51 protein-coding genes and 1 pseudogene (2 of these 52 only partly in view) are annotated in these 55,697 nt (G+C 72.1%); 23 read left to right on the top strand and 29 right to left on the bottom strand.

From position 1 onward, the window contains the following. Positions 1–641, bottom strand: the 5' portion of a protein-coding gene (locus tag ACIO9J_RS15855) for a M14 family zinc carboxypeptidase (RefSeq protein WP_401998686.1). 613 nt of this gene lie to the left of the window's left edge; 641 of the gene's 1,254 nt are visible here — the first part of the coding sequence; the start codon lies at positions 639–641; the stop codon falls past the left edge of the window. A gap of 201 nt (positions 642–842) precedes the next feature. Here ACIO9J_RS15855 and ACIO9J_RS15850 point away from each other — a divergent pair, with 201 nt between their 5' ends. Beyond that, positions 843–2,186 carry a cytochrome P450 gene (locus ACIO9J_RS15850; protein WP_401998471.1) on the top strand — a complete coding sequence of 448 codons (1,344 nt, stop codon included), beginning with the start codon at positions 843–845 and terminating at the stop codon, positions 2,184–2,186. Between the two features lie 33 nt (positions 2,187–2,219). Here ACIO9J_RS15850 and treY read toward each other — a convergent pair whose 3' ends face one another. Next, positions 2,220–4,652, bottom strand: coding sequence for a malto-oligosyltrehalose synthase (gene treY, locus ACIO9J_RS15845; RefSeq protein ID WP_401998468.1), 2,433 nt, complete (start codon positions 4,650–4,652; stop codon positions 2,220–2,222). An 81-nt stretch (positions 4,653–4,733) separates the two neighbouring features. Here treY and ACIO9J_RS15840 point away from each other — a divergent pair, with 81 nt between their 5' ends. Continuing rightward, complete coding sequence (locus tag ACIO9J_RS15840; protein WP_401998465.1) at positions 4,734–6,038, top strand: MFS transporter; 1,305 nt, start codon at positions 4,734–4,736, stop codon at positions 6,036–6,038. Here the strand turns inward: ACIO9J_RS15840 and glgX are convergent. After that, complete coding sequence (gene glgX, locus ACIO9J_RS15835; RefSeq protein WP_401998462.1) at positions 5,992–8,100, bottom strand: glycogen debranching protein GlgX; 2,109 nt, start codon at positions 8,098–8,100, stop codon at positions 5,992–5,994. The two genes, ACIO9J_RS15840 and glgX, sit on opposite strands and share 47 nt — an antisense overlap. A 194-nt stretch (positions 8,101–8,294) precedes the next feature. Here glgX and ACIO9J_RS15830 point away from each other — a divergent pair, with 194 nt between their 5' ends. From ACIO9J_RS15830 to ACIO9J_RS15815, 4 genes are all read left to right on the top strand, one after another. Next, a complete protein-coding gene (locus ACIO9J_RS15830) occupies positions 8,295–9,044 on the top strand; it encodes a Tat pathway signal sequence domain protein (RefSeq protein ID WP_401998459.1) in 750 nt (249 codons plus the stop codon). Positions 9,045–9,107: 63 nt separating this feature from the next. Further along, complete coding sequence (locus tag ACIO9J_RS15825) at positions 9,108–10,424, top strand: copper amine oxidase (RefSeq protein ID WP_401998456.1); 1,317 nt, start codon at positions 9,108–9,110, stop codon at positions 10,422–10,424. Positions 10,425–10,527: 103 nt separating this feature from the next. After that, positions 10,528–11,769 carry an SAV2148 family HEPN domain-containing protein gene (locus ACIO9J_RS15820; protein WP_401998453.1) on the top strand — a complete coding sequence of 414 codons (1,242 nt, stop codon included), beginning with the start codon at positions 10,528–10,530 and terminating at the stop codon, positions 11,767–11,769. 112 nt (positions 11,770–11,881) lie between these two features. Continuing rightward, a complete protein-coding gene (locus ACIO9J_RS15815; RefSeq protein ID WP_401998451.1) occupies positions 11,882–12,592 on the top strand; it encodes a 3'-5' exonuclease in 711 nt (236 codons plus the stop codon). Positions 12,593–12,706: 114 nt separating this feature from the next. On the opposite strand, the gene ACIO9J_RS15810 is transcribed toward ACIO9J_RS15815, so the two are convergent. Beyond that, a complete protein-coding gene (locus ACIO9J_RS15810) occupies positions 12,707–13,570 on the bottom strand; it encodes a phosphotransferase enzyme family protein (protein WP_401998448.1) in 864 nt (287 codons plus the stop codon). Positions 13,571–13,741: 171 nt separating this feature from the next. Between ACIO9J_RS15810 and ACIO9J_RS15805 the strand changes: the two genes are divergently transcribed. From ACIO9J_RS15805 to ACIO9J_RS15795, 3 genes are read left to right on the top strand one after another with little or no spacing between them, the layout of a single operon-like run. Then, entirely contained in the window at positions 13,742–14,665 is a 924-nt protein-coding gene (locus ACIO9J_RS15805) for a carbohydrate ABC transporter permease (RefSeq protein WP_401998446.1), read from the top strand. Further along, positions 14,665–15,498: a carbohydrate ABC transporter permease gene (locus tag ACIO9J_RS15800; protein WP_401998443.1), complete on the top strand. Its 834-nt coding sequence runs from the start codon at positions 14,665–14,667 to the stop codon at positions 15,496–15,498. Before ACIO9J_RS15805 ends, ACIO9J_RS15800 begins: the two co-directional genes overlap by 1 nt. Further along, positions 15,498–16,793, top strand: coding sequence for an ABC transporter substrate-binding protein (locus ACIO9J_RS15795; protein WP_401998440.1), 1,296 nt, complete (start codon positions 15,498–15,500; stop codon positions 16,791–16,793). Before ACIO9J_RS15800 ends, ACIO9J_RS15795 begins: the two co-directional genes overlap by 1 nt. 121 nt (positions 16,794–16,914) lie before the next feature. On the opposite strand, the gene ACIO9J_RS15790 is transcribed toward ACIO9J_RS15795, so the two are convergent. Together ACIO9J_RS15790 and ACIO9J_RS15785 are read right to left on the bottom strand one after the other, a co-directional pair. Next, complete coding sequence (locus tag ACIO9J_RS15790; protein WP_401998437.1) at positions 16,915–17,616, bottom strand: response regulator; 702 nt, start codon at positions 17,614–17,616, stop codon at positions 16,915–16,917. After that, a complete protein-coding gene (locus tag ACIO9J_RS15785) occupies positions 17,613–18,953 on the bottom strand; it encodes a sensor histidine kinase (RefSeq protein WP_401998434.1) in 1,341 nt (446 codons plus the stop codon). Before ACIO9J_RS15785 ends, ACIO9J_RS15790 begins: the two co-directional genes overlap by 4 nt. Positions 18,954–19,271: 318 nt before the next feature. On the opposite strand from ACIO9J_RS15785, the gene ACIO9J_RS15780 reads away from it, so the two are divergent. Next, positions 19,272–21,488: an MMPL family transporter gene (locus ACIO9J_RS15780; RefSeq protein ID WP_401998431.1), complete on the top strand. Its 2,217-nt coding sequence runs from the start codon at positions 19,272–19,274 to the stop codon at positions 21,486–21,488. Here ACIO9J_RS15780 and ACIO9J_RS15775 read toward each other — a convergent pair. Beyond that, positions 21,485–22,300, bottom strand: a complete 816-nt coding sequence (locus tag ACIO9J_RS15775; RefSeq protein WP_401998428.1) for a helix-turn-helix domain-containing protein — start codon at positions 22,298–22,300, stop codon at positions 21,485–21,487. The genes ACIO9J_RS15780 and ACIO9J_RS15775 overlap by 4 nt on opposite strands. Before the next feature lie 129 nt (positions 22,301–22,429). Here ACIO9J_RS15775 and ACIO9J_RS15770 point away from each other — a divergent pair, with 129 nt between their 5' ends. Beyond that, positions 22,430–23,809, top strand: coding sequence for an MFS transporter (locus ACIO9J_RS15770; RefSeq protein WP_401998425.1), 1,380 nt, complete (start codon positions 22,430–22,432; stop codon positions 23,807–23,809). A gap of 147 nt (positions 23,810–23,956) precedes the next feature. Here ACIO9J_RS15770 and ACIO9J_RS15765 read toward each other — a convergent pair whose 3' ends face one another. Then, positions 23,957–25,027 carry a hypothetical protein gene (locus tag ACIO9J_RS15765; protein ID WP_401998422.1) on the bottom strand — a complete coding sequence of 357 codons (1,071 nt, stop codon included), beginning with the start codon at positions 25,025–25,027 and terminating at the stop codon, positions 23,957–23,959. A 153-nt stretch (positions 25,028–25,180) separates the two neighbouring features. On the opposite strand from ACIO9J_RS15765, the gene ACIO9J_RS15760 reads away from it, so the two are divergent. The 3 genes from ACIO9J_RS15760 (at position 25,181) to ACIO9J_RS15750 (ending at position 28,067) form a co-directional block, all read left to right on the top strand. Beyond that, positions 25,181–25,585: a MarR family winged helix-turn-helix transcriptional regulator gene (locus tag ACIO9J_RS15760; protein WP_401998683.1), complete on the top strand. Its 405-nt coding sequence runs from the start codon at positions 25,181–25,183 to the stop codon at positions 25,583–25,585. Between the two features lie 57 nt (positions 25,586–25,642). Next, complete coding sequence (mgt, locus tag ACIO9J_RS15755; protein WP_401998419.1) at positions 25,643–26,851, top strand: macrolide-inactivating glycosyltransferase; 1,209 nt, start codon at positions 25,643–25,645, stop codon at positions 26,849–26,851. Between the two features lie 217 nt (positions 26,852–27,068). Further along, positions 27,069–28,067: a CDP-alcohol phosphatidyltransferase family protein gene (locus ACIO9J_RS15750; RefSeq protein ID WP_401998416.1), complete on the top strand. Its 999-nt coding sequence runs from the start codon at positions 27,069–27,071 to the stop codon at positions 28,065–28,067. A gap of 86 nt (positions 28,068–28,153) precedes the next feature. Here ACIO9J_RS15750 and ACIO9J_RS15745 read toward each other — a convergent pair whose 3' ends face one another. Further along, positions 28,154–30,412: an MMPL family transporter gene (locus ACIO9J_RS15745; protein ID WP_401998413.1), complete on the bottom strand. Its 2,259-nt coding sequence runs from the start codon at positions 30,410–30,412 to the stop codon at positions 28,154–28,156. A 407-nt stretch (positions 30,413–30,819) separates the two neighbouring features. Here ACIO9J_RS15745 and ACIO9J_RS15740 point away from each other — a divergent pair, with 407 nt between their 5' ends. From ACIO9J_RS15740 to ACIO9J_RS15725, 4 genes are all read left to right on the top strand, one after another. Further along, complete coding sequence (locus tag ACIO9J_RS15740) at positions 30,820–32,028, top strand: S8 family serine peptidase (protein WP_401998410.1); 1,209 nt, start codon at positions 30,820–30,822, stop codon at positions 32,026–32,028. A 76-nt stretch (positions 32,029–32,104) separates the two neighbouring features. Beyond that, positions 32,105–32,653, top strand: a complete 549-nt coding sequence (locus ACIO9J_RS15735; RefSeq protein ID WP_401998680.1) for a DUF1697 domain-containing protein — start codon at positions 32,105–32,107, stop codon at positions 32,651–32,653. Then, positions 32,646–33,014 carry a DUF4440 domain-containing protein gene (locus ACIO9J_RS15730; RefSeq protein WP_401998407.1) on the top strand — a complete coding sequence of 123 codons (369 nt, stop codon included), beginning with the start codon at positions 32,646–32,648 and terminating at the stop codon, positions 33,012–33,014. Before ACIO9J_RS15735 ends, ACIO9J_RS15730 begins: the two co-directional genes overlap by 8 nt. Before the next feature lie 79 nt (positions 33,015–33,093). Beyond that, positions 33,094–33,732 (top strand): DsbA family protein, encoded by a 639-nt coding sequence (locus tag ACIO9J_RS15725; protein ID WP_401998404.1) that lies wholly within the window; start codon positions 33,094–33,096, stop codon positions 33,730–33,732. 38 nt (positions 33,733–33,770) lie between these two features. Here the strand turns inward: ACIO9J_RS15725 and ACIO9J_RS15720 are convergent, their stop codons facing one another. The 16 genes from ACIO9J_RS15720 to ACIO9J_RS15645 form a co-directional block, all read right to left on the bottom strand. Further along, on the bottom strand, positions 33,771–34,298 hold the full coding sequence (locus ACIO9J_RS15720) for a GNAT family N-acetyltransferase (RefSeq protein WP_401998401.1): 528 nt from the start codon (positions 34,296–34,298) through the stop codon (positions 33,771–33,773). A gap of 92 nt (positions 34,299–34,390) precedes the next feature. Then, complete coding sequence (locus tag ACIO9J_RS15715) at positions 34,391–35,248, bottom strand: hypothetical protein (RefSeq protein ID WP_401998399.1); 858 nt, start codon at positions 35,246–35,248, stop codon at positions 34,391–34,393. Positions 35,249–35,259: 11 nt separating this feature from the next. Then, on the bottom strand, positions 35,260–36,048 hold the full coding sequence (locus tag ACIO9J_RS15710; protein ID WP_401998396.1) for a sirohydrochlorin chelatase: 789 nt from the start codon (positions 36,046–36,048) through the stop codon (positions 35,260–35,262). A gap of 6 nt (positions 36,049–36,054) precedes the next feature. Further along, a complete protein-coding gene (locus tag ACIO9J_RS15705) occupies positions 36,055–36,972 on the bottom strand; it encodes an ABC transporter permease (RefSeq protein WP_401998393.1) in 918 nt (305 codons plus the stop codon). Beyond that, positions 36,959–37,750, bottom strand: a complete 792-nt coding sequence (locus ACIO9J_RS15700) for an ABC transporter ATP-binding protein (RefSeq protein ID WP_401998391.1) — start codon at positions 37,748–37,750, stop codon at positions 36,959–36,961. The genes ACIO9J_RS15705 and ACIO9J_RS15700 overlap by 14 nt, the downstream gene beginning before the upstream one ends. Positions 37,751–37,786: 36 nt before the next feature. Continuing rightward, positions 37,787–38,890: an aliphatic sulfonate ABC transporter substrate-binding protein gene (locus ACIO9J_RS15695; RefSeq protein WP_401998388.1), complete on the bottom strand. Its 1,104-nt coding sequence runs from the start codon at positions 38,888–38,890 to the stop codon at positions 37,787–37,789. Positions 38,891–39,111: 221 nt separating this feature from the next. Beyond that, positions 39,112–40,482: a sulfate adenylyltransferase subunit 1 gene (locus ACIO9J_RS15690; protein ID WP_401998385.1), complete on the bottom strand. Its 1,371-nt coding sequence runs from the start codon at positions 40,480–40,482 to the stop codon at positions 39,112–39,114. A gap of 2 nt (positions 40,483–40,484) precedes the next feature. Beyond that, positions 40,485–41,420, bottom strand: a complete 936-nt coding sequence (cysD, locus tag ACIO9J_RS15685; protein ID WP_401998383.1) for a sulfate adenylyltransferase subunit CysD — start codon at positions 41,418–41,420, stop codon at positions 40,485–40,487. After that, a complete protein-coding gene (cysC, locus tag ACIO9J_RS15680; protein ID WP_401998380.1) occupies positions 41,417–41,998 on the bottom strand; it encodes an adenylyl-sulfate kinase in 582 nt (193 codons plus the stop codon). Before cysC ends, cysD begins: the two co-directional genes overlap by 4 nt. Beyond that, the gene (locus tag ACIO9J_RS15675) at positions 41,998–42,711 is read right to left on the bottom strand and encodes a phosphoadenylyl-sulfate reductase (protein WP_401998377.1); all 714 of its coding nucleotides are present in this window, start codon (positions 42,709–42,711) and stop codon (positions 41,998–42,000) included. Before ACIO9J_RS15675 ends, cysC begins: the two co-directional genes overlap by 1 nt. Then, positions 42,708–42,887, bottom strand: coding sequence for a hypothetical protein (locus ACIO9J_RS15670; RefSeq protein WP_401998374.1), 180 nt, complete (start codon positions 42,885–42,887; stop codon positions 42,708–42,710). The genes ACIO9J_RS15675 and ACIO9J_RS15670 overlap by 4 nt, the downstream gene beginning before the upstream one ends. Further along, positions 42,884–44,581, bottom strand: a complete 1,698-nt coding sequence (locus tag ACIO9J_RS15665; RefSeq protein ID WP_401998371.1) for a nitrite/sulfite reductase — start codon at positions 44,579–44,581, stop codon at positions 42,884–42,886. Before ACIO9J_RS15665 ends, ACIO9J_RS15670 begins: the two co-directional genes overlap by 4 nt. Positions 44,582–44,720: 139 nt before the next feature. Further along, a complete protein-coding gene (locus tag ACIO9J_RS15660; protein WP_324611535.1) occupies positions 44,721–44,804 on the bottom strand; it encodes a putative leader peptide in 84 nt (27 codons plus the stop codon). A 157-nt stretch (positions 44,805–44,961) separates the two neighbouring features. Beyond that, positions 44,962–45,549 carry a GNAT family N-acetyltransferase gene (locus ACIO9J_RS15655; protein ID WP_401998368.1) on the bottom strand — a complete coding sequence of 196 codons (588 nt, stop codon included), beginning with the start codon at positions 45,547–45,549 and terminating at the stop codon, positions 44,962–44,964. 54 nt (positions 45,550–45,603) lie between these two features. Further along, positions 45,604–46,860: a GAF domain-containing protein gene (locus ACIO9J_RS15650; protein WP_401998677.1), complete on the bottom strand. Its 1,257-nt coding sequence runs from the start codon at positions 46,858–46,860 to the stop codon at positions 45,604–45,606. A 353-nt stretch (positions 46,861–47,213) separates the two neighbouring features. Beyond that, positions 47,214–48,848, bottom strand: a complete 1,635-nt coding sequence (locus tag ACIO9J_RS15645) for an acyl-CoA dehydrogenase family protein (RefSeq protein WP_401998365.1) — start codon at positions 48,846–48,848, stop codon at positions 47,214–47,216. A 17-nt stretch (positions 48,849–48,865) separates the two neighbouring features. Here ACIO9J_RS15645 and ACIO9J_RS15640 point away from each other — a divergent pair, with 17 nt between their 5' ends. Next, positions 48,866–50,017, top strand: a complete 1,152-nt coding sequence (locus tag ACIO9J_RS15640; RefSeq protein WP_401998362.1) for a YihY/virulence factor BrkB family protein — start codon at positions 48,866–48,868, stop codon at positions 50,015–50,017. Positions 50,018–50,071: 54 nt separating this feature from the next. Here ACIO9J_RS15640 and ACIO9J_RS15635 read toward each other — a convergent pair whose 3' ends face one another. Then, positions 50,072–50,911 (bottom strand): NAD-dependent epimerase/dehydratase family protein, encoded by an 840-nt coding sequence (locus tag ACIO9J_RS15635; protein WP_401998359.1) that lies wholly within the window; start codon positions 50,909–50,911, stop codon positions 50,072–50,074. 80 nt (positions 50,912–50,991) lie between these two features. On the opposite strand from ACIO9J_RS15635, the gene ACIO9J_RS15630 reads away from it, so the two are divergent. Together ACIO9J_RS15630 and ACIO9J_RS15625 are read left to right on the top strand one after the other, a co-directional pair. Continuing rightward, the gene (locus ACIO9J_RS15630) at positions 50,992–51,930 is read left to right on the top strand and encodes an AraC family transcriptional regulator (protein WP_401998357.1); all 939 of its coding nucleotides are present in this window, start codon (positions 50,992–50,994) and stop codon (positions 51,928–51,930) included. 10 nt (positions 51,931–51,940) lie between these two features. Next, positions 51,941–52,687: a helix-turn-helix domain-containing protein gene (locus ACIO9J_RS15625; RefSeq protein WP_401998354.1), complete on the top strand. Its 747-nt coding sequence runs from the start codon at positions 51,941–51,943 to the stop codon at positions 52,685–52,687. Positions 52,688–52,691: 4 nt separating this feature from the next. On the opposite strand, the gene ACIO9J_RS15620 is transcribed toward ACIO9J_RS15625, so the two are convergent. Then, positions 52,692–53,099: a VOC family protein gene (locus tag ACIO9J_RS15620; protein WP_401998352.1), complete on the bottom strand. Its 408-nt coding sequence runs from the start codon at positions 53,097–53,099 to the stop codon at positions 52,692–52,694. Between the two features lie 63 nt (positions 53,100–53,162). Between ACIO9J_RS15620 and ACIO9J_RS15615 the strand changes: the two are divergent. Next, a pseudogene (locus ACIO9J_RS15615) lies at positions 53,163–53,267 on the top strand (DUF4389 domain-containing protein); the annotation flags it as partial. Positions 53,268–53,304: 37 nt separating this feature from the next. Beyond that, a complete protein-coding gene (locus ACIO9J_RS15610) occupies positions 53,305–53,715 on the top strand; it encodes an NUDIX hydrolase (protein ID WP_401998349.1) in 411 nt (136 codons plus the stop codon). 43 nt (positions 53,716–53,758) lie between these two features. On the opposite strand, the gene ACIO9J_RS15605 is transcribed toward ACIO9J_RS15610, so the two are convergent. Continuing rightward, positions 53,759–54,514 carry a hypothetical protein gene (locus tag ACIO9J_RS15605; RefSeq protein ID WP_401998347.1) on the bottom strand — a complete coding sequence of 252 codons (756 nt, stop codon included), beginning with the start codon at positions 54,512–54,514 and terminating at the stop codon, positions 53,759–53,761. A gap of 44 nt (positions 54,515–54,558) precedes the next feature. Continuing rightward, positions 54,559–55,697 carry the 3' portion of a hypothetical protein gene (locus tag ACIO9J_RS15600; protein WP_401998344.1) on the bottom strand. It continues 301 nt past the right edge of the window, so the window shows 1,139 of its 1,440 coding nt (coding positions 302–1,440); the start codon falls outside the window, past its right edge — the gene reads right to left on this strand; it ends in the stop codon at positions 54,559–54,561.

The raw sequence follows: 55,697 nt of genomic DNA, 5'->3' as shown, positions 1-55,697 counted from the left end.
CCGGGGCCCGAGACCGGCCAGCCCGCCGCGTCGGACGCCCCCGCCTCGACGGGGATGTGCAGCTCGGCCGCCGACTTGGCGAACGGCTCGGCGAGCCCGGGGATGTCCTTCGTCAGCTGCACCCAGCTGCCGCCCAGGTCGGTGCAGTGCAGGGACACCTGCAAGTAGGGCCGCAGTTCGTCGATGACGGCGGTCAGGGCGCGGGTCTCCGGCGGCAGCCGGTCGGGCGGCAGCACGGAGGGCGACCACTCGGGCTGCTCGGGCCCCGCGGGGCGGAAGAAGTGCCGGTGGTAGTCCAGAAGCGTGCGGGGGGCGGGCGTGCGGTGCAGATGCGCCCCGTCCGGGTCCGCGCAGAGCAGGAAGTGCCAGGAGGTGTCGGCGCGCAGCCGCCGCTCGCACAGCGTCCGCTCGGCGAGGTGCAGCAGGGTGGAGCCGCCGGTCGGTTCGTTGGAGTGCGCCCCCGCGACGACGAGGACCGCGCGGGCGGAGCGCCCCACGGAGAGCAGATGCAGCGGCCGGCCCGCGCGCGAGACGCCGATCTGCCGCAGAGTGCCCAGGTCGGGACGGTGGGCCACCAACTGTCGTGCGGAGGCGGTGAGTTCCGGAACACTGGGATAGCGCTGCACCGCCAGTTGACTCACCCCCGTCTGGTCCGTCACTGACGCAATCCGCAGTACGCCACGCGCCGGGTGCGGTGTCAAGGACGCCTACGGGGCCGCCGCGCTCCCATAGGCCGTCACTCGTACGGGTGTACGGAACCTGCGCCGCGCGTCCCCCGGTGGTCGTCTTGAACACACCCGCGCGGTCCCACGCCGCGCCGACGCACAGGTGGGAGCCCTGCGGTGCGTTGCTTCCCCGGCCTGACGGCCACCTCGCCGCACGTTCCGCCGACGGCCAACCGGAACCCGCTCACGCACTCCGCCCCGCCCACGGCCGGCCGCCCGTCGGCCACGGCGCCGCCCGCCGCCGCGAGCGGGCCCTCGGCGCCCCTCTCCGCCCCCGCGAGCACCCGTGGCGCCCCCGGCCCGCTTCCTGCGCGCGACGCGCCCTGGCGGGCCTCCGGGGCCCCGCACGGGGGACGTCACGCGGGACTCAGCCTGGCGGCGCCCGGCGTCCCGCGCGATCCGTATCCGCTGTACCGGGTGCTCCGTGAGGGATTTCCGCTCGTGTGGGACGAGGCGACGGGGGCGTGGCTGGTCAGCAGGTACCGGGACGTGCGCGCCGCGCTGGCCAGGCCGCGGCTCGTCGCGCTGCCGCCGGGACGGACCCTCGCGCACATGGAGGGCGCCACGCACCTCGCGCACCGCGCGCTCGTCTCGCCCGCGCTGCGCGGCCGCGCCCTGGAGGCGCTCGCCGCGGGCACCGCACGCACCGCGCACGTCCTGGCCCGCCGCATCGCCGGGCGCCAGGAGGCCGACCTCGTCGCCGAGTTCTGTCACTGGCTGCCGGCCGCCGCGGCCGTCGCCGCGCTCGGCCTGCCCTACGAAGACGCCGCCCGCGTCCAGGAGTTGTGCCGCGGCGGCCTCACCCACCTCGGCGGCGGCCCCCACCACGCCCTCGACGCCTGTCTGCGGCCCCACCTGGCACGCCGCAGGGCCCACCCGGGCGACGACCTGCTCTCCGTCCTGTGCACGGCCGAGGTCGACGGACGCCCGCTGTCCGACGAGACCGTGACGGGCGTCGCGGGGACCCTGCTCGGCGGCGGGGGCGAGGCAGCGGCCCTCGGGCTCGCCTCGTTCCTCGCCAACCTCCTCGACCACCCTGGGCAGTTGGCCCTCCTCAGGGAGCGGCCCGAGCTGATACCCGGCGCGTGGGCGGAGTCGCTGCGCCGCGATCCGCCCGCGCCCGTCGTGCTGCGCCGCGCGGCCCGCCCGGTGACCGTGGCGGGCTTCCCGCTGCCCGCGGGGGCGGTCGTGGCGTGCCTGGTGGGCTCGGCGGGCCGCGACCCGGCGCGGTTCGCCGACCCCGACCGGTACGACATCTTCCGCGCGGACCCGGGCGGCCTCGCGTTCGGTGCGGGCCGGCACTCCTGTCCGGGCGCCGCGCTCGCCGGGCTCACCGCCGGGCACGGACTGCGGGCCCTGCTCGACGCGCTGCCGGGCCTGCGCTGGGCGCCGGGGGCCAGACCGGCGCCGGAAGGGCTCCTGACGCGCGGGCCGCGCTCGCTCCTCGTACGGCTCAAGTGATCCCCGCTGCTCCTTGCCGGCCCCGGCTTCTAGTCACTCCTCCTCGATCCGGGTGAGCAGCACGACGGGCGACTCCGTGAAGAGCTCGGCCACGGGCGTGTGCCCGTCGAACTCCCGCTCAGGAGCGAGCACATCGGTCCACCGTCCGGCCGGCAGCGCGAGCTCCGTCTCCCGCCACCCACCGGCCTCTTCCAGGCGCAGCGAGAGCCGGGTCACGGCCACCACGACCTCTCCGGAGCGGGCGTACGCCACACAGTGCGCGGCGCCGGGACCTTCGGCGGTCAGCGGCTCGTACGTCGCCGCGCCCCCGAACAGCTCGGGCCGCCGCGCGCGCAGCCGCAGCGCCGCCGCGGTGAGCGCGAGCTTCTCCTCAGAGAGGTCCCAGCGCTCCCGCTGGGTGTCCAGCCGTTCGAGCACGTGCGGCTGGAACCGCGCGGGCGCGCGGTTGTCCGGATCGACGAGGGCGCGGTACTCGCCCTCGGTGCCCTGGTAGAGGTCGGGCACCCCGGGCATCGTCAGATGTACCAGCGCGGCGCCCAGCACGATCGCCCGTACGTGGGGCGCCAGTTCGCGCGCGAAGGACGCCACGGCGTACAGCGGGGGCCCGCACGGACCCGCCTCCGCGAACGCGGTCACCGCCTTCTCGTACGCCTCGTCGGGCTCCGTCCAGCTGGTGTGCAGGCCCGCCTCGCGGACGTGCTTCAACAGGGCGTTCTGCAACCGCATGTCGTACGGGAAGCCGAAGCCGACCGCGGTCTGCCAGGCCGCCCAGGCCAGTTGGGGATCGGGCGCGCAGACCCCGCCCACGCGCGCGGTCTGCTCGGTCAGCTCCACCAGGAGGTCGGCCCACCGCCGCGGGCACTGCGTGAGGACGGCGATGCCCGCGCGCACATCGGCACTGCGCTTGGTGTCGTGGGTCGAGAGGACCGTGCCCGAGTAGGGCCAGTCGCGCTGCACGCGCGCGCAGTACGCGTGGAAGGCCTCCACGGAGACCGCGGGCCGCTCCGGCGCGCCGCCCACCTCCGCGGCCGAGAGCAGCGGCGCGTGCCGGTAGAACGCGGTGTCCTCGACCGCCTTGGCGCGCAGCGCGGACGCGGTCTGCGCGAACCGCGCGCGGAAGCCGTCCACCGCGGCCGCCGAACGCCCCTGTGCCGTCCCCACGCGCCCCAGCGCCAGGTCCCGCACGACGTCGACCGCCGCGGCCTCCTCGGGCACGCCGAAGGCCGCCCTGGCCTCTTCGGCGGCCCGGGAGGTGAGGACCGTCTCGGGAGCCGCGCCTCCGGAGACGTAGGGCCGGTAGACGGGGAGCCGCACGAGCAGCTCCCTGAGGGCGGTGCGCAGCGCCCACGGCGCGTGGTCGCGCAGGGCGGGGTCGGCGGCGCAGATCGCGGCGGCCTCGTGCGTGAGGCGCTCCACCTCGGCGGCCAGTTCGCGCGTGACGACCTTGTAGGCGGCGCGGCGCACCGTGGGCAGCCAGTCGCCGCCCCGGTCGGCGGGCGGCGCGGCGAAGCGCCGGTACTGGCCCAGGAGTTCACCCGCGCCCGCCGGGTCGGTGAAGACGCCGTCGACGTGGCGCAGCGCGTCGTACCCGGTGGTGCCCGCCACCGGCCAGGCCGCGGGCAGCTGTTCGCCGTCGGCGAGGATCTTCTCGACGACCGTCCAGCGTCCTTCGGTGGCCTCGTGCAGCCTCTGGAGGTACGCGCCGGGGTCGGCGAGCCCGTCGGGGTGGTCGATCCGCAGCCCGTCGACGACCCCTTCGCGCAGCAGCCGCAGCACCGTGCCGTGGGTCGCGTCGAACACCTCGGGGTCCTCGACGCGCACTCCTATGAGGTCCGAAATGGTGAAGAAGCGCCGGTAGTTGAGCTCCGTACGGGCCAGTCGCCACCAGGCCAGGCGGTACCACTGCGCCTCCAGGAGGTCCGGCAGCGGCAGCTCCTCGGTGCCCTCGCGGATCGGGAAGGCGTGCTCGTGGTAGCGCAGGATCCGCCCGTCGACCCGCAGCCGCGGCAGCTCGTCGCCGATCCTGCCGCCGAGGAAGGGCAGCAGGACGCGGCCCTGGTGCGCGGACCAGTCGATGTCGAACCAGCGCGCGTAGGGCGATCCGGGTCCCTCGCGCAGCACCTCCCACAGGGCGTGGTTGTGGCGCGGCACGGCCGCCATGTGGTTGGGCACGATGTCCACGACCAGACCTAGCCCGGCGCTCCGCGCGGTGCGCGAGAGGGCCCGCAGCCCCGCCTCGCCGCCGAGTTCGGCCCGTACGCACGCGTGGTCGGTCACGTCGTAGCCGTGGGTGGACCCGGGCACCGCGTCGAGCACCGGCGACAAGTGCAGGTGCGAGACCCCGAGCGAGGCCAGGTAGGGGACGGCCGCCTCGGCGGCGGCGAAGGTGAAGTCGGGCTGGAGCTGGAGCCGGTAGGTGGCGGTGGGTGCGGGCGGCACCGCGGGCCGTGGGCGCTCAGGCGTCATGCGAACGTACGTACCCGCCTGGGCGGCTTTCGTGCCATCGACCCATGCGTGTCTGTTCTACGGCGTCGTTAGCGTCGGACGATGGCTCAGAGCACGCTGGACGCGTATCGCAAGGTGATCGGGATGACCGGGGCGCTGCTGCCGGTGGTGTCGTTCTTCGGCAGGCTCCCCGTGGCCATGATCCAGTTCGGCAGCGTGCTCCTGGTGACCGAGACCAGCGGCTCGCTCGCCACCGGCGGCATCGTCGCCTGCGCGCTCGCCCTCGGCCAGGTGGGCATGGGCCCGTTCGTCGGGCGCCTCGCGGACCGGCACGGGCAGCGCGCCGTCGTCCTCGCCTTCTCGCTCGGCAACGCGGTGGCCATCGCCGCGTACACCCTGGGCGCCCTGGCGAAGCTGCCGACGCCGGGACTCGTGGCGCTCGGGATCGTCGCGGGCGCCACCATCCCCGGGATCGGCCCGCTCGCCAGGGCCCGCGTCGTCCCGCTGGTGCGGGCCAAGGGCGGCGACGACAGGATCGCGGGCACGGTCCTCTCCCTGGAGAGCACCATGGATGAGCTGTCCTTCGTGCTCGGCCCCGCCCTGGTGGGGCTCGCGGCGGTGGCCGGTCACCCGGCGTACGCCTTCGGAGCGGCCGCGCTCCTCGTCGCCTGCTGCGGGACGGGATTCGCGCTGCATCCCACGGGCCGCACCGCCAGGGCGCAGGCGCCCACAACGGCACGCGCGCGGGGGACAGCCCGCCCCCGGCTGCCGCGTTCGGTGTACGTCGTGCGGGTCGGTCTCGTCTTCCTCGGTGTGCTGCTCGGGGCCTGCGGAGCGGGGATCACCGCGCTCACCCAGGAGTTGGGGGAGCCGGGGCAGGCCGGGCTCGTCTATGCCGCGATGGGGGTCATGAGCGCGATCGTGGGGCTTTCCATGGCCGCGCTGCCCGAGCGTTTCGGGCTGCTCGCGCGCTGGCGGGTCGCCACGGCCGCCGCGGCGCTCCTGTCGCTGCCCCTGGTGTGGACGGACAGCCTGATGGGCCTCTACGTAGTGGTCACCCTCTTCGGCGCGATCTACGCCCCGAACCTCATCACCGGTTTCGCGCTCACCGAGCGCGCCGTGCCGCCGCAGCGGCTCGCCGAGGGCATGACGTTCGCGGCGAGCGCCTTCGTCGGCGGTCAGGCGGTCACCCTCGCGGTGGCGGGCCGGATCGCGGAGGCCCACGGCGCGGGGGCGGCGTTCGCACTGGGCAGCGCGGCCGCCGCCGTCGCCTTCGTCATCGCCCTGATCGCCCGCCACGGGACGCCTCCTGGGCGAGTGCTCCAGGAGGCGGCCGCGGAGCCGCTCGGGGCCGCGGCGCTCACGCGGGACGCTGGAGCACCGTCAGGCTCCGGTCGGCCAGCGTGATCCGGTCGCCCGCCCGCACCTTCTGGCCCTGGTCGGACGGCACCCCGTCCTCCCGCGCCGTGTCGACCACGACCTGCCACTGGCGGCCGTGGTTGACCGGCACCACGAACTCCAGGGGCTCCGGCGACGCGTTGAACATCAGCAGGAACGAATCGTCGGTGATGCGCTCGTCGCGCGGACCCGGCTCCGAGATCGCGTTGCCGTTCAGGAACACGCTCAGCGCCCGCGCCTGCGAGGCACCCCAGTCGCCCTGCGTCATCTCGTCGCCCTCCGGCGTGAACCAGGCGATGTCGGAGAGCTCGTCGTGGGTGCCCTCCACGGGCCTGCCGTGGAAGAACCGGCGCCTGCGGAAGACCGGATGGTCGCGCCGGAGCATGGCCATCGCGCGCGTGAAGGCGAGGATCGAGCTCTCGCCCTCCGGCCAGCGCACCCACGCCACCTCGTTGTCCTGGCAGTAGGCGTTGTTGTTGCCGCCCTGGGTGCGCGCGAACTCGTCGCCGTGGCTGAGCATCGGCACGCCCTGGGAGAGCATCAGCGTGGCGATGAAGTTGCGCATCTGCCGCGCCCGCAGCGCGAGGACGTCCGCGTCGTCCGTCTCGCCCTCGGCCCCGCAGTTCCAGGACCGGTTGTGGCTCTCGCCGTCCCGGTTGTCCTCGCCGTTGGCCTCGTTGTGCTTGTCGTTGTACGCGACGAGGTCGTGCAGCGTGAACCCGTCGTGGCAGGTGGTGAAGTTGATCGAGGCCAGCGGGCGCCGCCCGTCGTCCTGGTAGAGGTCGGACGAGCCGGTGATCCGGGATGCGAACTCCGCGAGGGTGCGCTGCTCGCCCCGCCACAGATCGCGGACCGTGTCGCGGTACATGCCGTTCCACTCGGTCCACAGCGCGGGGAAGTTGCCCACCTGGTAGCCGCCCTCGCCGACGTCCCAGGGCTCGGCGATCAGCTTCACCTGGCTCACCACCGGGTCCTGCTGCACCAGGTCGAAGAAGGACGAGAGCCGGTCCACCTCGTGGAACTGCCGCGCCAGGGTGGCCGCGAGGTCGAAGCGGAACCCGTCGACGTGCATGTCCGTGACCCAGTGCCGCAGCGAGTCCATGATCATCTGGAGGACGTGCGGCGAGCGCATCAGGAGCGAATTGCCCGTCCCCGTGGTGTCCATGTAGTAGCGCGGGTCGTCCGTCAGGCGGTAGTACGAGGCGTTGTCCAGGCCCTTGTAGGACAGTGTGGGGCCCAGGTGGTTGCCCTCGGCCGTGTGGTTGTAGACGACGTCGAGGATCACCTCGATGTTCGCCTCGTGCAGCGCCTTGACGGCCTGCTTGAACTCCAGGACCTGCTCGCCGCGGTCGCCCCAGGAGGCGTACGCGTTGTGCGGGGCGAAGAAGCCGATGGTGTTGTAGCCCCAGTAGTTGTTGAGGCCCATGTCCACCAGGCGGTGGTCGTTCACGAACTGGTGGACCGGCATCAACTCAAGTGCGGTGACGCCCAGTTCGGTGAGGTGCTCGATGATCGCCGGATGCCCGAGCGCGGCGTACGAACCGCGCAGCTCGTCCGGCAGGTCGGGATGGAGCATCGTCAGGCCCTTCACATGGGCCTCGTAGATCACGGTTTGGTGGTAGGGGGTGCGCGGCGGCCGGTCGTCGCCCCAGTCGAAGTACGGGTTGACCACGACCGACGTCATCATGTGCGGCGCCGAGTCCAGGTCGTTGCGCTCCTCGGGCTCGTCGAAGTGATAGCCGTACACCTCCTCGCCCCACTCGACGCGCCCGCTGACCGCGCGCGCGTAAGGATCGAGGAGCAGCTTCGCCGAGTTGCAGCGGTGCCCCTGCTCGGGTGCGTAGGGGCCGTGCACGCGGAAGCCGTACCGCTGTCCCGGCATGATGCCGGGCAGGTACGCGTGCCGTACGAAGGCATCGGACTCGCGCAGCTCGATCGCCGTCTCCGAGCCGTCGTCGTGCAGAAGGCACAGCTCCACGCGCTCTGCGGCCTCGGAGAAGACCGCGAAATTTGTACCGGCTCCGTCGTATGTGGCACCTAATGGGTACGCCTGCCCAGGCCAGACCTGCATGTATACGACTCTTCCACTCACGCCCCCTCGGGCTGGGGCCACTTTGGCCAGAGTCTCCCCGAAAGTGGGGCAACCACGCAGGAGTTGAGTCCGTCTAACCGTCTGACCACATACTCGGTATGCCCCTTGTTGGGGCTCGTGGGGGAAAAGGGGAGTAAGTGCGAGAGCTAGTCAGACGCCACCTGGGGAAGGTGGTGGCAGGCTCCGCGGTCGCGGTTGCCGCCACCGCCGTGCTGGTCGGCGTCACACTGCCGGGGTCGGACGGGTCGGGGGACCGCCAGACCAACGCAGCAGCCTCGAAACAGGACGCGATCGCCAAGGACGGCGTCGTCGAGGCCGCACCCGAGGAGGGTGAGAAGGGCATCGGCAGCGATCCGCTGACCGACGCCGAGATCCAGCGCGCCGAGAAGGCGTCGGTTTCGGGTCAGATGCGCTCCAGCGCCAGGGACGTGGAGGGCGACCGCGGTCCGCAGCTCCTGTCGACGAACCTGAGCGAGCCGGAGCCCACCGACTCGGGCGCCGCCGTGCCGCGCAGGGCAGAGGTCGTCTACTACGACTACAAGAAGGACGCGGTCATCACCAAGACGGTCAACGTGGAGACCGGCAAGGTGGAGAACGAGAACACCACGCGGAACGTCCAGCCGCCACCCAGCCAGGAAGAGCTCGCCGAGGGCGCCAGGCTGCTGATCGCCGATCCGCTCGGCAAGGGCCTGAAGCAGGACTTCAAGCACGCCACCGGCAAGGCGCTGACCGGCCCGGGACAGCTCCAGCTGAGCGGCATGGTCTTCCGCAAGGAGACCGTCGAGCGCGTGCCGTCGAGCCTCACCCAGTGCGGCGCGCACCGGTGCCTCCAGGTCGTCACCAAGGTCAAGAACGGCCCGTGGATCGACACCCGGTCCCTCGTCGTCGACCTGAGCAGCCGCTCCGTGGGACGCCTCGGCTGATCGCGGCCACCGCGCACGACTCCACACTTCTGCTTCTCCTCGTACGAGGGAGTTCACACCGCAATGCACGTCAACAGACTCTCGCGCGCCCGCAAACGGGCCACCATGGCCCTCGCGGTCTCCGCGCTGATCGGCGGCGTCGTCACCGTCGCCTCACCCGCTTCGGCCACCCCGCAGGCGCCCAGCGCCCCCGCGGCCGCCGCCGACTGCAGTGACGCCTACAAGATCGAGCAGACCGTCGACGGCGGCACGACCTGGCGCATGTGCTGGCACTACAACACGCTCTCCGGGCTGATCCTCGACAAGATCAGCTACCAGCCCAAGGGCGAGGCCAAGCCGATACCCGTCCTGACCAGCGCCCGTCTCGCGCAGGTCCACGTGCCCTACGACGACGGCCAGGCCGAGTACGACGACGTCACCGGCACCGACTTCGGCCAGGCCCTGCAGAACCTCAACCCCGGTGAGTGCCCCGGCGGCACCATCAAGACCGTGAAGGTCCCCCAGCGTGGCAACGTGAAGGGCCTGTGCACCACCACGCGCGCGCGTGGGCACGCGTACCGCCTGAACGACGACGCGAGCACCGGCGGCAGCGGCAAGGTCTACACCGGCCAGGGCAAGGACCTGCTGGTCTACACCGTCAACAAGGCCTCCTGGTACGAGTACATCACCGAGTGGCGCTTCTCCTCGGACGGCACCATCACGTCCCAGGTCGGCGCGACAGGCAGCCTCTCGCCGTACGACTACGACGGCGGCGACGACCGCGGCTGGCCCATCGGCAAGGGCGACCAGGCCAAGGCCGAGAGCCACGCGCACAACGTCTTCTGGCGGCTCAACTTCGGCCTGGACGGCTCCCCGAAGGCCAAGGTCGAGCAGTACGACTCCAAGGTCACCCCGCCCACCGGACAGGGCAGCCCGACCACGAAGACCACCCGCACGAAGATCACCAAGGAGCTCGCGGGCGACCGCGCGGACATGCGCTGGTGGCGCGTGGTCAGCGGGGCCGGCAAGAACAAGGACGGCCACCCGCGCTCGTACGAGATCGTGCCGGGCCCCAGCAACAAGCACGCCGGACGCCCGTACACCAAGCACGACGTGTACTTCACCGAGTACAAGAAGTGCGAGCAGTACGCGAGCCAGAACCCCGGCTGCGCCAACGGCGTGCCGACGAGCGTCGACAAGTGGGTGAACGGCCAGACCCTCACCCACCCCGTCACCTGGGTCCACATCGGTTTCCACCACATCGCGCGTGACGAGGACCAGCAGCCGATGCCGGTCCACTGGCAGGGCTTCTCGCTGGCCGCACGCGATGTCACCGCTATGAGCCCGCTCACTCCGCAGGATCTGGCGAACCAGAACGGCCAGCCCCCGCTGGGTGGTTGAGAAACCACCCTGCCCATCGGGCTGCACCGCCCGCCGCTCCCGGAGTACCCTTCCTTGATCGTTGACTGGGGGAGTGCTCGGGGGAGCGGAAGGCGGTGCACGGGTGAGCTCGGGTGGGCGGGAGCTGCCCCCTGGTGACGAGGGTCACGAGGGGGGCTCCGCGGACGTACCCGCCGGAGCGGTGTCGTTGGCGCGGCCGATGGAGATGGGATCCCAGATCGGACCGGAACTGGACTGGGGCGCGGACGCCTGGCGCGAGGTCCGCACCCGCGCCCAACGGGCAGGCCGCGCCTACATCTGGCTGAACCTGGTGGAGCAGCGGCTGCGCGCGGTCGTGGCCGCTGTTCTGCGCCCCGTCTACGAACCCGTCCACGCGGACGACTGGGTGGTGGCCGCCGCGGGCCCGGCGGGCCAGGAGTGGGTGCAGCGGGCCGTCGCCGTGCGCGAGGTGAGCCGCCGCAAGGGCTATCTCCTCGACCCCGCCGACGACAACGTGCTCAGCTTCCTCACCCTGCCGCAGCTGCGCGAGTTGATGGTGCAGCACTGGCCCTGCTTCGAGCCGTACTTCGACGACCGGCGCGACGTCGAACTGGCCCTGGACGAACTGGAAGTCACCAGGAACGTCGTCTCCCGCAACCGTGCCCTGTCCGAGGCGGTCCTCGCCCAGGCCGAGCGGGCGTCGGCCAAGCTCCTGGACATACTCGGCGCCGGCACCGACACGCCCTCCGCGCGGCGGCTGCCCGTCGACGCCGTGGAGGACCTGGTCGGCGACCGGTACGCGGACGTGGTCGGGGTGCACCCGGACCGGGTGCGGCTGCTGCGGCAGTTCCCCGCCGAGGACATCTTCGGCGGCGCCCGCCGCCTCGACGCGATCGGCATAGGCCTCAACCTCCTGGTGCAGAACTTCTCCGGCCGCCGCCTGGTCAGGCTCGCGGAGTCCGGCTGCCGGGTGCGGCTGCTCTTCCTGAACCCGGCGAGCAGCTCGGTCAAGCGCCGGGAGCGTGAACTGGGCTTGAAGAAGGGCGAGTTGAGCCGTTCCGTCGAGATGAACATTCTGCATTCGCGCCGGGTGCGGGCCCGCCTGCGCGATCCGGGCGCCTTCGAGATCCAGGTCTTCGACGAGACGCCGCGGTTCACCGCGTATCTGGTCGACGGCGACGGCTCGGACGGCATCGCCGTCGTCCAGTCGTATCTGCGCAGGACCCGCGGGATGGAGGCGCCGGTTCTCGTGCTGCGCGGCGGCGGCCGGGTGGTGAAGCCGGGCGACCCCGGCGAGGGCGGGCTCTTCACGACCTACCGCGAGGAGTTCGAGCTGGCCTGGGCGGACTCACGGCCGGTGTCGTGAGCGCGGCGCGGGCCGCCGTGACGGGCGAAGCGGAACGCGGCCCTCGGATTGTCAGTGGCGCATGGGATCGTGGTGGTCACTGGGGGAAAGCACCACGAAGAAGGGGGCGGCCATGAGCTGGCACCGGGAGCTGCTGATCGGTTTCGACCTGGAGACGACAGGGACCGATCCGGCCGAGGCGCGCATCGTCACGGGCGCGGTGATCGAGGTCAAGGCGGGCGAGACGCTGGGCCGCCGCGAATGGCTTGCGGACCCCGGCGTCCCGATCCCCGCGGACGCCGTCGCGGTGCACGGCATCACGGACGAGCGCGCGGCCGCCGAGGGTCGCCCGGCCGCCGAGGTCGCGGAGGCGCTCGCCGACGTCCTCACCACGTACTGGCAGTCGGGCGTCCCGGTCGTGGCGTACAACGCGGTCTTCGACCTGAGCCTGCTCTCCGCCGAGCTGCGCCGGTACGGACTGCCGTCCCTGCGCGACAGGCTCGGCGGCATCGACCCCGGCCCCGTCATAGACCCGTACACGATCGACCGCTCCGTGGACCGCTACCGCAAGGGCAAGCGGAACCTGGAGGCGGTCTGCACGGAGTACGGGGTGGTGCTCGAATCCGCGCACAACGCATCGGCGGACGCGCAGGCCGCGGCGCGGCTCGCCTGCGCGATAGCCGACCGCCACGCCAAGGTCGCGGGCATCGGGCCCGCGGAGCTCCATCGCCGCCAGGTCGCTTGGTACGCGGAGTGGGCGGCGGACTTCCAGAGCTTCCTCAGGAAGAAGGGGAACGCGGACGCGGTCGTGGACGGGGTGTGGCCGCTCCGTGCGGAGAGCTAGGGCGCTCGGCGGGGCGGTTCTCCCGTGCGGGTGAGTTGAGGGCTTCCGCAGGCGGACTTCCCCTGCGGGTGCGTCGTGGCTGGCCGCGCAGTTCCCCGCGCCCCCACGGGGCGCTCAGAACGGGTACCAGCGCACCTCGGCGTCCCCGTCACGGAGTGACGCCACCCGTCTGCGGAACTCGGCGAGAGCCTTCGGGTTGGAGGGCGCGTGCTGGGCTACCCACGCGCAGCTGGCCGTCTCGCGGGCGCCGCGCAGGACCGCGCAGCCCTCCCACTCCCGCACGTCCCACCCGTAGACGGACACGAACCCGTCGTACGCCTCCGGCGAGAGCCCGTACCGGTCGCGGGAGAGCGCCATGACGACCAAGTCGTGCTCCCGCAGGTCCGAGGAGAACGTCTCCAGGTCGACGAGGACCGGTCCGTCGGGGCCGATCAGGACATTGCGCGGCAGCGCGTCCCCGTGGATGGGTCCCGGCGCCAGCCGGGGCGTCAACGCGGCGGCCGCCGCGGCGAATCCGTCCCTGCGCTCACGCAGATAGTCCGCGTCACCCGGATCGATCGCGTCACCCGCGAGCCGCAGCCAGCGCTCGACACCGCCGAGCAGCTCGCGACGCGGCAGTGCGAAGGAGGGGGATTCCAGTGCGTGCACCTGGCGCAGGAGCAGGGCGAGATCGCGCGGTTCGGCGGTCCTTACGGCTTCGGGGAGCCGGTGCCAGAGCGTCACCGGATGCCCGTCCACCAGGCGGGGCGCGGGCTCGGCGGCCCGTACCGCGGGGACGTCCGCCTCCTCGAGCCACCCGGCGACGGCCAGCTCGCGCCGGGCCCGGTCGAGCAGTTCCGGTGCCGCGCGGCCGACCTTGACGACCAGCTCGTCGAGGGCGAACACGGCGTTCTCGCCGAGGGCGAGGAGTTTCGCCCCCGGCACGTCGCCGGGGAGCCCCGCCGCGTCCAGTACGTCCCGCGCCCGTGCCTCGTCCATCGCCCGCCTCTCGTACCAGTTGCCCCGTTCGCCCGACAGTCTCGCATTCGCACTGGCCAACCGGTGTGCGCGGGCCGCGCAGCTGCTTGACGTATCAAGAGCGCATCAGCACGATGACGGGGGCCGCCGGGGCGGCCAGACCCGTACGAGCCGCCCGAAGGAGCCGATTCCGTGACATTGGCGACCGCGACGAAGCGGTCAGCGAGAGGCGCACCCGGCCGGGGACGCGTGGACCACGGCGCGTGGTTCCTCGTGCTGCCCGCGCTGATCCCGATCCTGGTCCTGAGCGTGGGACCGCTGCTCTACGGCATCGCGCTGGCCTTCACCGACTCCCAGTCGGGCCGCACCCAGCCCACCCAGTGGGTCGGCGCGCTCAACTTCCAGGACCTGCTGCACGACGCGCTGTTCTGGGACTCGTTCCGGATCGGTCTGCTCTGGGCGTTCGGCGTCACCGTGCCGCAGTTCTTCCTGGCGCTCGGCCTCGCCCTGCTGCTCAACCAGCCGCTGCGGATGCGCTGGCTGGCCAGGGCGCTCGCGATCATCCCCTGGGCGATGCCCGAGGTGGTCGTCGGCATCATGTGGCGGCTCGTCTACCACCCGGACGCGGGCGTGCTCAACGAGACGCTCTCCCACCTCGGCCTCGGGGAGGGGAAGGACTGGCTGACCGGCACCGCCACCGCGCTCTTCGCCGTGATCGTCGTCGGCGTCTGGGCCGGCATGCCGCAGACCACCGTGGCGCTGCTCGCCGGACTCCAGAACACCCCGCGCGAGCTGCACGAGGCCGCCGCGATGGACGGCGCGGGCGCCTGGCGCCGCTTCACCACCGTCACCTGGCCCGCGATCAAGCCGATCGCCCTCGCCATCACGGCGCTCAACTTCATCTGGAACTTCAACTCCTTCGCCCTGGTCTACGTCCTGACCCAGGGCGGCCCCGGCGGCCGCACCCGACTGCCGATGCTCTTCGCCTACGAAGAAGCCTTCCGTTACGGCCAGTTCGGCTATGCGGCGGCGATGGGCTGTGTGATGGTCGCGGTGATCTCCGTGATCCTCGCCTTCTACCTCGTCGGCCGGCTGAAGGGAGGCGACGAGTCGTGATGCCTACGAAGAAGGCGACGCGCGCCGCGCAGTACCTGGCCCTCGCCGCCTATCTCGTCTTCCTCGCCTTCCCGTTCCTCTGGCTGATCTCCACGGCGTTCAAGCCCGCGCGGGAGCTGGGCAGCCTGCACCCCACCTGGATCCCCAAGGACCCGACGCTCGACAACTTCCGGCAGGCCTTCGACGAGCAGCCGCTCCTCCAGGCCGCGGGCAACTCGCTGATCGCGGCGCTCAGCGCGGCCCTGATCGCGGTCGTCATCGCGACCCCCATGGCGTACGTCATGGCCAGGCACCGCAACCGCGTCTCGAAGGCGGCGACGGGCTGGGTGGTGATCAGCCAGGCGTTCCCGTTCGTCCTGATCATCATCCCGCTCTTCCTGATCCTGAAGAACCTGCACCTGATCAACTCGCTGCTCGGGCTGATCATGGTCTACGTGGTGTGGTCGCTGCCCTTCGCGCTGTGGATGCTCGTCGGGTACGTGCGCGCGGTGCCCACGGAGCTGGAGGAGGCGGCGGCCGTCGACGGCGCGAGCAAGGTGCGCACCTTCGTCTCGGTCGTCGCGCCGCTGCTCGCCCCCGGCATCGTCGCCACCGCGATGTTCGCCTTCATCACCGCATGGAACGAGTTCTTCTTCGCGCTCGTCCTGCTCAAGACCCCGGAGAAGCAGACCTTGCCGGTCATCCTCAACCGCTTCATCGGCACGGAGGGCGTCGCGGACCTCGGGCCGCTGGCCGCCGCCGCGTTCCTCGCGACCATCCCCTCCCTCGTCATCTTCGCGATCATCCAGAAGCGGATCACGGGCGGCATGCTGGCGGGGGCGGTGAAGGCCTGATGCGCGGAGCACCACGGCTTCTCACCGGCGCGGCCACCGCCCTCGCGCTGCTGCTCACCGGATGCAGCGGCGACTCGGGTGACGACGACGGGAAGATCACCCTCCAGTTCCAGTCCCTGGCCTGGCAGAAGGAGTCCGTCGACGCCAACAAGGCGCTCGTGAAGGAGTGGAACGCCACCCATCCCGACGTCAAGGTCAACTATGTGCAGGGCAGTTGGGACAGCGTCCACGACCAGCTGCTCACCTCCTTCGAGGGCGGCGAGGCGCCGGACATCATCCATGACGCGTCGGACGACCTCGCCGACTTCGCGTACGGCGGCTACCTCGCGGACATCGGCGGCCTGCTGCCCGAGCGGCTCAAGTCCGACATCCCGGAGCGCAGTTGGGAGACGGCGACCTTCGGGGGCAAGGTCTACGGGGTGCCGTTCCTCCAGGAGCCGCGCGTCCTGATCGCCAACACGAAGTGGCTCAAGGAGTCCGGCGTACGGATTCCCACGCCCGACAAGCCGTGGAGCTGGGCGGAGTTCCGTTCGGTCGCCAAGGAACTCGGCGACGGCAAGGACGGGAAGTACGGCGTCGCCTGGCCGCTCAAGGAGCCGGTCTCCGCGACGCTCAACCTCTCGCTCTCGACCGGCGGCAAGATGTTCCACCGCGGCGCGGACGGCAAGGTCGACGTCCGCTTCGACGCCGCCGACGAGATCATGCCGCGCACCGTCCACGACCAGGTCAACGACGACAAGAGCGCCTCAAGTACGACGCTGGGCATGGGCGGGTCCGACACGCTGCCCGGCTTCTTCGGCGGGAAGTACGCGATGGTCCCGCTCGGCTTCTCCTACCGCCAGCAGATCGTCCAGCAGGCGCCCAAGGGCTTCGAGTGGCAGGTGCTGCCCGCCCCTGCCGGGTCCGAGGGGCTCGCGCAGGGCGTCAGCCCGCAGACCCTGTCCGTCTCCGAGGACAGTCCGCACAAGAAGGAGGCGGCCGAGTTCATCGACTTCTTCCTCCAGCCGGACAACATGGTCAAGCTCGCGCGCGGCGACTGGATGCTCCCTACGGGCACGGAGGCCCTGCGGGATCCCGCCCTGCGCACGGAGAAGGACGACTGGGCCGTGGGGACGGCCCTCGCCGAGCACCTGCGTCCGGCGCCCGCGCAGTCCGTGCGGGGGTATCCGGAGTGGAAGGACAAGGTCGCGACGCCCGCGTTCCAGGAGTACTACAGCGGGGCGATCGGCCTCGACGAGCTGAGGAAACGGCTGGTGAAGGACGGGAATCTGGTGCTTGCCCGGTATCAGCGGTGAGCACTTCGCCGGGGTGCGGGATTCACCTGCGGGCCGGTGGGGGCTGCTCGCGCCCACGTGGCGGAGCCGCATGTGTCGCAGCCCCGCGCCTCTGACGGGGCGCCCCGTACCGCTCCGGACTTCAGTGCCCTGCCCCGTTTCCCTGGCCCGCTCTGACGAGCCCCGACTCGTACGCCGCGATGACCGCCTGCGCGCGGTCCCGGACGCCGAGCTTGCCGAAGATGCCGGTGGCGTGGTTCTTGACGGTCTGGACGCCGATCTCCATCCGCTGCGCGATCTCGGCGTTGTCGAGCCCCGCGGCGATCAGGCGGAGCACCTCGACCTCGCGCGGGGTGAGCCCGGAGAGGTCGGAGTTCGTCGGGTGCGAGGCGGGCGGCGGCGTCACGAACGTGGCGAGCAGCCGGGTGAGCAGACGCGGCGCGACGACGGCCTCGCCGCGGTGGACGGTGCGCAGCGCGGCCACCAGTTCCTCGGGCGAGACGTCCTTGGGCAGGAATCCCGCGGCGCCCGCCCGCAGCGCGCCGACCACGTGCTCGTCCATGTCGAAGGTGCTGAGCGCGAGGACCCGGCACCGGGGCAGCTCGGCGCTGAGCCGCTCGGTGGCCCTGACGCCGTCGAGCACCGGCATGCGGATGTCCATCAGGACGACGTCGGGGCGCAGTTCGTGCGCCGCGGCGACGGCCTGCTCGCCGTCGCCCACCTCGCCGACGACCTCGACGGCGGGATCGGAGAGCAGCACGAGCGACAGGCCCCTGCGCACCAGCGGCTGGTCGTCCGCGATGAGCACGGTGATGCGCTCGGGCGCGGCGTCGGAGGAGGTCATCGGGTCCCGTTCATCTCGTGCGGACTGCTCTTGGGCAGACGGGGTTCATGAGCGACTGGTTCATCCGCTCGGGGCACTTCCGGGCCGAGTTCATGGGAAGCAGACCCCTCCCCGCCGGACCTCCCCGTCGGCACCGGCGCCGGAACCGGCACGCTCGCGGACACCTCGAAGCCGCCCTCCGCACGGCTGCCCGCGCGCAGGGTGCCGTCGTGCAGGGCGACGCGTTCGCGCATGCCGAGGAGGCCGTATCCGCCGCCCTTGGCGAGCACGCCCGGCACCCGCGAGTCGCCCGCGCCGTCGTCGGTCACCGTCACGGTGACGCGGTCCTCCTGGTAGGCGAGCCGGACCGTCGCACGGGCCGGCCCCGCGTGCTTGCGGGCGTTGGTCAACGCCTCCTGGGTGATGCGGTAGAGCGTGAGGCCGACCGTCATCGGGAGCGGCCGGGGCTCCCCGGTGACGTGCAGTTCGGCGGGCAGGCCCGCCGCGGTCGCGTCGGCCACGAGGCGTTCGATGCCGTCCACCCCTGGCTGGGGCTCCGAGGGCGTCTCCTCCAGGGTGTCGGAGCTGCGCAGCACGCCGAGCAGCTGGCGCATCTCGCGCAGCGCGGTGCGGCCCGATTCCTCCAGGGTCATCAGCGCGTCGCGGGCCGTCTCGGGGTCCCGGTCGAGCGTGGACCGGGCGCCGCCCGACATCAGGTACATGGTGGTGATGTGGTGCGCCACGATGTCGTGGAGCTCGCGCGCGATCCGGCGCCGCTCTTCGGCGACCGCGTGGTCGGCGAGGAGCTCCCGGTTGATGTCCAGCTGCAGTTTCCACTGCCGTACGCCCAGGCCGACCGCGACGACGATCACGGTGAAGACCGTGTCGAGGGTGGCCGTCATCGCGAACGGCTCGGCACCCCCCGTGTCCCGCACCCACTGCACGACGAGACACACGACGGCGCCGACGCCGACGGCGCGCGGGCCCGCGTACCTGGCCGCGGTGTACAGGGCGATGCAGGTGGCGGCGCCGTAGCTGTGCGTCATGGGGGTGCCGGGGTCGGCGGCGACTCCCACGTTGGCGGCCAGCTGCACGGCCAGGACCGCGCCGAGCGCCGGCACGGGGTGCAGGCGCCGCAGGGCCAGCGGGATCACGAACGAGACGATGAGGAGGACCCCGAGCACGGTCACCCGCGATCCACCGCCGGCCGGTCCGGTGGAGACGGTCGGACCCGCCGGGCCCGGCAGGACGTAGGCCAGCACCTCGAGCCCCGTGGCGACGACGGCGAGCACCACGTCCCCCCGCGAGGGACGTGTCCTGCCCACCGGAGGTACCGGCGGGAAATAGTCGCGGCCCATCCGGGCGCCTCCTAGCGGGGCCGTGCCTTCGGGCCCTTGGTGTCCTGTGCGGTGTCCGGTGCGCCGAGCGCTCCTCGGACCCTCGCTTTCCGCTGCTTTCCCCACCTATTACATCCCGGCCGTCCGCCCGGCGGATCCGCGCCCGGTCGGGGCTTTCCCCCAGTACTCGGGTACTGCCCGCGCCCCGGCACCGGACCGGAGTCCCGGTCGCTTCCCCTTCCGGCGGCCGACGTTTTCAACGGGGGCCGCGTGATGACCTGTTGTAAGCGTCGAAGAACTCCGCGAAGCATCGAAGAACTCCGCAGGGAAAAGGGAACCATGATCCACAAGCTGACCTCATTCTCCACCCGACATCGATGGATGATGGTCGTCATATGGACCGTGCTCGGCGCGGGCCTGAGTTTCGTGGGCAAGGCGATGATGTACGACGTCACCGATTCCCAGTCCGGCGACTTCCTGCCCAAGCAGTACGACTCGGCGGTCGCGCTGCGCGTCGCCGAGGACAAGTTCGGTGCCAAGCCCGACCCCAACGCGCTGACGGTGCTCGTGGCCAGGGAAGACGGCGGCAAGCTCACGGCGTCCGACCAGCGGCGGATCACCGGCACCGCGACCGGTCTGGGCCACGAGCGCATCACCGGGCCGAAGCCCGAACCGCTGATGAAGGACCATTCCCAGACCCCCCGGGTATCGCCGGGCGCGGTGGCGCCCGACAAGAGTTTCCGGCTTCTGACGGTCTCGCTTGACGGAAATCCGCAGGACCCCGGACTTCAGGACGTCTACAAGGAATTCCGTGCCGAGGCGGAGCGTGCATTCGCCCGCGAGGACCTGCGCGTCGGATTCACCGGCGGCATCGCCTCCACGGTCGACAGCCTGGACGCCGAGGAGACCACGGGCAAAGTCGTCGGCATTCTGACGATGGGCCTCATCATCGTGCTGAACGTGCTCGTCTTCCGCAGCGTGCTCGCCGCTCTCGTGCCGCTGATCGCGGTGTCGCTGATCGGCGGAGTGGCATCGGGCGCGGTGGTCGGCACGGCGAAGCTCTTCGGCATCGACCTCGACCCGTCCACTCCCTCGCTGATCGGTGTCGTACTCCTCGGCATCGGCATCGACTACTTCCTCTTCCTGATGTTCCGGTTCAGGGAGCAGCTGCGGAACCACCCCGGGCAGGACGCGCGGACCGCCGCGAGCGAGACGACCCGGCGGGTCGGCAGCGCGATCACCTCGGCCGCGCTGACGATCGTGGCGGCCTTCGCGACCCTCGGCCTGGCGAGCTTCGGACAGTTCAAGGTCCTCGGCCCCGCGATCGCCGTCTCCGTCCTGGTGATGCTCCTCGCCAGCCTCACGCTGATGCCCGCGCTGCTCGCCCTGCTCGGCCGTGCCATGTTCTGGCCCGCGCGCGCCTGGAAGAAGGAGCGCACCGACGGGATCAGCGCACGCCTCGGGCACGCGGTGAGCGCACGGCCCGTGCGGTACGCGCTCGGCAGCCTGGTGCTCCTCGGCGCGCTCGGCGCGGGCGCGGTCGGCATGAAGATGAGCTACGACCAGCAGGGCCTGCCCGAGACCGCCGCGACCAGAACGGCGGAACAGATCTCCCGCAGCCTGCCCGCCGGCGTCTCCGACCCGCACACCGTGTACGTGACCAGCGCCGACGGCGCGGACCTCAAGGCGGGTTCGCTCACCGGCATGACCCGTGCGCTCGCGAAGGAGGAGGGCGTCGGCGAGGTCGGCAAGCCGGTGCTCAGCAAGGACCGCACGGCCGCCCGCGTCGATCTGTTCCTGAGCGTCGCCTCCGACTCGCAGCACGCGCGTGACCTCGTCTCGGGCCCGATCAGGGACACCGCGGCGCGGACCGCGCCGGAGGGCAGCAAGGCGTACGTCACGGGCACGGCCGCCGTGTTCGCCGACATCTCCACGGCGGTGGAGAAGGACCTGCGCCTGGTGTTCCCCGTCGCGGCCCTGCTGATCGCCGTGATCCTCTTCCTGCTGCTGCGCTCGGTGCTGGCCCCGGTCGTGCTGATGCTCGCGGTCGGCCTCGGCTTCGTCGCCACGCTCGGGGCGAGCACGCTGCTCTTCCAGCACACCCTGGACCGGCCCGGCATCTCGTTCACCCTGCCCCTGGTGCTGTTCCTCTTCGTCGTCGCCCTCGGCACCGACTACAACATCCTGATCACCGACCGGATCAGGGAGGAGATGGCCAAGCCGGTGTCCGCGCGGCACGCGGTGGCCGAGGCGGTGCGGCACACCGCACCCGCCGTCGCCACGGCGGGCGTCGTCCTCGCGGGTTCCTTCGCCAGCCTGGCCGCGAGCCCCGCCACCCAGGAGCTCGGCTTCGCCACCGGCCTCGGCATCATCCTCTCCGCCCTGGTGCTCTCCCTCGTCCTGGTGCCCGCGCTGGCCGCGCTGCTGGGACGGGGCCTGTGGTGGCCGCGCAGGTCGGGCCGGACGGCGCACGACCATGGAGCCGGGCAGGGCGGCGGCGGTCCCGTCGCCCCCGACCGTTACCAGCCGTACGCGACGGCAGGGGACCGGCGCTAGGAGCCGAAGAGCCCGTGCAGCAGGGCGTGTTCGGGGCTGCCCTCCGGGGCGGTCATCACCACCAGCTCGATCCGCTCGGGGCCCGGCAGCAGATAGCCGGTGTACGCGAGGGCCAGCGGTCCCGCCTCCGGATGGTTCAGCCGCTTGTGTCCGGTGTTGGGGCCGCGCACCTCGTGCTCGTTCCAGGCGTCGGTGAACAGGTCGCCGCCGTGCTCGGCCAGTTCGGCCAGGAGCGGTTCCTCGCCGGTGTGTCCGGCGAGGGCGTTGCGCAGGCGGTGGACGTTGCCGCGTGCCACCGCCTCCCAGTCCTCGTACAGCGCGCGGGCCCGCGGGTCGCACAGCGCGAACCAGGCGAGGTTGCGGCGGTGCGGCTCCAGCGCGCCGAAGTCCGTCACGAGCCAGGCCGCCGCGTCGTTCCAGGCGAGCACGGCCCGCATCGGACTGACCAGATAGGCGGGCCACACCGTCAGGGCCCGCAGCAGGTCGAGCGCCGCGCCCGGAGCCTCGGGCGCGGCCGCCCGCTCCGTGCGGGCGGGCCGTGCCGTGAGCCGGTGCAGATGGCCGCGGCCGTCCGCGTCCAGGCGCAGAGCGCCGGCCAGCGCGTCGAGGACCTCCGGTGAAGGACGCCGCTGTCTGCCCTGTTCGAGCCGCGTGTAGTACTCCGGGCTGATCCCGGCGAGGGCCGCCACCTCGGAGCGGCGCAGCCCGGCCAGGCGCCGGCCGGGGGTCCTCGACAGGCCGACGCTCTCCGGGGTGAGCCGCTCCCGCCGGGTCCTCAGGAACCGGGCGAGCTCGGTGGTCTGTGCCGTCATGGGACCAGTGTCCCGGCGGATGATCGGCCGGGGCCAGCCCCGGAGGTGGCCCCGGCAGGGCCACCCCCGAGGGGGAGCGCCCCGGCCGGTGTCTGGTGGCGCGGCGCAGGCGCGCGGAGGCTGCCGGGCATGAGCACTTCCGCATCCCGTACGTCAGAAGCCGGCACCGTTCCACGGCCGCGCCCGCCGCTGCTCGCGCTGCTCGTCCTGAGCGCGGCCGCCGGTCTCGACGCGGGCAGCGTCGCCGTCCTGAACAGCGCGCTCCCCGCCCTGGGCGCGGAGTTCGAGGCCGCACCGGGGACGCTGTCCTGGGCGGTCGGCGGCTACGCGCTCGCCTTCGCCGGGCTGCTGCTCGCGGGCGGCGCCCTCGCCGACCGCTTCCCGCGCCGCCGCGTCCTGACCGCCGGGCTGCTCGCGCTGGCCGCGGGCGCCGTCCCCGCGCTGGCCGCGAGCGACTTCTGGATGGTCGCGGCGGGCCGGATCGTGCAGGGCGCGGGCGCCGCGATCACCATCCCGGCCGCGACCGCGCTGGTCGCCGATCTGTACCCGGCGGGGTCCGGACGCTCGCGCGCCCTCGGCGTCTTCGCCTCGGCGCAGGCGGGCAGTTACGGCCTGGGGCTCGTCCTCGGCGGGGTGCTCACCGGGGCGGCGGGCTGGCGGCTCGTCTTCGCGGTGCAGGGCGCGGCGGCCCTGCTCACCGCACTCGCCGCGGTGCGCGCGCTCCCGGCGGGGACGGCGGACAGGGGCCGCCGCGTCGATCCCGTGGGCGGCGCGGCCCTGGTGGCCACGGTCGTCCTGCTCGTACTCGGGGTCGATCTGCTGTCGCACCGGGGCGCGGGGCGCCTCTTCGCCGTCGCCACGCTGGCCGGTGCGGTCGGCGCGGCGACGCTGTGGTGGCGGCGCGGCGGCGACGCGCTCATCGACCGGGCGCTGCTGCGGATCGCGACGGTGCGGACATCGGCGGGCGCGGCGGTGGCGTTCTACTTCTGCGTGAACGGCTCGCTGTTCTTCGTGCCGCTGTATCTCCAGGACGTACGCGGGATGTCGCCCGCGCAGTCGGGTCTCGCGGTGCTCCCGGTCAGCGTGGCGGTGTCCGGCACCGCGCTGCTCACCGGCCGTCTCCTGGAGCGGCTCGGGGCGCGCACGGTTCTCACGGCGGGGCTGCTGCTGACCGGCGGCGGGGTGCTGCTCTGGTGTCTGACGAGCAGTCAGAGTCCGTACGTCTGGCCCGTGTTCGCCGGTCTGGTGGTGACCGGTGTCGGGCAGGGCCTGGCGTTCCCCGCGCTCACCGTGCTCGGGCTGCGGGGCGTGCCGCGGGCGAGCCAGGGCGCGGCGTCCGCGGTGACCGCGACGGCGCTGCAGATCGGCAGCGGCCTCGGCCCCGCGGTGCTGGCCGGTGCGGCCTCGACGTCGGACGCGGCCCTGACCGGCCAGCACGTCGCCTTCATGGTGGCGGCGGCGGTGGTGGGTGCGGCGGGGGTGGTGGTGGCGGTGCGACGGGCGGGGTGACGCCGCGGAGACGGCGCCCCGTTTCCGGCCGCGGCCCCTCCCGCGTACGGCTCAACTCCCGCCCTGCGGGCCTCAATCACCCCCCCCGCAGGACGCATGCGGACTGACGTCCTTGCCGTACGCACACGTACGGCAAGGGCGCCCGCGTCACACCCCCACCGACTCCTCCAGCTCTTCCTGCTCCTCCTGGCTCTCCTCCTGCGCCGTACGCCCTGCCGGGACCGCCGCCGGCCCCCGCTGACGCCGCTCCCACAGCGCCGCGACGGCGACGAGCAGCAGGCCCGCCGCCAGCCAGGCGGTCAACGTCCAGACATGGCCCGCGAGTTCATGCCCGCCGAAGTAGAGGTGGCTGCGGATGCCCTCGACGAAGCCCGCGCCGTTCCAGAAGGCGTGCAGGGAGCCGAAGAAGCCGTTCTGGAGCTCGGGGCGGAAGAGGCCGCCGGACGAGGTGAAGTTGAGCATCACGAAGAGGACCATCATCGCCAGCGTCGTCCAGCGCTTGAGGAACGTGTGCAGCCCGAGGCCGATGAAGAGGATGCCCGCCGCGTACAGCCAGGCCATGGCCCACACGCCCCACAGCCCCTGGTGCACCAGGTGGAAGACGGGGCCCGCGAGCGCCGCGCCGATCAGGCTGACGGCGAACGACACCCCGACCACGAGCCCCGCGCGCACCCGCATCCGCAGGCCCGCGCCCGCCGCGCCGAGCACCGCGACCGACGCGTACGAGCCGATGCTCACGGCGACGAGCAGGAAGAACAGGCCCTGGCCCGTGGGGTCGTCGGAGACCGGCGGCGCCACGTCGGTGACCTTCAGCGGCGCGCCCTGCCCGGCCGCGACCGGCGTGAAGACCTTCTCGGCCGCCATGGCGCTCATGTCGGAGCCCGCGGAGGCCACGATCAGCTCGGGGGACCGGGCGCCGGGAACGTAAGCCCCCGCTATGTCCAGGGACTTGAGCGCGTCGACGGCCTCCTCGCGCGAGGCGAGGGTGCGGACGTCGAGGGCGTCGCCCGCCTTGTCCTTGACGCTCTGCGCGAGCACCTGGGCCTCCGCCCCCGAGCCGACGACGGCGACGGGCATCTCGTGCGGCTCGGGCGTGACGAACGCGCCGAGGTAGGCGAGGCCCATGCCCAGGCACATCAGCAGGGGCGTGACCAGGTGGAGGAGGACGTGGCGCAGTGCGTCGCGCAATCGGGGGGCGGGTTCCGCGGTGGCGGGCATGGGGTCTCTCCGGGGGTGACTCGGCCAGGTAGTTGGCATATACAACTCTTTGCGATGTTGTACTCTACAACCATCTGCGGAGAGGGAGAAACCGTGACCGAACGGGACGGGTCCGAGGGCCGGGACGACGCCATCGAGACCATTCAGCGCGAGATGACCGCGTTCGCCCGCCGCGCCCGCGCCACCGCCGCCCGCATGCACCCCGAGCTCTCACTCGTGTCCTTCACGCTGCTCAGTCACCTGGAGTTCGAGGGCGGCTGCCGGGCCACGGACCTGGCCGCGCACTACACCCTCGACAAGTCGACGATCAGCAGACAGGTCGGGGCCCTGGAGAAGGCCGGGCTCGTCGAGCGGCGGCTCGACCCCGCCGACCACCGGGTGCACGTCCTGCATCTCACGGAGCGCGGCGTCGAGGTGCTCGCGCAGGTCGGCAACGCCCGCCGGGTCGCCTTCCGGGAGCGGCTCGCGGAGTGGAGCGAACCCGATCTGGCGCGGTTCGCCGAGTATCTGCTGCGTTACAACGAGTCCGCCGGGGGCGTGGTCGCCGGCATCGAGTGAGGAGCGAGGGGCGGTAAGGGATTGCACGAGACGTCTCGTCTCGCCTATGGTCGGCGCATGACCGCAACCCGGCCCGCCCACATCGCCATGTTCTCGATCGCCGCGCACGGACACGTCAACCCGAGCCTCGAAGTCATCCGTGAACTCGTCGCCCGCGGCCACCGCGTCACGTACGCGATCCCGCACGCCTTCGCGGAGAAGGTCGCGGAGACCGGCGCCGAGCCCCGGCCCTACACCTCGACGCTGCCCTCCCCGGACGACGACCCGGAGGCCTGGGGCACCGAACTGATCGACAACATCGAGCCGTTCCTCGACGACGCGATCACGGTCCTGCCCGAGCTGGCCCGCGCGTACGAGGGTGACGAGCCGGAGCTCGTCCTGCACGACATCACCTCCTACCCGGCCCGCGTCCTCGCCCGCCGCTGGGGCGTCCCGGAGATCTCGCTCTCGCCGAACCTGGTCGCCTGGGACGGGTACGAGGAGGAGGTCGCCGAGCCGATGTACGCGGAGCTGAAGGAGACCGCGCGCGGTACGGCGTACTACGCGCGCTTCCGCGCCTGGCTCGCGGAGAACGGCATCACCCAGGAGCCCGACCCGTTCGTCGGGCGTCCGCCGCGCTCCCTCGTACTGATCCCGAAGGCGCTCCAGCCGCACGCCGACCGCGTCGACGAGTCCGTACACACCTTCGTCGGCGCGTGCCAGGGCGACCGCGCGGACCAGGGCGACTGGGAGCGGCCCGCGGGCGCGGAGAAGGTGCTGCTCGTCTCGCTCGGCTCGGCCTTCACCAAGCAGCCCGCCTTCTACCGCGCCTGCGTCGAGGCGTTCGGGGAACTGCCCGGCTGGCACGTGGTGCTCCAGGTCGGCAAGCACGTCACCGCCGCCGACCTCGGCGAGGTGCCCGCCTCCGTGGCGGTCCACCCGTGGGTGCCGCAGCTCGCGGTGCTCAGGAAGGCCGACGCCTTCGTCACGCACGCCGGTGCGGGCGGCAGCCAGGAGGGTCTTGCCACCGCGACGCCGATGGTGGCCGTGCCGCAGGCCGCCGACCAGTTCGGCAACGCCGACGTGCTCCAGTCGCTCGGTGTCGCCCGGCACCTGCCGATGGCGGAGGTCACCGCGCGGGCGCTGCGCGACGCGGTGCTCGCGCTCGTGGCGGACCCCGAAGTGGCCCGCAGGCTCAAGGAGATCAGCGGTGCGATGGCGGCCGAGGGCGGTACGCGGCGGGCGGCCGATCTGGTCGAGGAGGAGCTGGCGAAGGCGCGGTCCTGACGGGCCTGACGTAACGCTCCGTGATGCTTTTCGGTAACGCCCAGGTCATTCGGTAACGCTCAGGTAACGCGGCACCGTCCTGGGATGCCTATTGACTCGTCCCTGAGGGTTGACCGTTACCCCCGGTCAAAGGTTGCACGCGGCAGATCTTGTTCCTCGGGCCAATACCTTCCTAGCGTGAGGTGAACTTTCGCCGAACGCCAGGAAGTTGACCCCCATGCGCCGAGACATACCGCCCCTCGCAGAGGTGCGCCGCATCACCGAGAAGAAGCGCGACGCGTGGTGGACCGTGTTGCTCGTCGACCCGGTCGCCACGCCGCTCGTGCGGTTCACCGCGATGCGGACGAACATCACGCCCAACCAGATCACCTGGGGCGCGTTCCTTCTCGGTCTCGGCTCCGCGGCGTGCTTCGCGTTCGGGGACTGGAAGTGGCTCGTCCTCGGCGCGGTCATCTACCACTTCAGCTTCATCCTCGACTGCATGGACGGAAAGGTCGCCCGGCTCACCGGGCAGGGCTCGGTCTTCGGCGCCTGGCTCGACTTCGTCTTCGACCGCATCCGCGTCATGGTGTGCGGCGTCGCCCTGATGGGCGGCCAGTACGAGCGCACCGGCGACACCCTCTACATCTGGCTCGCGCTCGCCGTCGTCGCGCTCGACACCTTGCGCTACATCAACTCGCTGGAGATCTTCAAGATCCGCCACTCCATGCGCAAGCAGATCAAGTCGCGCATGCGGGCCGCGCGGCGCGCGCAGAACGAGGCGGAGCTCGCGTTCATGGAGGACCTGCTGCGGGAGAACCCCTCGGCGGACATCGAGCAGGACCTGCAGCGGGCCGCCGGCGAGGCCGCGTACGTCCCCGACACCGCCGAAGGCGCCGAGGGGAGCGGCGCCGACGGGGAGGCGGCGCCGAAGCCCAAGGCCCAGGTGATCGACCTGCACCAGGAGTTCCGGCGCAAGTTCCCCGCGTATCTGCGGGCCCGCTCCTTCCTGCTGCGCCACCGCATCCGTGCGCACCTGGTGAGCGGCATCGAGTTCCAGATGGGCGTCTTCATGATCGGCCCGATCTTCGACGCGGTGATCCCCGCGACGATCGTCTCGGGCGCGCTGCTGCTCGTCTTCGAACTCGCCATCATCTACAAGCTGCTGCTCTCGACCCGGGACTTCACGCGGACGATCGACTCGTTCGAGGAGGAGAAGGTCCTCACCGCGGCCTAACCGCGGACTGGCGGCACAGGGGAACGGCGGAAGCCGGGCGGGCCGAGGGATCGGCCCGCCCGGCTTCCGCCGTTCCAGGAGCGGGGTCAGACGGTGACCTTCTCCGGGGCGGGCGGCGCCGCGGCCTCGGTACCCGTCTCGTCGTGGGTCATGTCCGGCAGCCAGCGCAGCCACTTCGGCAGGTACCAGTTGCGTTCGCCGAGGGCCGCCATCACGGCGGGGAGCAGCACGCCGCGGATCACCGTCGCGTCGATCAGGACCGCCGCCGCGAGGCCCACGCCCATCTGCTTCATGGACTGCATGGACAGCGTGCCGAAGATGGCGAAGACCGCGACCATGATGACCGCCGCGCTCGTCACCACCCCGGCCGTGGTGATCACGCCGTGCGAGATCGCGTCCCTCGTCGTACGCCCTTGGAGGCGCGCCTCGCGGATCCGGGAGACCACGAACACGTGGTAGTCCATGGAGAGGCCGAAGAGGATCACGAAGAGGAACAGCGGCAGCCAGGCCACGATCGCCCCGACGCCCTCGGCGCCGACCAGGGACGCGCCCCAGCCGTGCTGGAAGACCATGACCAGGATTCCGTAGGCGGCGCCCACCGAGAGCAGGTTGAGCACGATCGACGTCAGCGCGATCGTCAGGGACCGGAACGACAGCAGCATCAGCAGGAACGCGAAGACCACCACGAAGGCGAAGACCGGCGGGACCGACGAGCCGAGCTGGTCGTTGAAGTCCTTGGAGCCCGCGACCTGGCCGGTCACCGGGGCCTCGACGCCGTCGACCTCGCCAAGCGTCGCCGGGCGCACGTCGTCCCGCAGGATGCCGAGGCTCCGCTCGGCCCGGTCCTGGTCGGAGCCGCCGACCAGCGGGACCGACAGGATCGCCACGTCGGCGTCCCGGTGCACGGTCATCTCGACCGGCCCCTTGGACGCGCCCGAACTCACCGCGCGCGCCCGGAAGTCGGCGATCGCCGCGCGCACCGGCGCCGCGTCGATGTCGTCGGCCTTCACCACGACCTCGGCCGGTTCGGCGCCCCCGGGGAACGCCTCGTTGATCCGGTCGTACGTCGCCACGATCGGCAGGGAGTCGCCGAACTCCTGGTCCAGGGTGAGCTGCTGGGTCTTCATGCCGAGGGCGGGCAGGGCGATCGCGGCGAGCAGACCGGCGGCGACGGCCACCGAGATGCCGGGGCGCTTGAGGACGCGGCCGACGACCGCGCGCCACAGCCGGCTCTCGCTCGGCACGCCGCCCTTGGCACGGCGGCGCAGGAACGGCAGGCGGCCCTTCTCGACCCGCTCGCCGAGCAGCGAGAGCAGCGCGGGAAGGACGGTGACCGAGCCGACCATCGCCACCGCGACCACCATCAGCGAGGCCAGGCCCATCGCCTGGAACTCGGTGATGCCGGTGAACAGCATGCCCGCCATCGCCACGCACACCGTGACGCCGGAGACGACCACGGCGCGGCCGCTGGTGGCCGCCGCGATCCTGAGCGCGGTCTCCGGGTCGCGGCCCTTGGCGCGCTCCTCGCGTTCGCGGCGCAGATAGAAGAGGCAGTAGTCGACGCCGACCGCGAGGCCCACCAGGAGCATCACGGAGTTGGCGGTGTCGCTCATCGGCTGGACGTGGCTGACCACCGCCATCAGGCCGGTCGTCGCCATGATCGCGGAGATGGCGAGCAGGACCGGGAGCAGCGCGGCCACCAGTGCGCCGAAGGCGACCAGGAGGATGCCGAACGCGACGGGCACCGCCGAGTACTCGGCCTGCTGGAAGTCGTCGCCGAACGCGTCGTCGAACGTCTTCTGCATGCTGGCGGAGCCGATCTCCTCGATCCGCAGCCCGTCGTGCTTCTTCGCGACCTCGTCGACGGCCTTGAGGACCGGCGCCACCCGGTCGCCCGCGGTGTCGGGGGCACCGCGCATGTCGAACCGCACGAGCGCGCTGCGGCCGTCCTTGGATATCGAGTCGCTCTTGTACGGCGAGGTCACCGCCGTCACCTCGTCGGTGGCGCCGACCGCCTTCATCACGTCGGCGACGGCCGCCTTGAAGCGCGCGTCGTCCGCGGTGAGTGCCGCGCCGCCGCCCTTGCCGGCCCCGGCGCCGGCCTGGATCAGTACGCTCTCGCCCGCGGGTTCCTCGATGCCCGCCTTGTCGACGATCGACTGTGCCTGACTGATCTCCCCCTTCAGATCGCCGTCGCCCGAGTCGGTGCGGCCGGTGGCCGAGCCGACGCCCATCGCGACGACGACGAAAAGAATCCAGATGCCGACGGCGGCCCAGCGGTGCCGTGCGCTCCACACGCCCGCCCTCGCGGCGATCCCCCGTGCTCGTGCAGTTCGGTTTCCCATGGCTCGAAAGTAGGCCGCCACCGGGGGAGTGCTCGTCGTGCTGGCCGGTGACTCCGGGGCGCGCGATCTCGTCCCTGCGGCCGGGGGCGCCCTCCGCGTCAGGAAGGAGAGGAATTTACAAGCCCCTTACAGTTACCGCGAGTTGGGGGGTTTGGGGCCCGTGATGTCCGATCCGATGTGACAGATCCTGTTTGTTATTACAGAGCCTTGTTGAACAAGTCACAGCTGCATGTAGGTATTGATCTGCGCGCGTCAATCAGACAGGGTTTCGTCCCAACACCCGGAGATCTTCCGGGCCTCCGGGCCTGTCCCGACGAAGTTGTTGCCCAGGCGCACCTTTCGAGGACGGCCCCACAGCTGAATACCCCCCACGATCCCCCCACACAGCACTGAGGAGACCCCTCTTCATGGCAACTCACAAGCGTGCCCGCAAGGTGAAGCTCACCGCCGCGATAGCCACCGTCGCCACCGCGGCCGGTGTGACGATCTTCGCGACCTCGTTCGCCGGTGCCTCCACCCCCGCCGAGGGCAAGGTCTACGGCCTGGACGCCAAGGGCGCCGTGGCCGGCAGCTACATCGTCATGCTCGACGAGAAGGCCAGCAAGGACACCAAGTCCGACCTCGCCGAGGAGTACGGCGGCGAGCTCAAGCACAACTACTCGTCCGCGATCAACGGCTTCTCCGCCAAGGGCCTCAGTGAGACCGACGCCAAGCGCCTGGCCGCCGACCCGGCCGTCGGCAAGGTCGTCCAGTCGAAGAAGTTCTCCATCAAGGCCACCCAGGACGACCCGCCGTCGTGGGGCCTGGACCGCATCGACCAGGCGGACACCGCGGGCGACAAGAAGTACACCTACCCCGACGCCGCGGGTGAGGGCGCCACCGCGTACGTCATCGACACCGGTGTCCGCGTCAGCCACAAGGACTTCGGCGGCCGCGCCACCTCCGGCTTCGACGCCGTGGACAACGACGACGACGCCGACGACGGCAACGGCCACGGCACGCACGTCGCGGGCACCATCGCCGGTGACGCGCACGGCGTCGCCAAGAAGGCGAAGATCGTCGCGGTCCGCGTCCTGGACGACCAGGGCTCCGGCACCACCGAGCAGGTCGTCGCGGGCATCGACTGGGTCACGAAGAACCACAAGGGCCCCTCCGTCGCCAACATGAGCCTCGGCGGCGGCGCGGACGAAGCGCTCGACGCGGCCGTCAAGAAGTCGATCGACGCGGGTGTCACCTTCGCCGTCGCCGCCGGCAACGAGTCGACCGACGCCGGTCAGGGCTCCCCGTCCCGCGTGAAGGAGGCCATCACGGTCGCCTCCTCCACCAAGGACGACGAGCAGTCGGACTTCTCCAACTACGGCTCCGTCGTGGACATCTACGCCCCCGGCTCGGACATCACGTCCGACTGGAACACCGGTGACGACGCCACCAACACCATCTCCGGTACGTCGATGGCGACCCCGCACGTCGTGGGTGCCGCCGCCGTCTACCTCGCCGGTCACCCGGACGCCAAGCCCGCCGACGTCGCCAAGGCGCTGACCGACGGCGCGACCGCGGACAAGATCTCGAACCCGAGCGAGGGCACGCCCAACAAGCTCCTCAAGGTCGTCGAGTAATCCTCCGCGCCTGCTGAGCCGCGGCCGCCGTGCCCACCCCCACGGGGCACGGCGGCCGCTCTATCGTGTGCTCATGGTGACGAAGAGATACGCGGCGCTGCTGCGCGGCATCAACGTGGGCGGCCACAAGAAGGTGCCGATGGCCCGCCTCCGTACGCTCCTGGAAGGCCTCGGGTACGACGGCGTGGGCACGCATCTGCAGAGCGGCAACGCGGCCTTCACCGCCGGGGCGGCCGACGAGGACGCCCTCGCCGCCGCGATCGGACGCGCCATCGAGAAGGAGTTCGGCTTCGCCGTCGACGTGCTCGTGCGCGACGGGGCGTATCTGAAGGCCGTGGCCGACGCCTGCCCGTTCCCCGCCGCCGAGCTGGAGCCCAAGCAGCTGCACGTCACCTACTTCTCCGCGCCCGTCGACCCGGCGCGCTTCGCCTCCGTGGACCGCGCCGAGTTCCTGCCCGAGGACTTCGCGCTCGGCGACCGGGCCCTCTACCTGTACGCGCCCGACGGGCTCGGGCGGTCCAAGCTCGGGGAAAAGCTGTCGAGATCCGCCCTGAACCGGGGCATGATCGCCACCAGCCGCAACTGGAACACCGTCACCCGGCTCGTGGAGATGACCCATGACTGACCGCACCGCCGCCGTACAGGCCGCCATCGAGGGCGAACTGCGCCTCCTCGACCCCGAGGTGCGTGCCTCGCCCGAGCTCTTCGGGGCGCTCCTGCACCCGGAGTTCACCGAGTTCGGCGCCTCCGGCACCCGCTGGGACCGCGCCTCGATCGTGCGGGTCCTCACCCACCCCGAGCCCGGCGGCCGCCCCACCACGACCACCGCCATGCGGGGCGTCCAGCTTTCCGACGACGTGGTGCACCTGACCTTCGACACCGACAGCAACGGCCGCCGCGCGCACCGCAGTTCGCTGTGGCGGCGCACCGAGGACGGCTGGCGGCTCTGGTTCCACCAGGGCACGCCCTTCGCGGGCGAGAGCTGAGGGACGGACAGAATTGGCCCGCTCCCCGGGCGCGTCAATGGCCCAGGAGGGCGTGCCACTTGCCGCATAGTCTCTGCTCATGACGACGACGGACGGCGCGCACGACGCCCACGCGAAGACCCGCATCGACTTCTACTTCGACCCGGCCTGCCCCTTCGCCTGGATCACCTCACGCTGGATCCTGGAGGTCGAACGCCACCGCGACCTCGACCTCCGCTTCCACGTGATGAGCCTCTACTTCCACAACGAGGGCAACGAACTGCCCGAGTGGTACCGGGACCTCGTCGACCGCTCCCTCACCCTGACCCGGATCGCCGCGGCCGCCGCCGATGCGCACGGCGAGGAGATCCTCCGCGACCTCTACACGGCCTTCGGCACCCGCGTCCACCAGGAGAGGACCGAAGACTTCGACGAGGTCGCGCGCCAGGCCCTGGCCGAGCTCGGACTCCCCGCGGAGCTCGCCGCCGCCGGGCAGGACCCCGCGTACGACGCGGTGCTGCGCCGCAGCCACGACGCCGGCAAGGACCCGGAGGCCGACGGCTATGTCGGCACGCCGACGATCCACGTCGACGGCACCGTCTGGTTCGGCCCCGTGCTGCGCGCGATCCCGCGCGGCGAGGAGGCCGCGCGGCTCTTCGACAGCTTCCGGGTGCTCGCGGGGTACCCGGACTTCTTCGAGCTGAAGCGGACCAGGACCGGCGGCCTGGACGTCGGCTGACGGCGTGGCGGGCGGCGTGGCGGGCGGGCCGCCGTGGTTCAGCCCGCGACGGGCCGCGCGGGCAGCCGCGAGGTGAGCAGCAGGGTGGTCCCGCCGTTCTCCTCGGATATCGCGCGGCCCTGGGTGAAGCCGAGGCGCTTGAGGACGGTGAGGGACGCGGTGTTCTCCGAGTCCACGGTCGCGTGCACCTCGGCGAGGCCCAGCGTCTCGTGGCCGAAGTCGGTGAGCAGCCTGGCGAGCTCCGTGCCGAGGCCGAGGCCCCAGCTCGCCCGGGTCAGGCCGTAGACGATCTCGTGTCCGTCCAGCCAGGACTCGGGCGACGGCTTGACCTCGGCGTGCCCGACGTAACGCCCCTCGTGCCGCACCGCCCAGACGGGGAACCGATTCTCCGCGTAGACATAGCTGAAGATCCGGTGGAACAGCGCCCGGTCCTGCGCCGCGGTCTGCATGCCGTCCCCGAACCAGCGGCCCACCGCCTCGTCCTGGAACAGGGATACGAAGTCCGCCTCGTCGGTCTCGGCGTAGGGGGAGAGGACCAGGCGTTCGGACCGCAGTTCGGGTGTCATCCGCGTGACGGTAGGGGTACGGAGCGTTCCGCTGCAAGCGGATTCACGCACCTGTTCGGTCGCCCGGTGCGGCCGCCGCGTCCGGCCGGGGGTCAGCTCGCCGTGCGCGGCAGTCCGATCGGATTCGGGAAGGGCACGACGTCCAGATCGAGGATCCGCCGCGTCGCCGGCCCCAGGGCCGCCAGGAGCCCGTCCGTCTCGGTCTCGGAGAGCGGGCGCAGCAACCGCGCCGCCAGCCTGTCGGTGTCGGCCTCGATCAACTGCCGTTCGGTGCGGCCCTGTTCGGTGGCCAGACCCGCCGCGTCGACCAGGCCACGGCCGCGCATCAGATCCTCGGTGGCCGCCCACTCCTCCTCGCTCCAGCCCCGGTCCTGCCGGATGCCGTCCGCGTCCACCCGGCCGGTGGCCGCGGCGAGGGCGAGCGCCTCGCGGGCGTCCAGACCGTGGTCGGCGAGCGCCGTCACGTGTGCGTCGCCCCTGAACTCGCGGACGCAGGTGGTCAGTTGCCACAGCCGCTCGACGGGGTCGGCCCGGCCGTACAGATCGCGGTTGGCGGCGAACAGCGGGCGGGCCAGCGGCGGCGCGTCCTCGACGACGGTGGCGAGCAGCGGATTGACCGCGGAGGCCAGCGCGTCCACGCCCGGCACGAGCATGCGCAGGGCGCGGGCGGTGAGCCGGGCACGCTCCTCGACGACCCGGTCCGGCGAGGCGTACTCCCAGGCCGAGGGCAGCGCGCGGGCCACCATGCCCGGCGCGAAGACGCCGAGCGCCGCCGTGGCGACCGCGGACCCGACCCGGCCCATCGGCGCCGTCCGCGCGGCGAAGTACCCCATCCAGAACCCCTTGAGCCCCACGGCCCTGCCCAGACCCCGGCAGCGTTCGTCGAAGTAGATCACCGCGTGCAGGGGTTCGGTCCGCAGCCACAGGGTGCGGGATCGGCTCGGGGTCATGCCCCCACAAACTAGGCCAGTGCGGGAATCCGCGCCAGGGGAGCTACCGGAGAGTCACCCCGCGCGTACGCCTCCTCGTAGCGCCGCACCAGGAGCCGGGCCACCGCGGGAGCGGCGCCGAGGACGTCGGCGAGCACGTCCGCGTCGGCGGCGCCCCGCGCGATGCGGTCCGGCAGGCGGCCGGGGGCCAGGACGTAGGGCGCCACCGCCACCCGGCGCACCCCCGGTTCGTCCCGCAGGGCGCGCACGGCGTCGGCCGTGCGCGGCAGGGATGCGGAGGCGAACGCAGGCCGCACGGCACACCAACCGGTGAGCCGCCACTCCCGCGCGATTTCAGCGATCACTGCGATCGCCTCCGGGTCTGAGGACCCCGCCGAGGCCAGCACGACCCCGGTCGAGGACTTGTCGGCGGGGCTCAATCCCGCCTCGTAGAGCCGCTGTTCGAGCGCGCCGAGCAGCAGCGGGGAAGGGCCGAGCACCGCGGCCTGCCGGATCCGCAGGCACGCGGGCGCCGCGCGCAGCACGGCGGGGATGTCCGTCTTCGCGTGGAAGGCGCGCGTCAGCAGGAGCGGCAGGGCCACCACGTCGCGCACGCCCTCGGCCGCGAGCCGCTCCAACACGCCGGACACCGTGGGTGCGTTGAAGTCCAGGAAGCTCGACTCCACCCGCAGTCCCGGGCGCAGCGTGCGCACCGCGCGCACCAGGGCGTGCACGGTCTCGGCGTGCCGCGGGTCGCGGCTGCCGTGCGCGACGACGAGGAGTACGGGACGCGGCGGGCGGTCGAGTGGCGTTCGGTGCATGGCAGTTCAGCTCTTCACGAGAAGTCCGCGGCTGCGCAGGACGCGCCGCTCCAGGGGGCTGAAGATCAGCAGGTCGATGGCGATGCCGACGATCAGGATGAGGAAGATGGCCAGGAAGATCATGGGCATCGAGCTGGCGTTGCGGCCGTTCTCCAGGAGCTGGCCGAGGCCCACGCCGAGGTCGGGGGAGGACGCGATGATCTCCGCGGCCATCAGTGAGCGCCAGGAGAACGCCCAGCCCTGCTTGAGGCCCGCGAGATAGCCGGGCAGAGCGGCGGGGAGCACGATGTGCCAGGTGTGCCGCAGGCCGGTCGCGCCGAGCGTGCGGCCCGCGCGCAGGAACAGCGGCGGCACCTGGTCGACGCCGGAGACCAGGCCGTTGGCGATGGAGGGCACGGCGCCGAGCAGGATCACCGCGTACATCATCTGGTTGTTCAGGCCGAGCCACAGGACGGCGGGCGGCACCCAGGCGACCGAGGGCAGCGACTGGAGGCCGGAGAGGATCGGGCCGATCGCGGCCCTGATGAACCGGACCCGCGCGACGATCAGGCCGAGCGGCGTGCCGATCGCCAGGGCGAAGAGGAAGCCGAGCAGCCCGCGCGACACGGACGTCCAGATGAAGTCGAGCAGCGTGCCCTGCATCCACGCGTCGGACACCTCGTCCCACACCGCGGACGGCGAGGGCAGTTTGGTGGGATCGTCGACGACCTTGAAGGAGACGAGCGCCTGCCACACGAGCAGCACGAGCACCACCGCGGTCAGCGGCGGCAGCACCTTCTGGACGAGCACCTGGCGAAGGGGCGTACGGGTGGGGCCCGCGCCGGACTCCAGCGCGTCCAGGCCCGCCTCCAGGCCCGCGAGGTCCTGGCCGTCCCCGGCCTCCTTGACCGGACCGGCCGGACGGGGCGTGTCAGTGCTGACCATGGCGGCGGATCTCCCCACGCAGTTGTTCGGTGATCTCGACGGACAGTTCCGCCACGGCGGAGTCCTCGATGCGGCGCGGGTGCGGGATGTCGACCCGCCACTCGTGCGCCACCCGCCCTGGCCGCGACGAGAGGAGCACCACGCGCTGCGCGAGCCGCACGGCCTCGCGCACGTTGTGCGTGACGAAGAGGACGGAGACGTTCGTCTCGCGCCACACGCGGGTCAGCTCGTCGTGCAGCACGTCCCTGGTGATCGCGTCGAGCGCCGCGAACGGCTCGTCCATCAGCAGGAGTTGGCTGTCCTGGGCGAGCGCGCGGGCCAGCGCGACCCGCTGGCGCATGCCGCCCGACAGCTCGTGCACGCGCTTGCCGTACGCCCCGTGCAGCCGGACGAGTTCGAGCAGCTCCTCGGCGCGCGGCCTGCGCTCCGCCTTGGGCAGGCCGCGCAGCTTCAGGGCGAGCTCGATGTTCTTGCCCGCGGTCAGCCACGGGAAGAGCGCGTGCTCCTGGAACATCAGGGCGGGGCGGCCGTCGGTCGCGATGCTGCCCGCGGACGGCCTGTCGAGCCCGGCGACCAGGTTGAGCAGCGTCGACTTGCCGCAGCCCGAGGCTCCCAGGAGGGTGACGAACTCGCCGGGAGCGACATCCAGCGTGATGTCGTCGAGGACGAGCTGCGGCCCCGTGGGACCGCCGAAGGACTTCGAGACGTGCTCGATCCTTGCCGCGTGCTCGGCCGTGGTACGGCTGTCCTCCGCGGCCTTGGCGAGGGTGGTAGCCATGGTCGTCACCTCCTGGGAACTCGGCTGGTGGCAGGGTTACTTGACGCCGAGACCGGCGTCGTCGACCGGGGACTCGCCCGCGGCCTTGAGGACCTTGTTCAGCGGACCGAGGTCGTAGATGCCCTTGAGGTCGGGCTTCTCCAGGAGTCCGGCCTTGACCGCGTGGTCCGCCTCCGCGTCGAGCGTGGCGGCCAGCGGGTCGTTGGTCGTCTGGATGGACTTCCACGCGGGGTCGAGCACCTCGGTGGGCAGCGGCTTGCCGGAGTCCGCCTTCAGCTGGGCGTTGGCGGCGGCCTTCGCCTTGTCGGGGTTCTCCTCGATCCACGCGTTGGTCTTCACCGCGCCGCGCAGCACGGCCTCGACGACCTTCGGGTGGTCCTTCAGGAAGCTCTGCTTCACGATGATGTTCGTGATCACGAACTTCTTGTCCGGCCACAGGTCGGACTCGTCGAGGAGGACCTTGCCGCCCTCGGCGACCAGCTTGGACGCGGTCGGCTCGGGCACCCAGGCGCCGTCGATGGAGCCGGACTTGTAGGCGTCCGGGGTGATCTTGTTGTCGGTGCGGACCACCGACACGTCGCCCTTGCCGCTCTGCGCGTCGACCTTCCACCCCTTCTCGGCGATCCAGTTGAGGAAGGCCACGTCCTGGGTGTTGCCGAGCTGCGGCGTCGCGATCTTCTTGCCCTTGACGTCGTCCTGGGACTTGATCTTCTTGGGGTTCACCACGAGCTTCACGCCGCCGGACGCCGAACCGCCGATGATGCGCAGGTTCTTGCCCTGGGACTTGGTGTAGCCGTTGATGGCGGGCGAGGGGCCGATCCAGCCGATGTCGATCGATCCGGCGTTCAGCGCCTCGATCTCCGAGGGGCCCGCGTTGAACTGGGAGTACTTGGCCTCCGTGCCGCCGAGTTCCTTCTGGAACAGGCCCTGCTGGTTGCCCACCAGGGCGGTGGCGTGGGTGAGGTTCGGGAAGTACCCGATCTTCACGCTGTCCAGGTCGTCGATCTTCTTCGCACCGGCGGCGACCTTGGACTTGTCGTCGCTCTTGTCCGCCTCCGATCCGTAGCCGCAGGCGCCGAGCGCCAGGGCGAGCAGGGGCAGCGCCGCGAGGGCGGTGAGGCGGGTACGTCGTACTGGCACGGGAGGTGGTCCTCTCGTTGGCCCGGTGCGCACGCCGTCAGGGCGTGGCCGGGAGGTCGGCAGGTCTTCGTCTTCGTCTGGCGGGGGCTGGGGCGCGCAGGCAGTGCGCGTACGTCATCGCGCACATCGGGCCACCCCGCCCTGTCCGCTGCCGAGGGCGCCGCTGCCGATGCGGCCGCCCTCCTTCGCGAACGTCGCGAACACGTCGACGCAGTTCATGGTCAGAAGTCCCAGCCCTCGTCGTCCGCGGCGGCGGCCGGCTCCGCGGCGGCATCGGCGGAGGCGGCGAAGGCGGCGCCCACCATGCCCGCGGCGAGCGTCGTGCCGTCCGCCGGGTCGATCAGCAGGAACGAGCCGGTGCGCCGGGAGTCCGCGTACGTGTCGAGCGCGAGCGGCTCCGCGGTGCGGACCAGGACCCGGCCGATGTCGTTGGCGACGAGCTGCCCCGGCTCGGGGTGCTGGGAGAGGTCGTCCAGGGTGAGCCTGGAGGGGATCTCCTTCACGATCGCCTTGACCGTACGCGTGGTGTGCTTGAGCAGCACCCGCTGGCCGACGGCGAGCGCGGTGTCCGCCACGTGGCAGACGGTCGCCTCGACGTCCTGGGTGGCCCGGGGGACGTCGCCGCTCGGCACGATCAGGTCGCCGCGCGAGATGTCGATGTCGTCCTCCAGGAGCAGCGTGACCGACTGCGGCGTCCACGCCACGTCGACCGCCGTGCCCAGCAGGTCGATGCCCGCGACCTTGGAGGTGCGCCCGGACGGCAGCACCGTCACGGACTCGCCGACCCGGAAGGTGCCCGCCGCGATCTGGCCCGCGTAGCCGCGGTAGTCGGGGTGCTCGGCGGTCTGCGGGCGGATCACGTACTGGACGGGGAGCCGCGCGTGGCAGGAGGTCAGGTCGTGGCTGACCGGCACCGTCTCCAGGTGTTCGAGGACGGTCGGTCCTCCGTACCAGTCCATGTTCGAGGACGGCTCGACGACGTTGTCGCCCGCGAGCGCCGAGATCGGTATCGCGGTGATCTCCGGTACGCCCAACTCACTGGCGTACGCAGTGAACTCCTCGGCGATCCGGGCGAAGACCGTCTCCTCGTAGGCGACCAGGTCCATCTTGTTCACCGCGAGCACCACGTGCGGGACGCGGAGCAGCGCGGCGACCGCGGCGTGCCTGCGGGTCTGCTCGATGACGCCGTTGCGGGCGTCGACGAGGACGACCGCGAGGTCGGCGGTGGAGGCGCCGGTGACCATGTTCCGGGTGTACTGCACGTGCCCCGGGGTGTCGGCGAGGATGAACCGGCGCCGGGCCGTGGCGAAGTAGCGGTAGGCGACGTCGATGGTGATGCCCTGCTCGCGCTCGGCCCGCAGGCCGTCCGTGAGCAGCGCCAGGTCGGGGGCCTCGGCGCCGCGGCTCGCCGAGACGCGCTCCACGGCCTCCAGCTGGTCGGTGAGGACCGACTTGGAGTCGTGCAGGAGGCGGCCCACCAGGGTGGACTTGCCGTCGTCGACGGAACCGGCGGTGGCGAACCGCAGCAGGGTGGTGGCCGACAACTGCTCGGTGGAGAGCGGCTGTACCGGCTCAGTGGTGCTGTTGCTCATGGTTAGAAGTACCCCTCGCGCTTGCGGTCTTCCATCGCGGCCTCGGAGAGCTTGTCGTCGGCCCTGGTCGCGCCGCGCTCGGTGAGACGGGACGCGGCGATCTCGGCGATGACGGCGTCCAGCGTGGTGGCGTCCGAGTCGACGGCGCCGGTGCAGGACATGTCGCCGACGGTGCGGTAGCGGACCAGCCGCTTCTCGACCTCCTCGCCCTCCTTGGGGCCGCCCCAGTCGCCCGAGGTCAGCCACATCCCGGAGCGCTTGAAGACGTCGCGCTCGTGCGCGAAGTAGATCTGCGGCAGGTCGATGCCCTCGCGGGCGATGTACTGCCACACGTCCAGCTCGGTCCAGTTGGAGAGCGGGAAGACCCGGACGTGCTCGCCGGGCGCGTGCCGGCCGTTGTACAGCTGCCACAGCTCGGGGCGCTGGCGGCGCGGGTCCCACTGGGAGAACTCGTCGCGCAGGCTGAACACCCGCTCCTTGGCGCGGGCCTTCTCCTCGTCGCGGCGCCCGCCGCCGAAGACCGCGTCGAACTTCTCGCGCTGGATCTTCTCGGTGAGCGGCACGGTCTGGAGCGGATTGCGCGTCCCGTCGGGCCGCTCGCGCAGCTTCCCCGCGTCGATGTACTCCTGCACGGACGCGACGTGCAGCCTGAGCCCGTGCTCGGCGACGACCCGGTCGCGGTACTCGATGACCTCGGGGAAGTTGTGGCCCGTGTCGACGTGCAGCAGCGAGAAGGGGACCGCCGCGGGGGCGAACGCCTTCAGCGCCAGATGCAGCATGACGATGGAGTCCTTGCCGCCGGAGAAGAGGATCACCGGCCGCTCGAACTCGCCCGCCACCTCGCGGAAGATGTGCACCGCCTCGGACTCCAGGGCGTCCAGGTGGCTGAGTGCGTACGGGCTGTCCGTCTCCTCGGAGACGCCTGCGACGGTCGTCATGCGAGACCCCTCTCGGTGAGCAGCGCGTGGACGGCGGCCGCCGACTCCCGCACGGTCTGGTCCTGCGACTCGATGCGCAGATCGGGCGACTCGGGCTCCTCGTACGGGTCGTCGACCCCGGTGAGCCCGGATATCTCGCCCGCCGCCTGCTTGGCGTACAGGCCCTTCACGTCACGTACGGAGCACACCTCGACCGGCGTCGCGACGTGCACCTCCAGGTAGGCGGTGCCGGCCGCCTGGTGGCGCTTGCGCACCGCGTCGCGGCTGTCCGCGAACGGCGCGATCACCGGCACGAGCGCCAACACGCCGTTGCGGGCGAGGAGTTCGGCGACGTAGCCGATGCGCTGCACGTTGGTGTGCCGGTCCTCGCGGCTGAAGCCGAGGCCCGCCGAGAGGAACTCGCGGATCTCGTCGCCGTCGAGCACCTCGACGCGGTGGCCCGCGGCGCGCAGCGTGCCGGCGAGCTCGTACGCGATGGTGGTCTTGCCGGCGCTGGGCAGGCCGGTGAGCCAGACGGTGGCTCCGGTCGTCACGTGGTTCTCCCGGGTCTGTTGCTGCTGGATGTGCGGTGCGGCCATCAGTGGATCCCGCACTCGGTCTTGGCGTTGCCCGACCAGCGTCCGGCCCGCGCGTCCTCGCCCTCCAGAAGGCGGCGGGTGCACGGGGCGCAGCCCACGGAGCCGTAACCGTCCATCAGGAGCGGGTTGGTGAGCACGCCGTGCTCGGTGACGTAGGCGTCCACGTCGTCCTGCGTCCAGCGGGCGATCGGCGAGACCTTGACCTTGCGGCGCTTCTCGTCCCAGCCGACGACCGGGGTGTTCGCACGGGTCGGCGACTCGTCGCGGCGCAGCCCCGTGGCCCACGCGGCATAGCCGGTCAGGCCCTCCTCCAGGGGCTGCACCTTGCGGAGCTTGCAGCACAGGTCGGGGTCCCGGTCGTGCAGCCTCGCGCCGTACTCGGCGTCCTGCTCGGCCACCGTCCGGCGCGGCGTCAGGGTCAGGACGGTCACGTCCATCACGGCCTCGACGGCGTCCCTGGTGCCGATGGTCTCGGGGAAGTGGTAGCCGGTGTCGAGGAACACCACGTCCACGCCGGGCCTGGCCCGCGAGGCGAGGTGCGCGACGACGGCGTCCTCCATCGAGGAGGTCACGCAGAACCGGGCGCCGAAGGTGTCGGTCGCCCACCGGAGTATCTCCAGCGCGGACGCGTCCTCCAGGTCGCGCCCCGCCTGCTCGGCGAGCGCCTTCAACTCCTCGTCGGTACGGCCCTCTTGATCCTGAGTGGTCGTCATATTCCGTCCCCTCCCGCGCTGGTGTGCTGAACGCCCCGGGCGAGCAGCCCGAGGAACTTCAGCTGGAATGCGCGGTTGCACGCCGCGCATTCCCAGGCGCCGTGACCGGTCTCGTTCGGACGCAGGTCCTCGTCGCCGCAGTAGGGGCAGTAGAAGGGGGCGGCTCGCTCGCTCACTTGAGGGCCTCCTCGTCGGCGCGGGCCGCCCAGGTGGCGAAGCGCTCGCCGTCCGTGCGCTCCGCCTCGAAGCGCTTGATGACCCGCTCGATGTAGTCGGGCAGTTCGGTCGCGGTGACCTTCAGGCCGCGGACCTTGCGGCCGAATCCGGCCTCCAGGCCGAGCGCGCCGCCCAGGTGCACCTGGTAGCCCTCGACCTGGTTGCCCTCGCCGTCCAGGACCAGCTGGCCCTTGAGGCCGATGTCGGCGACCTGGATGCGGGCGCAGGCGTTCGGGCAGCCGTTGATGTTGATCGTGATCGGCTGGTCGAACTCCGGGATGCGGCGCTCCAGTTCGTCGATGAGCGAGGCGCCGCGCGCCTTGGTCTCGACGATGGCGAGCTTGCAGAACTCGATGCCGGTGCAGGCCATCGTGCCGCGCCTGAAGGGCGAGGGGGTGACCCGCAGGTCGAGCGCCTCCAGGGCGGAGACCAGCGATTCGACCTGGTCCTCGGTCACGTCGAGCACGATCATCTTCTGCTCGGCGGTGGTGCGCAGACGGCCCGAGCCGTGGGCGTCCGCGACCTCGGCGATCTTGGTGAGGGTGGCGCCGTCCACCCGGCCGACGCGGGGCGCGAAGCCGACGTAGAAGCGGCCGTCCCGCTGCTTGTGCACGCCGAGGTGGTCGCGCCAGGTGCCGGTGGGCTGCTCGGGCGGAGGCCCGTCGGTCAGCTTCCGCTGGAGGTACTCGTCCTCCAGGATCTGCCGGAACTTCTCCGGGCCCCAGTCGGCGACGAGGAACTTCAGGCGGGCGCGGGTGCGCAGGCGGCGGTAGCCGTAGTCGCGGAAGATGCCGATGACGCCGCCGTACACGTCGGGGACCTCGTCGAGCGGCACCCAGGCGCCGAGCCGCACGCCCAGCTTGGGGTTGGTGGACAGGCCGCCGCCGACCCAGAGGTCGAAGCCGGGGCCGTGCTCGGGGTGGTGGACGCCGACGAAGGCGACGTCGTTGATCTCGTGCGCCACGTCGAGCTGCGGCGAACCGGAGATCGCGGTCTTGAACTTGCGGGGCAGGTTCGAGAAGTCGGGGTTGCCAATGAAGCGGCGCTGGATCTCGTCGATGGCGGAGGAGCCGTCGATGATCTCGTTCTCGGCGATGCCCGCGACGGGCGAGCCGAGGATCACGCGGGGCGTGTCACCGCACGCCTCGGTGGTGGAGAGGCCCACGGCTTCCAGGCGCCGCCAGATCTCCGGGACGTCCTCGATGCGGATCCAGTGGTACTGGATGTTCTGCCGGTCGGTGAGGTCGGCGGTGCCGCGCGCGAACTCCTGGGAGACCTCACCGATGACGCGCAGCTGCTCGGTGGTCAGGCGCCCGCCGTCGATGCGCACGCGGAGCATGAAGTACTCGTCGTCCAGCTCCTCCGGCTCCAGGACCGCGGTCTTGCCGCCGTCGATGCCGGGCTTGCGCTGGGTGTAGAGGCCCCACCAGCGCATCCGCCCGCGGAGGTCATTGGGGTCGATGGAGTCGAAGCCGCGCTTCGAATAGATCGTCTCAATACGTGTCCGCACATTGAGACCGTCGTCGTCCTTCTTGAACTGCTCGTTCCCGTTGAGCGGCGTGAAGTGACCCTTGGCCCACTGTCCTTCACCGCGGTGCCTGCTCGGCTTGCGGCGAGGCGCGGCGGCGGCGGGCGTTTCTGGGGTGGCGGCCATGGCGGTACGTCCTTCGGGGCAGCGGGAAAGCTAGCTCTGACCTGCGGATATGGGCACATGCGGAAATGTGCGCGCGGCGCTGCGCAGGGAGGGGGAACGGGGTGGATCAGAGAGCGGATGTGCGGTGGTGCTGAGTCGATCAGCAGGCCGGACACATGGCGCTGGACATGCGGCCGAGGTCGACGTGACGCCGACTCACCAAGGCAGTTCCAGTGCGATCCATGACGGAAGCGTGTCACGGGACTTTCGGCCCAGTCCAGCATTATCCAAAATGCGGACACCTCTGTCCCGTATCGTGGACAGAGGTGTCGTCGGTCACAGTGTGCCGGAAGGGGCGGGCCCGGCCGCGAGGGACGGGCGGTGGGCGGAGCGGGGGCGGGTCAGTCGCGCGCGGCCCCCGGCCACGGCCCCGGATTCGGGGCATCGGGCTCCTGCGCGACCTTGGTGTCGAAGAGCGTGAAGCCGCGCCGCAGATAGTTGTCCATGGCGTGCTCGCCGTCCTTGGAGCAGGTGTGCAACCAGACCCGCTCGGTCGGCGCGAGCCCCGGCCAGCGCTCGGCGAGGTCCCAGGCGCGCGCGGTGGCGTACGACAGGAGGTGACCGCCGATGCGCCGCCCGCGGAAGGCCGGAAGCAGTCCGAAGTAGACGATCTCGACGACGCCCTCGGGCCCGTCGCCCTGCTCGCCCCGCGCCGCCAGTTCCACGTAACCGGCGGGCGTCCCGTTCTCGTACGCGACCCAGGTCTCCACGCCGGGCCGGTCGAGCAGCTTGTGCCACTCGGCGTACGTCATGGGCAGCCGGTCGATCCAGCGGATGTCCCCGCCGACCGACGCGTAGAGGAACCGGCTGAACTCGGGCGAGGGCACTTCGGCGCGCACGATCCGTACGTCGCCTTCGGGAGCCGCGGCGGGCAGCAGATCCCCGGGGGAGCGCTGCTCCAGGGACCATGTGGTGACAGTGATGCTCATGCGGCTCAGCGAATCATGGGCCGGGGCTCGCGGCGAAGCCGGGACGGTCCTGGCTCAAGGCTCCGCCACGCTCCGCGCCCGTCGTATCGCCGGGGCGAGGGAATGCGGAAGCAGGTCCGCCGGGGCGGCGGGCAGCAGGACCTGTACGTCGACGTCCTCGTGGAACCGGTAGGGGCGGTGGGCGAGCAGGCCGCCCAAATAGCGCCGGACCCGGGAGAGTTCGGCGCGGACCGTCACCGTGCGGGCCGGATCGCCGAACATGTCGTCGGCCAGGCCCGCCGCGCTGCGCCCCCAGCGGTGCGTGGCGAGCAGGAAGAGCAGCTCGGCGTGGCGCGGGCTCAGGTCGTGGGTCCAGTCGCGGGCGCCGCCGAGCACCGCCAGGGTCCAGTGCCGGGGTCCGCTCACGTCGAGGACGAGCCGGGTCGCGACGAGCGGCTCAGGACCTTCGTCGGGATCCTCCGGGCGGAGCAGCCAGCCGCCGGGCAGCGGCTCGGCGAGACAGGTGCCGAGGGAGGGCAGCCAAGTACGGCCCGCCGCCAGGGACTTGGGGAGCGGGATCCGGTCCGTGGGGGCCATCCCCGTCACCGCGGCCGTCCAGCCGTGCGCGTCCACCGCGACGGCCCGGCCGCGCAGCCGGGCGAGGACCGGCGCGGCGACCGCGCGCAGCCGGTCGAGCGAGGTGACGTGCCGGTCGCGCAGCCGGGCCTCGGCGAGCTTGGCCACCGAGTCGACCAGGGCGAGCGTGGCCGGATGCATGGTCCGCATCGGGCCGCTGACGTCCACGACGCCGAGGAGCCTGCCGTCGCGCGGATCGGTCACGGGGGCGCCCGTGCAGGTCCAGGGGTGATGGGTCTGCACGAAGTGCTCGGCGGAGAAGACCTGCACGGGGCGGCGCACCACCAGCGGGGTCCCCACGCCGTTGGTGCCGACGACGCCCTCGCCCCAGTCCGCGCCCACCTCGAACCCCAGCGAGTCCGCCTTGCGCAGCACCGCGGAGCTGCCCTCGCGCCACAGCACGCGGCCCTCCGCGTCGCAGACCACCATGATGTGGTGCGCGGCGTCCGCCACCGAGACCAGGGCGTCGCGCAGCACCGGCAGTATGTCCACCAGCGGGGAGCCGCGGCGGCGCTCCGCCAGCTCCTCCTCGGTCAGCAGCCGGGAGCGGATGTCGTGGTCGGGGTCCACGCCGCGCAGCATCATCCGGCCCCAGGAGTCGCCGATCACCGGCCGGGGCAGGACGCGCGGCCGCTGTCCGGAGAGTGTCGCGTCGCGGACCCCCTTCAGGAGCCGCGCCGCGTGCGCGAGGTCCATGTCGGAGATCCGCGCGAGGTCGATCGTCGAGGTCGCGTCCGTCACCACAGGGTCCTTTCCGGTCGGAGCGGCGCGTGGGGGCCGCTCCTCATCGTGCCCCTTGCGGACAGCGCGGGGTGCGGCCCCGGCAGAGGAATCATCCGGCAGCCCCGACGAGTTGCAACCTCCTGCAACCCTGGCGAACAGCCGTACGGGGCCGGAATCTGTACCCCACACCGTCTGTGCGGTGTTCGCGCTCCTCAAGGGGCCTGAAGGACGGGGGTGGTGCCGTGTCGGCGCAGCACCACCTCCGTGTCAGCTTCGAGTCCGGCTGGAACTAGGGCCTGATCCACACGACAGGCCCTGGCCGCTCGCTAGAGCCGCGGCGTCGCCCGCTCCACCACCGAGGCCAGATCGAGACTGTGCGGCAGCGTGCCGAACGCCGCGCCCCAGTCGCCGCCGAGCCGCGAGGCGCAGAACGCGTCGGCCACCTCCGCGGGCGCGTACCGCACGAGCAGCGAGCCCTGGAGCACCAGCGCCATCCGCTCCACGAGCCGCCGCGCCCGCGCCTCGATGCTCTCCAGGTCGGCCAGTTCGGTCAGCAGGTCCTTGATCGCGCCGTCCAGGCGGTGGTCGGCGCCGCGGGCCGCGCCCACCTCCTGGAGGAAGGCGTTCAGGGCCGCGGGCTCACGCTGGAGCGCCCGCAGCACGTCGAGCGCCTGGACGTTGCCCGAGCCCTCCCAGACGGAGTTGAGCGGCGCCTCGCGCAACAGCCGCGGCATGCCCGACTCCTCGACGTAGCCGTTGCCGCCCAGGCACTCCAGGGCCTCGCCGACCAGCGGCGTGCACCGCTTGGTCACCCAGTACTTGGCGGCCGGCACCGCGAGCCGCAGGAACGCCTGCTCCTGCTCGCCGCCGTCGTCGTACGCCGCGGCGAGGCGCATCGCGAGCGTCGTCGCCGCCTCCGACTCCAGGGCCAGATCGGCCAGTACGTTGCGCATCAGCGGCTTGTCGATCAGCTTGCCGCCGAACGCCTCGCGGTAGGTGGCGTGGTGCGCGGCCTGCGCGACGGCCTGCCGCATCAGCGCCGCCGATCCGATCACGCAGTCGAGCCGGGTCGCCGCGACCATCTCGATGATGGTGCGGACGCCGCGCCCCTCGTCGCCGACCCGGCGCGCCCAGGTCCCGTCGAACTCCACCTCGCTGGAGGCGTTGGACTTGTTGCCCAGCTTGTCCTTGAGCCGCTGGATGGCGAAGGCGTTGCGCGCGCCGTCATCGAGGACGCGCGGCACCAGGAAGCAGGTGAGCCCCGCCTCGGCCTGCGCGAGCACCAGGAAGCCGTCCGACATGGGCGCCGAGCAGAACCACTTGTGCCCGGTGAGCTCGTACGTCCCGTCCTCCGCGAGCGCCCGCGCCCGCGTGGTGTTGGCCCGTACGTCGCTGCCGCCCTGCTTCTCCGTCATGCCCATCCCGAAGAGGACACCGGCCTTCTGCGACGCGGGCCGCAGCCCCTCGTCGTACACGGCGGAGGTCAGCCGCGGCTCCCACTCGGCGGCGAGCGCGGGATCGGCGCGCAGCGCGGGCACCGCGGCGTGCGTCATCGAAATCGGACATCCGTGCCCGCCCTCGGCCTGGGTCCACACCAGGAAGCCGGCGGCCCGCCGCACATGGCCGCCGGGACGCGACCACGCGCCGGTCAGCCCCGAGCCGACGGCCTTGCCGAGCAGCCGGTGCCAGGCCGGATGGAACTCGACCTCGTCGATCCGGTTCCCATAACGGTCATGCGTGTGCAGAACAGGCGGATTCTCATTGGCCTGCACCCCCCAGTGCTGCGCCTGGGCGGAACCCGCGGTGCGGCCGAGCAAGGAGAGTTCCTCGCGAGCGGAATCCAGGAGCGCCGGATCCAGGTGCCGCTCGACGCCCTCCACGAGGGCCCGGTCGGACGCGAATACGTCATATCCCACCAGGGGCGGAGCCTGGTTGGTCACTGTGTGGGTGGTGGCTGCCATGCCGCTACGGTAAGGAGGTGCACCAGGCAAAAGAAACACCCGGGCGGCCCTCGGGACGCTGGAACCGGGCCCGCGCTCTCTATCGCAACGTCTCCAAGCGCAGGACCGCCTGGCTGCTGCTCAAGGACACCGTCAACTCTTGCATGGAGTACCGCATCCTGGGGCTCGCGGCCGAGGCGGCGTTCTTCACGCTGCTCTCCGTGCCGCCGCTGCTCCTGAGCCTCATCGGCCTGCTCGCCTACGTGGACCGGTGGACCGGCGCCAACACCATCGCCAGCGTGGAGAACAACATCCTGGAGGCGTCCCGCACGGTCCTCTCCGACCGGGGCGTCAGCCAGATCGCGCAGCCGATACTGGAGGACGTGATGCGGGTCAGCAGGCCCGACATCATCTCCATCGGCTTCCTGTTCGCCCTGTGGTCGGGCTCGCGCGCCGTGAACGTCTTCATCGACACCATCACGGTGATGTACGGCCTCGACGGGGTGCGCGGCATCGTCAAGACCCGCATCCTCGCCTTCGGACTGTTCCTCGTGGCGCTGCTCATCGGCTCGGTCGCGCTGCCGCTGATGGTGGCGGGCCCCGACGCGGTGGTGAAGCTGTTGCCCGGCTCCACGACGGTCGTCCAGATCCTGTACTGGCCGGTCGTCGTGATCCTCTCCGTGGTCTTCCTGACCACGCTCTACCACGTGTCGGTGCCGGTGCGTTCGCCGTGGGTCGAGGACATGCCGGGCGCGCTGATCGCCCTCGCCATGTGGGTGCTCGGCAGCTTCCTGCTGCGCATCTATCTGACCAGCACGGTCGAGGGCCCCACCATCTACGGTTCCCTCGCCGCGCCGGTCGCCGTGCTGCTCTGGATCGGCGTATCGGCGTTCGCCGTCCTGGTCGGCGCCGCGGTGAACGCGGCGATCGACCGGGTCTGGCCGTCCGTGGCGACGGCGGCCGCCCGCGCCGCCAACGACCGCATAAGGGAGGCACAGGCGGCCGAGGTGGTGGCCCGTGCGGCCGCCGCCAGGGAGGCGCCGGTGGATCCGGACGACCCCGAGATGCCGTCCGAATTCCCCGAACGCTGGTCGCGGTTCCTGCCACCGGACGACGTGACGTCACGTCTCCGGACGCATGTGAAGCGCAACGGGAACGGCGGCACAGAGAACAGCCCCTCCGGCGATTGAGGAGCGGGGTCCGGGGCGGAGCCCCGGGGGGATCCGCCCCGCGAGGGAGGCACCTCACGCCTTCCAGACGCCCGCCTCCGCGCACTCGCGGGCGAAGTCGGCGAAGTCCCTGGGCTCCCGGCCGAGCACCTCCCGAACCCCCGCGGAGAGCATCGCATTGCGGCCGTCGAGCGTGGTCTCGAAGAGTTCGACCAGGAACTCCACCTCCTCGGCGGGGATACCGAACTCGGCGAGCGCGGCCCCGTATTCGCGGGCGGTCACCTGGACGTACGCGATGTCCCTGCCCGCCGCCTTCGCGACCTCGGCGACGGCCTGCCGGAAGGTGAGCAGGCGGGGCCCCGTGAGGTCGAGGGTGCGGCCGATGAGGCGGTCGCCGCCGGTCAGCGCCGCGACCACCACGTCCGCGATGTCCCGTGCGTCGATGAACGGTTCGAGCACCTCACCGCTGGGGAAGACCAGTTCGCCCTCCCGCATCTCCGCCAGGAGAGGACCCTCGCTGAGGATCTGCGCGAACCAACTGGCCCGCACCACGGTCCACTCGGCGCCCGCGTCCCACACCGCCTGCTCCGTGGCGTGCGCCTGGGGCTCGCCGCGCGCCGAGAGCAGGGTCAGCCGCCGTACGCCGAGTTCGACCGCCTGCCGCGCGAAGGCGCCGACCGCTTCGGCCGCGCCGGGGGCACCGACGTCCGGCAGGTAGGCGATGTGCGCCGCGTCGGCGCCCCGCAGTGCGTCCGCCCAGGTCGACCTGTCCGCCCAGTCGAACCGCACCGCGCCCGAGCGCGATGCCGCCCGCACCGTGAGCCCGGCCGCCTCGGCGGATTCTACGACCCTGCGGCCCACCCGGCCGGTCGCGCCCGTCACCAACACCGTCATGTTCGCTGCGTTCGTTGTCATGACTTCAGTGAACTGCCGGGCGAGCACGGGAACCATCGCCGAGGCGCTCACGGGCATGTGCGTGCGTCTACGCTGCCGTCATGGACGTACTCGCAGGACTCCTGGAGGGCCCCCGCGCCAGGGGAGCCTTCATGATCCGTGCGCTCTTCGAGCCGCCCTGGTCCGTCCGTATCGCGGACGAGGCGCCCGTGTCGGTCATGATCATGGTGCGCGGCAGCGCCTGGATCATCCCCGAGGACGGCAGCGGGCCGCAGCGCATCGGCCCCGGCGACCTCGCCGTCGCCCGCGGCCCCGACCACTACACCTGCGCCGGTGACGTGGACACGGCCCCGTTCGCCGAGATCCGGCCCGGCCAGCGCTGCGTACCGCTGGACGGCGCCCCGGTGGCCAGGTACCAGGACCTCGGCGTGCGCGCCTGGGGCGAGTCGCGGGACAGCTCCGTGGAGATGCTGATCGGCACCTACCAGATGCGGGGCGAGATCACCGCCCGGCTCCTGGACGCGCTGCCCCCGCTGCTCGTGCTGCCCACGGAAGCCTGGGAGTGCCCGCTGACCCCGCTGCTCGCCGACGAGATGAACCGGGACGAGCCGGGCCAGGAAGTCGTCCTCGACCGCCTGCTCGACCTGCTGCTCATCGCCGCGCTGCGCGCCTGGTTCTCCCGCCCCGAGGCGGCCGCGCCCGCCTGGTACCGGGCGATGGGCGACCCGGTCGTCGGCCGCGCCCTGCGGCTGCTCCAGGACGACCCGGCGCACCCCTGGACCATCGCCGACCTCGCCGTGAAGTCGGGCGTCTCGCGGGCCGCGCTGGCCCGGCGGTTCGCGGAACTGGTGGGCGAGCCCCCGATGACGTACCTGACGAACTGGCGGCTCGCGCTCGCCGCCGACCTGCTGCGCGACAGCGAGCTGACGATCGGCTCGATAGCGCGCAAGGTCGGGTACGGCAGCGCGTTCGCCCTGTCCAGCGCCTTCAAGCGGGTCTACGGCATCAGCCCGCAGGAACACCGCACGCGCGCGGCGTAGCCTTTTGACCGTGACCGACGAGAGCGGTTCCGGCCGCCAGGGGGCCTACCGGGAGCGGCCCTCGCACCTGCTGCCCGGCGCGGTCGTGTGGACCCGGGAGGTGCCGGACGGCGAGGCCTCCGGGGAAGGGGCCCGCCCGGTGCTGCCGGACGGCTGCATGGACCTGCTGTGGACCGACGGCAGGCTGGTGGTCGCGGGCCCGGACACCCATGCGTACGATCCCGGCGGCGCCTCGGGGCGGTACGTCGGCGTCCGCTTCTACCCCGGCACCGCACCCGCCGTCCTCGGCGTGCCCGCGGACGAGCTGCGCGACCGGCGGGTGGAGCTCGCCGACCTGTGGACCGCGGCACAGGCGCGGCGGCTCGCCGAGCGGGTGGACGCCGCACGCGACCCGATGGCCGCCCTGGAGTCCCTCGCCGCCGGGCGCGCCGCACGCGCGGCCGCGCCCGACCCGCTGCTCGCCCATGTCGTGAGGTCCCTGGACGCGGGCCTCTCGGTCGCCGCGACCGCGGCGGCCGCGGGCGTCAACGCCCGGACGCTGCACCGGCGTTCGCTGCCCGCGTTCGGCTACGGCCCCAAGAGCCTCGGACGGATCCTGCGCCTGCAAAGGGCGCTGGCGCTGGCGCGCGAGGGCACGCCCTACGCGGCCACCGCGGCCGCCGCGGGCTTCGCCGACCAGGCCCATCTCGCCCGCGAGGTCAAGGAGTTGACGGGACTGGCCCTGACCGGGCTGCTCGCGGGGGATGCGCGGGACTAGGGCCCTAATCGGCCAGCGGGGCGAAGAGGTCGACGCCGTTCCCGTCCGGGTCGAGCACGACGGCGTACCGCTGGCCCCAGGGCGCGTCCCACGGGGCCAGCTCGCCCTTGTACCCGGCGTCCGTCAGCTCCGCGTGGACCGCGTCGACGCCCTCGGCCGTACCGCAGTGGAAGGCGAGCCCGATCCGGCCCGCGCCGGTGGGCGGGGTCCAGTCCGCCATGAAGGAGCTGACGGTGGCCTCGGTGTCGAAGGCGATGCGCAGGCCGCCGGGGAGCTCGGCCTCCACGTGCGGCTGCTCCTCGGCCCCGGGCGGGAACTCCAGGCCGAGCCTGCGGTAGAAGGCGAGCGAGGCGGCCAGGTCGGAGGTGACGATGCCGATCAGGTCGAAGCGTGGTGTCGGTGTGCTGTTCATGCCCGCAGCGTAGGCAGCGGGCCGCCGCCCGGTCTTGAAGGAATCGGACACGGGCCGCATTGCGTCGTACGGGTGATGGCCTACGGCAGTCTGTTGACGGACGTCTACCCTCCGTTCCGGCTCGACCAGGGAGAACGCGAGCCGGTCGGTGAGGAGCCCCTCGCCTGACTGTCACCCTCCCCGAATCCCCGCTACGTTGGAAGGCATGGACTATCCCGGTGACAACCGGTTGGCGGCCGCTGTCGTGACGCACCGCGGCCGCGTGCTGCTCGTGCGGCGCAGCGCCACGGAGCGGTTCCTGCCCCGGGTGTGGGGCGTGCCGTGCGGAAAGCTGGAGCCGGGCGAGAGCCCGCGCGACGGCGTCCTGCGCGAGCTCAAGGAGGAGACCGGGCTGCTCGGCCAGGTGCTGCGCAAGGTCGGCGAATCGTCCTTCCTGAGCACCTACCGCGGGCACGAGGTGAAGAACTGGCAGGACAACTTCCTGATCCGGCCCCTCACCTTCGACGTGGTGCTGCCGCTCGCCGACCAGGACCACCGCTGGCTCGGGCCCGACGAACTCGGCACGGTCGAGATCGACGACTACAACCGCGAGATCGTCCGCCAGGCGTTCGGCTGACGACTCCTCATCTGACGCTTCCTCAATCACCTTGCACGGAACGTCAGTCGCGGCCGATCAGTTCGGCGAGCGCGGTCAGCTCCGCCAGATAGTCCCGCACACCGAGCGGCTTCTTCGTGACCTCCGACGCGTGCGTCTCCGACCCCGTGAACACGTCCGTGTACCGCCGTCGGCCCGCGCCGGTCTCCAGGAACAGCGTGACCGTGGGGCCCGTGGACGCGCACCACGCGCGGTGCAGGGCGTACGACGGCAGTGCGTAGCCGCTGCCCGCCGCGTACCGGGCCGTCTGGGTGAGGCGCAGCCGGGCCCGGCCCGCCGGTTCCAGGAGCCAGTCGCCCTCCTCGCCCGACAGGGACTCCCGGTACCAGGACGCGGCGATGCCGCCGCCCGCCGCCGCGTCGTCCTCCTCGTACGGCTCGTACAGCTCCATGCCGAGCGCGCCCCGCACCACGCAGGACGCCAGCGGGGAACGGTGGTTGTGGATGTCCTCGCGCGCACCGGCACCCGGATGCCACACGTGGGCGCGCAGCATGTGCCGGGGGCCGCCGTCGATCAGGAGCAGCTTGTCGAAGCCCAGGACGTGGCGGTACGAGAGCAGCGCGCACCCCGAGGGGTCGCCCGCGCCCGCCGCCAGCTCCCGCACGAGCGGCAACAGCCGCTCGGGGGCGCCCAGTTCGGCGACGGCCTCGCGCGCGGCCCGCACCAGCTCCTCGTCCGCCGCGTCGTCCCGCGCGGCCGCGGGCCCGTCCAGGGCCCCTTCGAGGAGCCGCCTGGCGCTGTGGACGTGCCGACCACCCAATGCACTCGCTCCCTCGTCCCCGCGCCACCGCGCGACCCGGGGGTTCAGCTACCCGGCTGATACATCCATACGGCATGTGCCCGCAGCGCCGAAAGACCTTGATAGGTCATCCACATCGGGTAGGCGAGATCGCCCCCGTCCCACGACCAGATCCCGCCGTCCTGCCGGCGCCAGACCGAGGCGGCCGCGCCCGAGAGCAGCTCCTGCCAGGCCGCCTCCTGCCCCTCGTCCGCCGCGGTCTGCACGGCGCCCGGCGTGAGCAGCGCCCGCATCACCCAGGCCGCGGCGAAGTGCCGTACGGAGAGCACCTCGTGGCGCGAGGCGTCCACCGGGTGCGGGCGGCGCACCGTGTCGTGGCTGCTCTCCAGGTCCTCGCAGCCGTCGTGCGCGGGGCCGGGGCAGGAGAGCAGCCAGCGCACGCCCTCCTCGCGCGTCGCGCGCGCGTTCGCGTCCTCGCCGAGCAGCCGGGCGGCCCGGTCGAGGGCGACGACGGCCTGCGCGGTGTGCACGGAGGAGGGCGCGACCGCCCGGCCGCGCAGCGGCGTGAGGCGCGGGCCCCAGCAGCGCCGGTGGCCGCGCGCCGGGTCGGTGACGGCGCCGTCCACGAGGGCGTCCCGCAGTATCGGCAGCGCGGGCGACTCCGGCGCCGCGCGCAGCAGTCCGCGCAGCACCGTGGTGACGACATGGGTCATCTCCAGGCCCGCGGGCTCCTGTTCGCGGCTGAAGCGCGCGGTGCACCGCTCCGCCTCCGCGGCGAGCCTGACCGGATCGGCGCCCGCCCTGGCGAGCGCGCCGAGGACCAGTGCGGTGACCTCGGGGCGGCCCACCGCGCCCTGCGAGCGCGCGGCCCAGCCGCCCTCGGGAAGGCGCAGCCGCCACAGCGTCTCCACCAGCTCGGAGGTGCGCAACCGGCCGTCGGAAGCGCCGAGTTCGAGCGAGATGTGTAGTCCGTACGCGGTGCCGGTCGCGGTCGGTCTGATCGGCATCGGCTGCTCGTCGAGGTCGTGCGGCCAGCCGGTGAGACGGCCGCGCAACGGGTCGTCGAAGACCGTCAGACGGTCGGCGAGCGTGGCGTACGAGGCGGCGGAGAGACCCGGCAGCGGGCCGGGCCGACCGCTCGCGGGCGCGGCGGCGGGCGCGGCCGCGGCCCGGCGGGGCCCGCGCGGTGCGGGCACCCCGTCGA

The sequence above is a fragment of the Streptomyces sp. NPDC087300 genome (assembly GCF_044744425.1).
In the GTDB taxonomy this organism is placed as follows: domain Bacteria; phylum Actinomycetota; class Actinomycetes; order Streptomycetales; family Streptomycetaceae; genus Streptomyces.
The sequence above is the reverse complement of the archived record's forward strand: the minus strand, read 5'-3'. Positions and strand labels throughout refer to the sequence as shown.

What these genes read in the sequence shown, in the direction of transcription:
- ACIO9J_RS15710 (WP_401998396.1), bottom strand. Translation starts at nt 36,048, where the DNA reads ATGCACCGAACGCCACTCGACCGCCCGCCGCGTCCCGTACTCCTCGTC.
- ACIO9J_RS15750 (WP_401998416.1), top strand. Translation starts at nt 27,069, where the DNA reads ATGCGCCGAGACATACCGCCCCTCGCAGAGGTGCGCCGCATCACCGAG.
- ACIO9J_RS15790 (WP_401998437.1), bottom strand. Translation starts at nt 17,616, where the DNA reads ATGACCTCCTCCGACGCCGCGCCCGAGCGCATCACCGTGCTCATCGCG.
- ACIO9J_RS15815 (WP_401998451.1), top strand. Translation starts at nt 11,882, where the DNA reads ATGAGCTGGCACCGGGAGCTGCTGATCGGTTTCGACCTGGAGACGACA.
- ACIO9J_RS15825 (WP_401998456.1), top strand. Translation starts at nt 9,108, where the DNA reads ATGCACGTCAACAGACTCTCGCGCGCCCGCAAACGGGCCACCATGGCC.
- ACIO9J_RS15765 (WP_401998422.1), bottom strand. Translation starts at nt 25,027, where the DNA reads ATGCCCGCCACCGCGGAACCCGCCCCCCGATTGCGCGACGCACTGCGC.
- ACIO9J_RS15720 (WP_401998401.1), bottom strand. Translation starts at nt 34,298, where the DNA reads ATGACACCCGAACTGCGGTCCGAACGCCTGGTCCTCTCCCCCTACGCC.
- cysC (WP_401998380.1), bottom strand. Translation starts at nt 41,998, where the DNA reads ATGGCCGCACCGCACATCCAGCAGCAACAGACCCGGGAGAACCACGTG.
- ACIO9J_RS15665 (WP_401998371.1), bottom strand. Translation starts at nt 44,581, where the DNA reads ATGGCCGCCACCCCAGAAACGCCCGCCGCCGCCGCGCCTCGCCGCAAG.
- ACIO9J_RS15645 (WP_401998365.1), bottom strand. Translation starts at nt 48,848, where the DNA reads ATGGCAGCCACCACCCACACAGTGACCAACCAGGCTCCGCCCCTGGTG.
- ACIO9J_RS15800 (WP_401998443.1), top strand. Translation starts at nt 14,665, where the DNA reads ATGCCTACGAAGAAGGCGACGCGCGCCGCGCAGTACCTGGCCCTCGCC.
- ACIO9J_RS15745 (WP_401998413.1), bottom strand. Translation starts at nt 30,412, where the DNA reads ATGGGAAACCGAACTGCACGAGCACGGGGGATCGCCGCGAGGGCGGGC.
- ACIO9J_RS15635 (WP_401998359.1), bottom strand. Translation starts at nt 50,911, where the DNA reads ATGACAACGAACGCAGCGAACATGACGGTGTTGGTGACGGGCGCGACC.
- treY (WP_401998468.1), bottom strand. Translation starts at nt 4,652, where the DNA reads ATGACGCCTGAGCGCCCACGGCCCGCGGTGCCGCCCGCACCCACCGCC.
- ACIO9J_RS15660 (WP_324611535.1), bottom strand. Translation starts at nt 44,804, where the DNA reads ATGGATCGCACTGGAACTGCCTTGGTGAGTCGGCGTCACGTCGACCTC.
- ACIO9J_RS15690 (WP_401998385.1), bottom strand. Translation starts at nt 40,482, where the DNA reads ATGAGCAACAGCACCACTGAGCCGGTACAGCCGCTCTCCACCGAGCAG.
- ACIO9J_RS15785 (WP_401998434.1), bottom strand. Translation starts at nt 18,953, where the DNA reads ATGGGCCGCGACTATTTCCCGCCGGTACCTCCGGTGGGCAGGACACGT.
- ACIO9J_RS15610 (WP_401998349.1), top strand. Translation starts at nt 53,305, where the DNA reads ATGGACTATCCCGGTGACAACCGGTTGGCGGCCGCTGTCGTGACGCAC.
- ACIO9J_RS15760 (WP_401998683.1), top strand. Translation starts at nt 25,181, where the DNA reads ATGACCGCGTTCGCCCGCCGCGCCCGCGCCACCGCCGCCCGCATGCAC.
- ACIO9J_RS15840 (WP_401998465.1), top strand. Translation starts at nt 4,734, where the DNA reads ATGGCTCAGAGCACGCTGGACGCGTATCGCAAGGTGATCGGGATGACC.
- ACIO9J_RS15775 (WP_401998428.1), bottom strand. Translation starts at nt 22,300, where the DNA reads ATGACGGCACAGACCACCGAGCTCGCCCGGTTCCTGAGGACCCGGCGG.
- mgt (WP_401998419.1), top strand. Translation starts at nt 25,643, where the DNA reads ATGACCGCAACCCGGCCCGCCCACATCGCCATGTTCTCGATCGCCGCG.
- ACIO9J_RS15650 (WP_401998677.1), bottom strand. Translation starts at nt 46,860, where the DNA reads ATGGACCTCGCGCACGCGGCGCGGCTCCTGAAGGGGGTCCGCGACGCG.
- ACIO9J_RS15630 (WP_401998357.1), top strand. Translation starts at nt 50,992, where the DNA reads ATGGACGTACTCGCAGGACTCCTGGAGGGCCCCCGCGCCAGGGGAGCC.
- ACIO9J_RS15620 (WP_401998352.1), bottom strand. Translation starts at nt 53,099, where the DNA reads ATGAACAGCACACCGACACCACGCTTCGACCTGATCGGCATCGTCACC.
- ACIO9J_RS15740 (WP_401998410.1), top strand. Translation starts at nt 30,820, where the DNA reads ATGGCAACTCACAAGCGTGCCCGCAAGGTGAAGCTCACCGCCGCGATA.
- ACIO9J_RS15810 (WP_401998448.1), bottom strand. Translation starts at nt 13,570, where the DNA reads ATGGACGAGGCACGGGCGCGGGACGTACTGGACGCGGCGGGGCTCCCC.
- ACIO9J_RS15725 (WP_401998404.1), top strand. Translation starts at nt 33,094, where the DNA reads ATGACGACGACGGACGGCGCGCACGACGCCCACGCGAAGACCCGCATC.
- ACIO9J_RS15780 (WP_401998431.1), top strand. Translation starts at nt 19,272, where the DNA reads ATGATCCACAAGCTGACCTCATTCTCCACCCGACATCGATGGATGATG.
- ACIO9J_RS15675 (WP_401998377.1), bottom strand. Translation starts at nt 42,711, where the DNA reads ATGACGACCACTCAGGATCAAGAGGGCCGTACCGACGAGGAGTTGAAG.
- glgX (WP_401998462.1), bottom strand. Translation starts at nt 8,100, where the DNA reads ATGCAGGTCTGGCCTGGGCAGGCGTACCCATTAGGTGCCACATACGAC.
- ACIO9J_RS15715 (WP_401998399.1), bottom strand. Translation starts at nt 35,248, where the DNA reads ATGACCCCGAGCCGATCCCGCACCCTGTGGCTGCGGACCGAACCCCTG.
- ACIO9J_RS15705 (WP_401998393.1), bottom strand. Translation starts at nt 36,972, where the DNA reads ATGGTCAGCACTGACACGCCCCGTCCGGCCGGTCCGGTCAAGGAGGCC.
- ACIO9J_RS15700 (WP_401998391.1), bottom strand. Translation starts at nt 37,750, where the DNA reads ATGGCTACCACCCTCGCCAAGGCCGCGGAGGACAGCCGTACCACGGCC.
- ACIO9J_RS15655 (WP_401998368.1), bottom strand. Translation starts at nt 45,549, where the DNA reads ATGAGCATCACTGTCACCACATGGTCCCTGGAGCAGCGCTCCCCCGGG.
- cysD (WP_401998383.1), bottom strand. Translation starts at nt 41,420, where the DNA reads ATGACGACCGTCGCAGGCGTCTCCGAGGAGACGGACAGCCCGTACGCA.
- ACIO9J_RS15795 (WP_401998440.1), top strand. Translation starts at nt 15,498, where the DNA reads ATGCGCGGAGCACCACGGCTTCTCACCGGCGCGGCCACCGCCCTCGCG.
- ACIO9J_RS15770 (WP_401998425.1), top strand. Translation starts at nt 22,430, where the DNA reads ATGAGCACTTCCGCATCCCGTACGTCAGAAGCCGGCACCGTTCCACGG.
- ACIO9J_RS15730 (WP_401998407.1), top strand. Translation starts at nt 32,646, where the DNA reads ATGACTGACCGCACCGCCGCCGTACAGGCCGCCATCGAGGGCGAACTG.